Here is a 57,671-nt window from a genome sequence, read left to right as displayed (position 1 = left end):
CAAGTGGCTGGAGCTATAAATGATCCTGAGTTTTATCACAGTCCATTGACGAGTTTGGTGTGTGTAGAAAATACCACAAATAAGGGAGGTGGAGCTTGTTATGATCTGGAAGAATTAAAAAAAATAAAAGCGGTTTGTGTTGCCAATAATTTAAAATACCATTTGGATGGTGCCCGAATTTGGAATGCAATTGTGGCCAAAAAACAGCATCCAAGGGAATTTGGAGCGTTGTTTGATACAATTTCGGTTTGTTTATCCAAAGGATTGGGAGCGCCTATTGGTTCGATTCTTTTGTCGGATAAAAAGACTATTCACAGAGCCTTGCGTATTCGAAAAATATTGGGTGGCGGTATGCGTCAGGTTGGGTATCTGGCGGCGGCTGGAAATTTTGCTTTGGATAATAATATTGCCAAGTTGGTGGATGATCACAGAAGGGCGAGAGAAATTGCCGAAGTTTTGTCACGCCAGCTTTGGATAGGAAAAATCGAGCCAGTAGAAACGAATATCTTGATTTTTTCGCTTCGTGAAGGCTTGAATGAAAAAGTTTTTATCGAAAAATTAAAAGAAAAAAATATATTGATCAGTGCCTTGGGGCATGGAAAACTTCGTATTGTAACGCATCTGGATTATAAAGAAGTGATGCATACTTATGTTTTGGAAACCCTGCAGAAGATTGTTTTTTAGAAAGTTTAAAAGTTTAAAGTTGTTTAAGACGTTTTCATATAATAAGTAAATTTATTTATCTTATATAACAATGCCCAAATTCTATAATCAGAATTTGGGCATTGTTGCTTTGAAAACAATTGGTTTTGATGTTTAAATCCTTTTTTATTTGAACATATCTTCCATTCCCGGAATCATTGGCATATCCATTTTGGTAACGGCGTCCAATTCGGTTTGGTTTACGTTTGACGCTTTTTCAATCGCTTTGTTCAAAACTAGAATCAAGTAATCCTCCAGTTGTTCTTTGTCTTCCAATAAAGAATCATCGATTGTGATTGATTTTATTTTGGTATTGGCGGTCAAAGTAACTTTTAATAAGCTGTCAGTGCTTTGTTCGTCAATTAATACGGTGTCTAAACGTTTTTTTGTGTCTTCTATTTTTTGTTGGGTTTCTCTTAGTTTACCCATCATTCCCATTAAGTCCATTTTGATGATTTTTTAAATTGAAACGCAAATTTACTTAATTTGCGAGTAACCAATGTTAAATTAGATTAAAAACCGTCTCTTTGTAAAATCGCTTTGTGTTATTTTTGCATTTAAAATACTAAAACCACTCGCAAACAATGCCAGAAAATATACAACCTCCAATAGCTAAAATCATTCCGAAAAAGCTAAAAAAACATAATGAGATACGAATAGATAATTACTTTTGGTTAAATGACCGAGAAAATCCTGAGGTTATTGATTATTTGAATCAAGAAAATGCTTATTACCAAGAAAAAACGGCGCATACCAAAGATTTTCAAACTGCTCTTTTTGAAGAGATGAAAAGCCGCATAAAGGAAGATGATCAATCAGTTCCTTATTTGTATAATGGATATTATTACATCACTCGTTTCGAGAAAGGACAGGATTACCCCATTTATTCCCGAAAAAAAGAAAGCCTTTCGGCAAAAGAAGAAATACTTTTCAATTGCAATGAAATGGCTAAGGGTGTGCCTTATTTTCAATTAGGCGCTTTGAGTATTAGCCCTGATAATAAGTTGGCTCTGTTTAGTTATGATATCGTTGGGAGACGAATATATACGATTCAAATCAAGAATTTGGAAACCAACGAAATTCTGGAGGATAAAATAGAAAATGTTACTGGAAGTGCGGTTTGGGCCAATGATAATAAAACTATTTTTTACTCGGATCAGGATGAAAAGACCTTGCGTTCGGATAAAATTTTCAAGCATAAATTAGGTTCAAAACAGACGGATGATGTTTTGGTTTATTTTGAAAAAGATGAAACTTTTAATGTAGAAATTGCGAAATCCAAGTCTCGAAAATACTTGGCTATAGAATCGGGAAGTACTTTGACTACAGAATACCAAATTCTGGATGCCGATAATCCCGATGGTGAATTTAAGATTTTCCAGAAACGTGTTCGAGGATTGGAATATAGTATCAATCATTATGGTGATAGTTTTTATATTATGACCAATAAAGACAAAGCTGAGAACTTTAAGCTGATGAAAACTTCGATAAACAAGACTTCAAAAGCCAATTGGGTTGAAGTTATTGCACACAGAAAGGATGTTTTATTGGAAGATATTGAGATTTTTAAGGACTTTTTGGTTGTTGAAGAACGTGAAAACGGTTTGAATAAAATTCGTATCATGCCATGGAGCGGAGAAGGGGAGTATTACCTGCCTTTTGATAGCGAAACGTATACGGCTTATACGTCTTCCAATGTTGATTTTGATACTGAAATATTGCGTTATGGCTATCAATCTATGACTACGCCTTCTTCGATTATTGATTTCAATATGAAGACAAAGACCAAAGAAATCAAAAAAGAGCAAGAAGTTTTAGGGGGGAAGTTTGATAAAAATAATTATACCGAAAAAAGAGTTTGGGCTACGGCAGAAGATGGTGTGAAAATACCCATTTCTATGGTGTATAAGAAAGGATTGAAGAAAGATGGTACAAATCCTTTGCTCCAATATGCTTATGGCTCTTACGGACATTCTATGGACGCTACGTTTTCATCGACTCGATTGACTTTATTGGATCGAGGGTTTATTTTTGCCATTTCACACATACGCGGAGGTGAAGATTTAGGAAGACAATGGTATGAGGATGGAAAATTATTAAAGAAAAAAAATACATTTACCGATTTTATCGATTGTTCTAAGTTTTTAATTGCCGAAAAATATACTTCACCAAAGCATTTGTATGCCGAAGGTGGTTCTGCAGGTGGTTTATTAATGGGGGTTGTTGTCAATATGGCACCTGAATTATATAATGGAATTATTGCACAAGTCGCTTTTGTAGATGTTATAACCACAATGCTTGATGATAGTATTCCGCTTACTACAGGAGAATATGATGAATGGGGAAATCCTAACGTTCGAAAGTATTATGATTATATGTTATCCTATTCCCCTTATGATAATGTCTTGCCTCAAAAATACCCAAATATGTATGTGTCAACAGGTCTTCATGATTCTCAAGTACAGTACTGGGAACCAGCTAAATGGGTGGCTAAATTACGCGCTTTAAAAACAGATAATAATCTCCTTTTTTTGGATACAAATATGGATGCAGGACATGGTGGAGCATCTGGACGCTTTGAAGCCATTAAGGAATTAGCAAAAGAGTATAGTTTTTTATTAGATTTAGAGAAAATTGAAAACTAATTAGATTTTTTTTGTTAGATTTGCATGATATCGGGGTTAATTAAAAAAAAGCTCTTAGATAAACTATTTTTTTATGAAAGAAGAAATAAATGCTTATAATAATATTTTAGAGTTAATAGGTAATACTCCACTTATTAAACTAAATAGTGTAACTGAGAATTTAAAGGGCAACTTCTACGCAAAGGTAGAATCCTTTAATCCGGGACATTCTTCCAAAGACAGAATTGCTTTATACATTATTGAAGAAGCAGAAAAACGAGGAATTTTATCTCCGGGTGATACCATAATTGAAACTACTTCTGGTAATACAGGTTTTAGTTTGGCAATGGTTAGCATCATAAAAGGGTACAATTGTATTCTTGCGGTAAGTTCTAAATCCTCAAAAGATAAGATTGATATGCTGAGGAGCTTGGGTGCCAAAGTTTATGTTTGCCCCGCTCATGTATCTGCAGATGATGATCGTTCTTACTATAATGTAGCAAAACGATTGCACGAAGAGACCAAAGGCTCGATTTACATCAATCAATATTTTAACCAATTAAATGTTGATGCACACTATAAGTCGACTGGACCAGAAATTTGGAAACAGACCAATGGTAAAATAACGCATCTTGTTGCTTGTAGCGGAACTGGAGGAACAATATCTGGGACGGCAAAATACTTGAAAGAACAAAATCCAAATGTTAGAATATTAGGTGTTGATGCTTTTGGTTCGGTTTTGAAAAAATACCATGAGACTAGAGAGTTTGACAACGATGAGATTTATCCTTATCGAATAGAAGGGCTAGGGAAAAATTTGATCCCATCAGCAACCGATTTTGATATTATTGATAAATTTATCAAAGTCTCTGATGAAGAAAGTGCACATTCCGCTAGAGAGGTTACAAGAAAAGAAGGTTTGTTTGTAGGGTATACATCTGGAGCAGTAATGCAAGCAATTAAACAATATGCAGAAGAAGGAGAGTTTGATGAAGATAGTAATGTTGTTGCAATCTTTCCAGATCATGGTTCTCGTTATATGAGTAAAGTGTTTAGTGATGATTGGATGAACGATCAAGGATTTTTTGATAGTATTAACGAAGAAGAAGAACAAAAAATTGAATTCATAAAGTAATTGAATTTATTATTATATAAAAACTCCAGTTTTAAAACTGGAGTTTTTTTTTGTTTAAACATACTGAGTTGCTCTTTTTTTTATCAATATAAAGGTGTGTGTATTTATTATTTTATCGAAGATTGCGTGAAAATGATGGTTATTTTTTAACGTTAGGGTTCTTTTTTATAGTTGTAAATTGTTTTTTGGGGTTAAACGAGTATTTTAGTTCTTTATCGGGAAATTTAGGTTGATGGTATATTCTAGTAGTAAATTTGTAGGTAATAAATGAGGTCAAGTTATTTCTTAACAAATTTAAAACCTACACTTATGAAAAAAATTATACTCTTTGCTATTTTCGTTTTATCATTTTCAATTACTGCACAGATTCCGATTCAAGAATTTAAGTTTAATGGTAATTTGAGTAATACACAGAATAATATTTTATTTTCGGGTGTTGTCAATTATGTGAATGATAGAACAGGTGTTGCTAATAGAGCTATTCGTATTAATAACAATGCTATTGAGGCTACAATACCTAATTTGCCGCTTTCCAATACAGCTAGAACAATTTCTATTTGGGTAAAATATAATGATGTAGCTGTGGATAACTATATTTGGGGGTACGGTTTGTTATATGATGCGCAATTTTTTGGTCTGTTGCAACAAAGTACAACAACTTCAAAATCAGATTTAAATTTTGCAGGTTGGGGAGTTGTTAATGATGTTATTGTAACTACAACAATTATTCCAGATACATGGTATAATTATACCGTTACTTATGATGGCCTCTCATTAAAAATTTATAGAAACGGTGCGCTTATTAAATCATCTATTAGTCCAAAAAAAATCACTTCGGGGATAGTTTTTGATATTGGTAAAATGAGTAAATGGGTTAGTATGAATGCGGATTTAGATGATTTGAAAATTTATGATGTTGCTTTGTCGAGTGACGAAGTAGCAGCTATTTATAAAGATTCTCCTATTTTGGCTCCAAATGATGTTGTAGGAATCGCTGAAAAAGGTGCTGCTTCAAAAGCAAAAACGGCAGCTTCAAATCCAAAGGTAGTGTTAGATGTCCCTAAAGAAACAATAACTTTCAAAACATCTGAAATATACTCGACAAAAGGACAAAAAGTTTATACTGGTAATAAGAATGATATTGATATTAGTACGTTGCCTGAAGGTACATATCTATTGAAAGTTTCAAATTCTCAACAAAATTCAAGTGCTAAAAAATTGACTTTAAATTAGTATTGAAAGAGATCCTGGATGATTAAAAAATAAATTTGTTTAAACTTTTTTTTTAAGAAGCAATTTTTTTTTTCAACTGAGTAATCTTTGAACTCTGATATAAGGTTTAGTATAAAAAAAAACTCTAGAGAACTAGAGTTTTTTTGGGTTCTTAAAGCCATATAATTATTCTTCCATGGTGTGATAAACGTTCATTACGTCATCATCTTCTTCCATTTTTTCAATCAATTTTTCAACATCGGCCATTTCAGCTTCCGTTAATTTTTTGGTAATTTGAGGAATTCTTTCGAAACCAGAAGATAAAATTTCTAGTTTTCTGCTTTCCAGTTCTTTTTGAATGGTTCCAAAGCTGCCAAATGGAGCGTAAATTAAAATTCCGTCTTCATCTTCAAAAACTTCTTCAGCTCCAAAATCAATTAGTTCTAATTCTAATTCTTCTGGATCGATACCATCTTTTGGAATTCTGAAATTACAAGTATGGTCAAACATAAACTCTACAGAACCTTGAGTTCCCATAGTTCCATTGCATTTGTTGAAATAACTTCTTACGTTAGCTACTGTTCTATTGTTGTTGTCTGTAGCAGTTTCAATCAAAAGTGCAATTCCATGAGGAGCATAGCCTTCAAATAATACTTCCTTGTAGTTAGCAGTGTCTTTATCAGTTGCTTTCTTTATAGCACGTTCAACATTGTCTTTAGGCATATTGGCTGCCTTAGCATTTTGAATTACGGCTCTTAATCTTGAATTGGCATCAGGATTTGGGCCACCTTCTTTAACCGCCATTACAATATCTTTACCTATTCTAGTAAAGGCTTTGGCCATTGCTGACCATCGTTTCATTTTTCTACCTTTTCGGAACTCAAATGCTCTTCCCATTTCTAATTGTTGTTTTGTACTGCAAAAATACATCTATTCCTTATTTTTCCAAAAGCCTACGGAAAATCTTTTGCAAAATAGTATGCATTTAGTTCGTTTTACTTAGTTTTAAAGATTTATAATCTGCTATGATGGATATAGCTTCATTGAGATAGTGATTGGACCTTAGATTATCGAGTTGCATTTTGTTGTATTCGATAAGCGATGGATAGATTACAAGTAATGATTTATTGTATTCTGAATTGGATACATTCAAATTCAAATCATCGGTTGCGAAGTTATTGATTTCTTCGGATAAGTTGCTAATACTGTTTTGATTTTCAAAAACTGAATCTAAGGTCATTGGGATTTCAATATTAGATTTTTTTATAATATTGTCAATTTTAGAATTCAGCGTAATGATGGAAGTGAAATAGGGATCTTGAGCTATTCTGCTTCTGCTTTTTTCTGCAAGAGACTCAATTAATTGATTGCTGACATAAGGAGTAAAACGAATTCTTGTATTTAAGCTTTCATTTTTTAAAGATGTTGGGAATGAGCTTTCTTTTTGAAAAATATCTTGATAGATAGTTGGAATTTGCACATCAGGTATGACGCCAATGGCTTGATGACTCTTTCCGGTAATTCTGTAAAATTTACTAATGGTTAATTTTACAAAGTGCTGTTCGTCGTTTTTTTCTAATGGAACAATGGTTTGCATGGTTGCTTTTCCCAGTGAGGTGCTTCCTATCAAAAGGGATCTGTTATAATCTTGCATTATTGAAGAAAAAAACTCGCTTGCTGAAGCCGAATTTCCATTTATGATAATTACGATCGGACCTTTATAAATAACGCCTTTATACGGATCGTTTATTATCGATAATTCTTTTTTGTTATCCACAACAATTGAGATAGGTCCGTAGTCAATAAAAAGGCCAGCTAATTTTACGGCCTCTTCCATTGATCCACCACCGTTGTCAGTCAAATCAAGAACTAATCCTTTAATATCGTCCTTCATTAATTTAATAGTTTCTTTTGCGACATCTTGGGCACAACCTTTGCTGTTTCCTCCTTCAAAATTGGAATAAAAACTAGGTATTTTTATATAACCAATTTTAATGTCTTTATCGACTATAAAACTATAAACAGTGTTTTCTTCATCTTTTAAGATTTGCTTTTCAATAATGACTTTAAAGCTTTTTCCTGAATTTCGTTTTAGAGTTAATGTTATCGTAGTATTCAACTCAGATGACATTAGGGTGGCTATGGATTCGATAGAGTAACAGGAAACTTCTAGTGTTTCTCTTTGATTGGATACGGCAATAATTTGATCTCCTTTTTTTATTTTTCCTGTTTTAAAAGCTGGTCCGTTGGGGTCAATTTCGTCTACAATAATTTCATTTTTATCATTTAGCGAAACATTCAATCCTAGTGAAAGTTTCTCTTTTGATAAAGTCGAAACAAAACTTGATTTTGTGTCGTTACTGAAATAGTTGGTATGTGGGTCAAAATATCCACAAAAGATATTAAAGAGATTGTCTTCAAAATATTTATCGTTTGAAAGTGAGGCATTGATTTTGCATAGTTCGTTTTCTACGACACTCTTTTTAGAAAGATGGCTTATCGACTTAAAATTGAGTTTTAATGAGTCTAGATTTTTGCTTTTCCCGGTAATATCACTAAATACTTCATATCGAATTTTTTTATTCCAAGCTTTTTCTACCTCATTTTCTTTTAAATAAAAATTAAAATTTCGCTGTTTGAATCGAATGGTATCTTTTGTAGAAAAATCTATAGTTTCACCATTTAGCTTTTCTAATATTGATTTGTTTCTAAGGAGTGCTTTTTTGTATTCTTTTTTAATATCACTTATAAAAGAACAATCTTTATTCAAAATAAGATCGTCCAATCGAAGTCGGTATTTATTGGAGAGTGAATCGGCTTGCGTTTTTAAAAAAATGATTCTTGAAGGATCTAAATCATTCATTAGTTCTACAAAAACATAAGCCGATAAACTGTCGTTTACCGGCTTTGGGCTAAAATGCTCTTTTTGTAGTAATTTATTTATTTTGAATAAAATATCACAACTAGTATCGCTATTTTGTGCAAATAGAGAAAATGTGCAAAATAGGAAAAATAGTATAATTTTATTCATGTAAACAGCTATTTTTTATAAAACGGGAGTTTTACCACTTTGGCAGGAACATCATTTTTTCTGATTCGAATATAAATATCGCTATCTACGGTGCTATTGCCAGTTGTAACATAGCCCAAACCTATTCCTTTATTCATGGAAGGAGACATCGTTCCAGATGTTACAATTCCGATTACATTACCCAAACCATCTACTATTTCATAATCATGTCTTGGAACAGCACGTTCTTGCATTTCGAAAGCTACTAATTTTTTGCTTACACCAACTTCTTTTTGTGCTTTTAAATTATCTGAATTAGTAAATTCTTTGGTGAATTTTGTAATCCATCCCAAACCAGCTTCTAATGGAGAAGTTGTATCATTGATGTCGTTACCGTACAAACAAAATCCCATTTCCAAACGCAAAGTATCTCTTGCGGCCAGACCAATAGGTTTGATTCCATAAGCTGCTCCAGCTTCGAAAACTTTGTTCCAAATCGTTTCTACTTCCGAATTTTTACAATAAATCTCAAATCCACCTGAACCGGTATAACCAGTTGCCGAAATTATTACATTATCAAAACCAGCAAAATCAGCTACTTCAAAATGATAATAGGCAATCGCAGATAAATCGATAGAAGATAAAGATTGCATAGCCTCAACCGCTTTTGGTCCTTGAATAGCCAACAAAGAATAATCATCGGATACGTTTCTCATTTCTACACCCAAATCATTGTGAGCCGAAATCCAATCCCAATCTTTGTCAATGTTAGATGCGTTTACAACAAGTAAGTACTGTTCTTCTTTCATTTTATAGATAATTAAATCATCTACAATTCCACCATCATTATTTGGTAAACAAGAATATTGTGCTCTTCCAATGGTCAAAGTTGCTGCATCATTCGAAGTTACTTTTTGGATTAAAGTTAAAGCATTTGGACCAGAAAGTATAAATTCTCCCATGTGCGACACATCAAAAACACCTACTGCATTTCGAACCGTTTCGTGTTCAGCATTCACCCCTTCATAAAGAATAGGCATATTGTATCCAGCAAACGGTAGCATTTTCGCTCCCAAACCCTCATGTATGTGCGTTAAAGCAGTATTTTTCATTGTTTTTTTTATATAATTATTAAAGTGCTAATTTATAGTTTTTATTTTGTGTGGCAAAGCCTATAAACGTTGAAATAGTTAACATTCCATAAAGCGGCGTTAATAAACGATAATGTGTAAATTGTACTCTTTATTTGGGCGTTTCCCACATTTAAAAATTGCAGTCGTTCCTCCTTTATTTGTAAATGTAGGCCGGGCTTTCGGCTTTATCTTTATTTTTATAAAGAAAAAAAATAAAGGATATCGCCTTAATCCCTTACGCAGAAAAGCCAAACTAACTTATTTACGATTATCCTTTTGTGAAGGAAATGATTTGAAATAAGTTAGTTTGGCTTTTTTGAATAGGAGACTTTTATTCTACGGCATTATAGAAAGTCACTTCGGGTTTGCCTATTACACCAGCATCGGTCATGATTTTTTTCAAAGCGGGGTCTTTTATTCTTGCTTTTGCTTTCTCTAAATCGCTTATGGCAAAAGTTACATAAACCATATTTGGATCATCTATACTTCTGGAAATAGCTCTGTCTACTAATCCGTGAGCCATTCTGGTATCTTTGCCTTCGGCATCATATCCTTTTAGCCACGCATCAAAATCTTTTACTTTATGACCTACTCGAACTCTTCCTTTTAATGTTGCGGGTGATTCTTCAAACCGTATTACATCAGCATATTTAAAATCAGGAGCACTGGTTACACCACCTTTTTTCATTCTTTCTTTTAAATCAGGATTGGCGGCAAAATCTTTGGCTTTTTGCAAATCCTCCATATTCAAGAAAACATACACTTTATTTGGATTATCCATATCTCTTCCCAAGGCTCTTAATGTTAGTCCACTAGCGGTTCTAACACTTTCGTGCTCGTCAAAAGCTTTTTTCCAAGTATCAAAATCTTTTACGGTATGGGTTATAACCATAACTTTAAAAGGTTCAAAAACCGGTTCTTCTTTTGCTACTTCTTTTTCGGGGGCGCTTTCAGTTGGGGTAACTTCTTTAACACTTTCTTTTTTACAGGAAGTGAAACTTAAGGCTAGCATTGCTGCGAACATTGTCAAAATTGTTTTCATCTTTTTTTTATTTAATTGGTTGAACTTTATTTACTTCTCTATAGAATCAAAAAATATTTTAAACAGAATAAAAACCAAGAACTTTTAGATTAAAACTGAAAATAGATAAAGGAACTTCCACTTTCTTGAGACCAAATCAATAATAATATGATTGTAGACCATGCAATTCCTAGTTTCCACCAGCTTAGTTGATGTGCCACCTCAAGTACTTTGGTATTCCGCATCAACCAATGCGTGATAACAATTAAAGGGATTATTACCGCGACTTTAATAATGGCCAATGTGGTCAATAACGCTTTTCCATCCGTTTCGGTTCCAGACATAGAAATCAACATTTGCCAAGCTTTTGAAAAGGTATTCGAACGGAAAAATACCCATGTGATGTTGACTAACATAAAAGTAAGCAGTGCATAAAAAAAGCCAATCCAACTGCTTTCTTTTGTTGAAATATTTAATTCATTATGGCCTTTGTGTTGAATGCTTTTTTTGCGGTCTCTCAGGTATTTTTCGATCCATAAATAAAAACCATGCAAACCGCCCCAAGCAACAAATGTCCAGTTTGCACCATGCCAAAGTCCTCCTAATAACATAGTAACCATTAGTGCATAGTAGGTTCGGAGTTTGCCATGACGATTGCCTCCAAGAGGAATGTATAAATAATCTTTGAGCCAGCTGGATAATGTAATGTGCCAACGTTTCCAAAAATCTGAAAAACCTAAGGCTGCATAAGGATAATTGAAATTTTGTGGCAAAACAAAACCTAAGCATAAAGCGACTCCAATGGCACAGGTAGAATATCCAGCAAAGTCCAAGAATATTTGACCAGAAAAAGCTAAAACACCTATCCAAGCATCCAGTGCGGGCAAAACAGCAGTGGAGTTAAATACAGCATTTGCAGTTTCCGATAGCATTCCATCTGCCAAGACTACTTTCATAAATAAACCCAATGAAAGTAATAATAAACCATCAAATATTTGTTTTTGGGTAGCAACTCTTTCGGTTTCAAATTGAGGAACTAATTGTGGAGGACGCACAATTGGTCCGGCTACTAAATGCGGAAAAAATGTGACAAACAAAGAAAAATCCAACATTGATTTTACTGGTTCACTTCTTTTATGGTACATGTCTATAGTGTAGCATAAAGTGGTGAAGGTATAAAATGAAATTCCTGCAGGGAGTATGATACTTGGTGTTGCGGGATGATATTCGAAACCCAAAAGATTGACAATCGAAACAAAATTTTCAAGTAAGAAAGTACCGTATTTAAAAAAGCACAGCATTCCTAAATTACCGATTAGACTTATTACAAAAAGTAACTTTTTCTTATATGGATTGTCTTGCGTAAAAAGGGCTTTACCCACGAAGAAATCAATCACCGTTGAAAGCCACAGCAATAGAATAAAAGGCGGGTTCCAAGCGGCATAAAAAATATAACTAGCAATAAGCAAGTTAATTTTTTTAAATTTCCATGAAATGGGAAGATGGTGTAAAATAAGTATGATTATAAAAAAAGCTACAAATGTATAGGAGTTGAATATCATAAGTACAGTGTGTTAGTTTAAGTTTTGGTTTTTCGAAAGTGGAAATTCCTTGCCTTTTTCATTTTTAAGAATTTCAATGAAATATTGAGTGAAGATTTTTGCATCTGCAGGGTTTAAATGTGAAAATTCAGGGCAATTAAAATGTGCAATAGCAGGATAATCTTTAAAATGAATTCCTGGGCAATTGGTTATTTGAAGTAATTTGTTCCAATATTTTTCTCTGGGAAACGCAATGTTTTCGCCTTCGTAATAAGGACCACTCGATGGAGTTCTAACAAAAAGAACTTCTCCTCCTCTTGATTTTATTTTATCGACAGCAACTTTTACGGATGCGAAAATGGCACTTAATTCTTTTTCAGGCATTGGAGGTGCTTTCTTGTTCATTTCACTAAAAAAATGCCAGATAGCTTTAACTTTATTGGTTTGAGCAGTGTTATTTACAAAGTTTTTTGTCATGATAGATTGTCTCTCAAATGTATTGCGATTGAACTGCCAGGGAAATATAGGCATCATAAAAACTCCTGGGCGACTGGGAATTTCCATAGCATCCATTTTGGCATTGAGTGAAAAATCATCTTTGTCCAGAAAAACTAAAAATGATTCCAAAGGTTTGTTTAGTAAAAAGCTAGCCTGCTGGGCAGGAGTTCTGTCGTGGTAGTATTTAATGTTTTCAATTGGTTTTTTATTATTTGGAGGTGCGTTTGAAAAAAATAATCCTTCAGTTACATCTATTATGAGTTTTCCTTTAAAATTCGGGTCATTGGCTAAATCTTCTAATATAGGCCGTGGGCAACTTCCTTCTATTGCCAATTGAACAGCATCAAATCCAGTTTGGTTTTTCCATGTTGCAATGTCTAGGTCATATTTATTTCTGGAGGAACCTATAAAAACGATTGTTGAATTTGGTGATTGATACACTTTCTCTCTAGTGTAAGACCAAAGAGGAGGACCATCATCATAGGCATTATTTACACCAAGATCTCGAAGGTATATTTCCCAACATAGCACTGTAGTAAGTGTTATGATTGCCATTATAATAGCCGATTTTAAAAGTGATTTGTTTTCCATTTCCATAAATTAAGATTAAGGATCGTTCTTGGTTTCTGTTTTAAATTGGGATTAAAAAAAATACTGTAGAAACTGAAAAAGTATCTAATGATTTGTCAACTTGCGCATTAAATAGAAGGGAGGGGAACCCTTGAAAACAATCTGTTAAATTTATCTTATTTGGGAAGGGGATGGTTAATTTAACAAATGTTTTAACAAAAATAATGAAAATAAATTATATAAAATTATAAATAATTGATTTACAAACAGTTTAAGTATTAATTATCAATATTTAATTTATATTAGCATAAACAAGAAAATATTGTTTGTATTGGTAGAAAGTATATTAACACGATGCATTTTAAGATTTTCTGTTTTCAGAATAATTTAAAAATGGTCCAGTGACTAAAAATTTTATTCCTAACAGATTTAGCATCTCTGTTAGGAAATTCTTTTTTTAACTCTTTATTTAATTGCTCGATATTGGAATCGGGGTTTAAACTAATTTTTTTTGAGTAATAATTAGCATAATTTTAAACCAAGTTTTTCTACTTTATCTAACCATTTGTTGCGTAAAGTTGCATCAGCAGTTTTAATGATTCCGATATAAGTTACTTTTTTTGTTTTTACACCGCAAAATCCTAAAATTGTTTTCTTTAGCATATTTACACTTGGTTTGCCATAAACCAATATATAATACCAACTCGGTTGATCCAATGTTGTGATAATGTGCGCGGTCTTGCCTTTTAATAATTTGTCCCAAAAAATGGAATTTTCACGATATTGAAAAGCAAACCCTGGCAAGAAAACCCGGTCAATAAAGCCTTTTGTAATAGCGGGTAATCCACCCCACCAAACAGGATGTACCCAGACCAAATGGTCTGCCCAAATAATTTTTTCCCAAGCTGAGACCAAATCGGGTTCTTGTTCGGTTCTTTTTTGATAACCATATTTCAGATTGGGATTGAATTGTAAATCGGCTATGGTAATTTCCTGTACTTCGGCATTGCTTTGTAATGCTCCTTTTTTATAGGCGGCCACAATTCCGAAATTGAAACTTTCTGGATTTGGATGACCATTGATGATTAGGATTTTTTTCATTTATCTTTAAATTAATTATATGGCATCTTTTTATTAAAGTAATAGTTTAGTATTTGTCTTTTAAAACATTGATCATTTGTAAAGAAACGACAATTGTTTTAATGTTTAATCCTTTAAATTTTACTTTCAATAATATCATCTATAATCTTAATATGGTGGTTAGTATGTATTTTAATGAATTTAATAGTGGATTTCAATTTTAAGTGCCCCATAAACGGATGTTCAAAATAGTTATTAGCGTTAAGAGTACTCAGTTTATTCAGATTTTTTTTTCCTTTTTCAAGATGATTTTTCAATGAATCAGAATTAAAATCCTGATTTGGTTGAACCGCTTTTGGCGCTCTCACCCTTCCTCTTGGAATTTTATTTAATGTGAAAACCAGAAAACGATTGAAGTTAAATGTTCTTTTGTAATGCTCCGGCTTTGATTTTTGAATAGATTCAATGACTAAGTTCATCGTTAGTAATGCATGCTCAATATGCCAACCTACTGAAGATTTGGATACCAAAGGACTTAGTATCTCTTGATTTGGGATTTTACTTTCTAACGCAATTAATAGTTTTTTTAGTTCTTCCATAATAATTTGGATTTCAGTTTTTTTTTTAATTTAATAAGCTTTGGGAAATGATTGGGAAATGCTAAAATGGCTATTTAGCGTCATTAGAAAGGTAAATATAGAGGATAAAAACAATTTACGACGAAAAAATAATAGATAGAATAGAGTTTAATTTGTTTTTTGCAAAGCTACCTTTCGTTTTTTTGCTCTATAAGAATACTAAGGTTTTTTAGTTTTAAAGGGTTTCTGAATTGAATACAGTATGAAGTGTGGTATTTGTGTTTTTGAAGAAATTTAATTTGAATTTCATTCCATTCTGTAGTGCTTAGATTTGGATTTGTATGTTTGATTTCTAAATATAGATTGGTTCCGATTCGTTCAAAATTATCGGTACCGAGATATTCTAAGTCAGCGTCGGCCAGTATGCATTCTAATTTTGTTTTGGGCTCTTGCGGAATAGAGGTTGCCCGAATCATTCCTGCAATGATTTCAATTTCATTTTTAATATACCCAAACTCAGGTAATTTATCTTGAGCCAGTTGTATGCTTGCTTCTTCGTGTCCGTCAGAACTGGAATTGATAAATCCAGCGTCATGAAATAGTGCAGCTGTTTTTATTAATACTATATCTTCGTCGGACATGTTTTCTTTATGAGCTATAAATTCGGCCATTTGGATAACATGTTCCGTATGTTTCCAATCATGATAGGTTAAAAAAGTAGCTAAGTTCTCTTTTAAAGAATTCATAACGGTATGGCACAATAAATCCCAGTTTTTCATACTCTAATGCTTAGACTTGTTTCTTAAAATACCACCCCTTGCTTCTTTGATGTATTGAATGTACATAAAAGCATGCGGATCCAATTGACTAACTTCTTCTTTTATCCTTAGCAATTCTAAACGGGTCACAACTGTTATTATAATGTCACAATCTGTTTTTTCGTGGAAGGCATGAGGTAGATAGCCTCTTTCACCTTTTATAACTGTAATCCCTTTGCCAAATTGCTGTACAATTAGTGATTTTATAGCCTCACTTTTTGATGAAATGATATGCAAAGAAGTGTATTGTTCTATACCATTGGCAATATAGTCAAGCGATTTTATTGCAGAAAAATAGGTAACTATTGAGTATAAAGCGGTACTTATACCGAAAGACCATGCGGCACAAAGAAAAAGAGTTGAGTTGATTCCGAATATGACTTCTGATACGTTAAGACCAATTTTTCGGGTGGTAAATAGGGCGAGGATTTCTATACCATCTGCGGCGGCACCACTTCGAATAACAAAGCCCATTCCCATTCCTATCAGGCATCCTCCAAATAAAGCGATCAGCAAACGATCGGAGGTTACAGGTTGAATGTCGATAAATGTCATGCTGCCTGCTATCATTAGAAAGGTAATTAAACTTTGTATAGCAAAAGTTTTGCCCAAAACATTTTTCCCAATAAACAAAAAAGGAATATTCAAAACGAGAACTAATATTCCAAAGGGGATATGTGAAATTTCATGAATGAGTATGGAAGCTCCGATGACTCCACCATCCAAAAATTTATTGGGAATCATAAAGCCTTTTAAAGCCAATATGATTAAAGCCACTCCAACCAAATTGAGAATAATATTTTTCAGTTCGAATATTTCTTTCCAGTCTATAGGTTCTTGGTTGAATTTCATATTTTCTTTGGTTTTAATAGAGGACTTAGTGTAGAAATATGTGTACAGTATTCAAATACAATTAGTTATTGTTGTAAATTTAAGAAAAATGCTTCTTTTTGATTCTTATTTTTTATTTATTTTTTACAAATACTATTTTTAGGTCTTTTGTGTTTATGTTTTCTTGTTATTTGTTAATTTTTAATTTTAAAAGCATTAAATTTGGTTAATGCTTTGATTAAATGTAATATAATTTGATTTTTACTTTCCCAGTCTGCTTTTTAACCTATAAATTTTATTGGAATTAATTAATCTTTTAAATCTAAAATTTATGAGTAAAAATGTTTAGATAGTTTTGACTGTTGATGCCAATAGTCTCTATCAAATGTCTAATCCATCCCAAGAAGAAATTGATACCATGACTACTTTATCTGATGATAATGATGGAGTTTCTGAAAATGGAAAAGTACAAGATTTTTTATCCAACGTATATCTTGGTCACAATGTAGAATGGATAGGTTCAACTAGTGATAATCGTTATTCTATTGCTATTGATAGAATTGTTTACGACTTTGATTTGAATGATCCTAATGACAAGTGCTTTCTGGAAGATGATGTTACAATTTTAGGTACTGGAGGTTGTAATAGTAAGGTTGTGGCAACAATTAAAGATCAAATCGAAATGGCCAAAACACTAAATGTCTATAAAATAGAGTTTAGTGTTCATTATAACAATATAGCTAAGTCCTATTTAATAGATCCTAAGTTGATAGCAAATCCATAATAGTTTGTAATTTTAAATTTTAGATCTGAATTTTTAATATAATTAAAAGTTGTTTCTCCCAAAGAATCTGCCATTTTTCAATTTATTATAACTTTTATGGTTAATAAATATTTATAAACCTGAAATAATAAATTGCAATGGACAGAAAACTAAAATTTTACCTGACAGAAAAAGGATTTTTAAAAATACGTTTATCTAATGGAGGAAAAGTAAAAATCACATTAGAGGTTAAAGCCAAAAAACTTTACGATTATTTGGGCACAATTATACCACCTAAAGAACCTGAACATAGCATAGTTGATAGTTATTGTAAATTGACTGATAACAATTATGGGAAAACAAATGATAGCAAAGTAATCGATTTTGTATCTCATGTTTATCTTCATAAAAATGTTAAATGGATTGGTAAATCTAATGATAAAGAGTTTTCGATTGCCATTGACAGTATTGTATATCATTCAAAAGGTAAAGACCCCAACGATGTTGATTTTTTTCACGATACAACGATTATGGGAAGTGGAGGTATAAATAGTATTGTCGAAGCGAGAGTCAAAGAGGATTTAAGATTGATAAACAAAGAAGATATATACACAATGAATTGTAGTGTTTATAATAACGACTTACAAAAAAAAAGTTTTCATATTGATCCAAAATTAATGGGAAATCCATGATAGTAAAAAGATTATTTAGTTTTTCCAATGATATCGTAATTTATTTAATGCTCCTTTTTTTTCAGCAATTTGTTATTTTTGCTCAGGATCAAAAAGTAGCGGATAGTCTTGTGAAAATTTACAAAACAAAAAAACTTAATAATTCTAAAAAAATGGAATTGTTACGGAATTTGTCCTTTAATGAAAGTAATAACCTTGAATTGTCATTAAAATATGCTGAGGAACTAATCGCTTTATCCAAAGCCGAAAAGAACTATTTGTACTTGTATAGAGGATACAGCCAAAAAGGGAATAAAAACAGAATTATTGGGAATTTTAATATCGCTCTAGATTCTTATTTCAAGAGTATAGATGCAGCAGCTAAAGCACAGTATGTTTCAGGTGAAGGAATGTCTTATATGTGTATTGCCGACGTGTATTCCACTATGGGGAGTAAAGAGAATGCAGAGTTGTATTATGACAAAGCTATTAAAATTTTAAGAAAAACAACAAATCGGCTTTCATTGGCAACAGCTTTACTAAATGCAGGGGATGAATATTCCAAAAATCTAAAATTCAATTTGGCCCTAAATTACTTTAATGAGGCTGGGGAAATATTCAAAAATGAAAATTATCTTACGGGTATTGCCTATACTTTGGGGAATAAAGGAATGGTCTTTGCTAAAAAAGGGAATGATGTATTGGCAATCAAAAACATAAGTGAAGCCATTTCAATCCTAGAAAAGCAGGAGGATTACTATGGTATATCCGATTATCTTCTTTACATGTCTGATATTTATTTTAAGCGAAAAGAATGGGGAACTGCTCTTGACTATGCAAAAAGGAGTTTAGACATTGCGCAAAAGCAAGGATTGAAAGATCAAGTTCAAAAATCAAGTTTGATGCTTTCTGAATTGTTTCAACAAGTAGGAAACATACCAGAATCATTTATCTATTATAAAAAATACATTACCTATCGTGACAGCGTCAAAAACCTTGAAGAGGTCGAGAAAATGGGCAATTTGAGGACTAATTTTGAGGTTTCAAAGAAGCAGGCAGAAGTCGATTTGATGATTCAACAAAAACGCACCCAAAAAATAATTGCTATTTCTTCCATAGTTTCATTGGTCTTGGTTTTTTTTCTGGCTGTCGGCTTATTCAGAAGATATCGCTTTATAAAGAAAACGAATATCATTATCGAAGCGGAAAGAAAGCGATCAGATACTTTACTTTTGAATATTCTTCCTGAAGAAACAGCACTAGAATTAAAAGAAAGCGGAAAAGTAGTTGCTAAAAGATTCGAATCGGTTACGGTTTTATTTACCGATTTTGAAGGGTTTACACAATATTCCGAAAATTTAGCTCCAGAAAATTTGGTGGAAAGTATCGATTATTATTTTTCAAAATTTGATGCTATAATTGAAAAATTTGATTTGGAGAAAATAAAGACTTCTGGTGATTCTTATATGTGTGCAGGTGGATTGCCTTTTGAAACCGATGATCATGCGCACAAAATGATAAATGCAGCACAGGAAATTTTAGATTTTGTTACTGAATCATATATAAATAATCCGCTCCAACAAACCCGTTTTAAAATTCGAATAGGAATCAATACAGGTCCTGTAGTTGCGGGTGTAGTAGGGACTAAGAAATTTGCTTATGACATTTGGGGAGACACCGTAAATATTGCCTCGAGAATGGAAACCAATTCAATTCCGGGAAAAATTAATATTTCCGAAAACACCTATCAGTTCATCAAAGATTTTTTCGAATGTGAATATAGGGGAGAGGTTGATGTAAAAAATAGGGGAATGATGAAAATGTATTTTGTGAACAATTCAAAAGTAGTGTAAGGGTTTAATACGTTTTTATTTCCACTTCCTTTTAAACCATTTTTCAATTTCTACAGCACAAAAGATAATACTAGAAACGGCAAAAGTGATAAGCAGTTCATTTAGTGTTAATGGTTGTGTTCTAAAAGTTTTATTAAAAAAAGGAGTATATACAATCATCATTTGTAATCCAAATGTCAATAGAATAGCTCCCAATAGAGGCTTGTTTGAAAGGAATCCTATTTTAAAAACAGACTCTCTTTCGGAACGAATTGCCATGACGTGTCCCATTTGGCTCAGGCATAATACGGTAAAAGCCATTGTTTGCCAATGATTATTGTTTTGCATTGCCCATGCTTGCATTCCTAGAGTGACAGCCCCCATTAAAAAACCGACCCATAAAATGTGTATTGCCATTCCTCCAGAAAAGATGTTTTCCTTTGGATTTCTTGGTGGGCGATTCATGCTATTCGTTTCAGATGCCTCTGAGACAAGTGCCAGCCCGGGTAAACCATCTGTAACAAGGTTTATCCAAAGTATATGTATGGCTAGCAAGGGTATTGGTAAACCTAAAAAGGGCGCTAAAAATATAGCCCAAATCTCTCCGGAATTTGAAGTCATGGTATATTTTATAAATTTCAGAATATTATCAAATATTCTTCGTCCATGCCTAATAGCTTTTACAATGGTAGCAAAATTGTCATCTAGTAATATCATATGTGCGGCTTCTTTGGAAACCTCGGTTCCGTTAATGCCCATTGCAATTCCAATATCAGCATTTTTAAGGGCAGGTGCATCATTTACACCATCTCCCGTCATGGCTACAAATTGATTTTTATCCTGAAGTGCCTTTATGATTTTAAGTTTCTGTTCAGGATTTACACGTGCGTAAACACGTATTTTTTCTACAATAACTTCAAATTGAGTTTGGGTAAGTGCAGAAAGTTCAGATCCGCTCAGTACCAAGTCCTCGTCAGAAGTAATAATTCCTAATTGTTTTGCAATGGCTTTTGCAGTGAGCTGATGATCTCCAGTAATCATTACCGGAACAATTCCTGCTTGTTTGCACTCGGCAACCGCTTGTTTTGCCTCCTCTCTTGGTGGATCAATCATTCCGGCAAAACCAATTAAAGTTAATGAGGTTTCAATGTCTTGGGTATTTAATTTTTCTGGCAGTAAGGGCAATAGTTTTATTGCGTAGCCCAACACCCGAAACCCTTTCTCGGATATTTCATTTACTTTGCGTTCAATTTCAGGAATGAGTGCTTTTTGCTTTTTATCCAGTTTATCGAATAATTCATCTACGGCACCTTTGGTAATGACAAGTATCCCTTTTTCTGTTTGATGTAATGTGGTCATGCATTTTCGACTAGAATCAAAAGGCAATTCGGCTACCCTTGGCAGTATTTTTTCTAGGGTATTTTTTTTGATATTTTTGTCAAAAGCATATTTTACTAAGGCTAATTCAGTAGAATCCCCTAGCCATTTTTTGTCTTTGGCAATCTTAATATCATTGTTCAGTGCCATTGCATTGAGCAAGGAATTCTCTTTGAAGAAATCAAAATCAGCATTTGTGATTGGGATTTCATAGGTCTCCTGAACTGTCATTTTGTTCAGTGTTAATGTGCCAGTCTTATCAGTACAAATGTAGGTAACGGAGCCTAATGTTTCCACAGCTGGGAGTTTACGGATCAGTGCTTTGTTTTTTACCAACCGTTTGGCTCCAACAGCAAGCGCAATAGTAACAAGCGCCGGTAATGCCTCTGGAATAGCGGCAACCGCAAGCGAAATGGAAGTTAGTAACATTTCTAAAATAGCTCCTCCACGCAACCAGCCAATTACAAAAATAACCGTACAAATTAGTAGTATGACAATTGATAATCTTTTTCCAAAAGCAATAAGTCTTTTTTGCAAAGGGGTGGCCGTTTCCTCTTGCTGAATCATTTTGGCAATATGCCCCAATTCAGTATTCATACCAGTTGCTACTACATAAGCTAGCGCTCGACCATTGGTAATGTTGGTTCCTTTGAATCCTATATTGGTACGGTCTCCCAAACCGTATTTGCCCTCCGGAAGTATTTCGGCTGTTTTTTCGGTATTATGAGATTCTCCCGTAAGTGTCGATTCGTCTACTTTGATTTTATGAGCTTCCAAAAAACGTATGTCTGCGGGAATGATATTTCCAGCTTCCAGCACTACAACATCCCCAGGAACTAAATCGGAAGCATCTATATCTATTGTTTTTCCATCACGTAAAACACGAGCCGTATTTGCGGCTATTTTTTTTAATGCCTCCATCGCTTTTTCTGCCCTATATTCTTGAATAAATCCCACAACAGCATTGATCATGATGATCGCCAAAATAATTATAGTATCGACCAAATCTCCTATAATACCCGAAATTATTGCAGCAGCAATTAAAACTAGGATCATAAAGTCCGTAAACTGATGTAAAAACATCTGAAAAGGTGTTTTCTTTTTTTGGTCGGCAATCTGGTTTTTCCCGTTCCCTAATAAAAGTTCACTAGCTGTAATGCTATCCAAACCTTTTGGAGAGGAATTCAATAATTGCTCGATTTCTGATAGTTGAAGTAAATGCCAGTTCATAATAGATAACTTAATTTAGTTTTCAATTTTCTTCTCTGTATTTGTTCATAAACCTATTATAGGGAATATAAGTTATGATTATCAATATCATTCGCACAAATTGGTATGAAAACCAGTTTGCAACTATTGAAAAACGGTTGCTCTTTTTTTTAATAGTTTCGTAAGTGATTTTTTCACATTGAGAAATCACATTGTTTAAATTGGCTGCCAGAGTTTTGGCGAATGTTGCTGACTCGATTCCAACATTGGTCTCAATACTTCCATAGGAGCTCAAATGGTTCAAATTGAAAGAGCCAATAGTGACCCATTTGGTGTCGACTAAAGCTACTTTGCCATGCAAAACAGAGGTGTTCCATTCATACAATTCAATATTGTTTTGAAGAAAGGAAGAATACAAATGGCAGGTAGCTTTTTGCATCAAAGGAATATCGGATATACCGGACAGAATGAGTTTTATTTTGACTCCTCTTTTGGCTGCTTTTTTTAAAACTTTAGTAAATCTTCGACCAGGGAGAAAATAACACCCAACGATAATGATTTCTTTTTGTGCTCTTTGAATTGATTGTACGTAAGTTTTTGCGATTTCATTGTTTCTTTTCAGCCAGTCATTTTGTAATACGGTAATGGTCATTTTTCTATTCAAATAACTAACAGGTTGTAATTGTATTCTATGTGTTCTTTTATGTTTAAAGTAGCTGTTTTTGCACAATTGCACAAGTTGCATAGCTGTTTCGCTATGCTCTATCTGAATGGCATAATCAAGCCAAGGATTCTCTTTTACCGTTCCTCTATACTTGTTAGAAATGTTGATACCTCCAATAAGTGCAACAATACCATCGGCTGCAATTATTTTATGGTGCAATCTTCGGCCGATATAAAAATTATTGCCAGAAAAAAAAGGAGAAAAGAATCGAATGTTAATTCCTAGTAAGATAAGTTCTTTAACGATTGCATTTGGAAAGGAATAGGAGCCATAACCGTCAAGTAAAATAAAGATTTTTACATTCCTCAGAGCAGCTTCTTTTAATGCATTTATAATTTCAATGCCTGTTGTGTCAACTTCAAAAATATACATTTGAAGGTGAATCTCCGATTGTGCATTTAAAATAATGTTCCTCGCACGCAAAAAATAATCATCCCCACTATGAACAAGAGTTATCTTTTCTGGATATTTGTTAGTGTCTTGATTCATTGGTGATTGTGTTTGTTGTTCTGTCATTTGTATAAAATTAAAATCACTTTCCTTTAATTCTATTCACCAGTGAGGCAAACCATTCATAAGTTGATTCTTTAAATTTTATTCGATTCAAAGCTCTTTTATTATCGGCACTTTTATTGAGGTTGAACTTAAAAGCATAAGGCTCATCTTTCGCTTTATCCCATCCGCTAACCTGACCAAATCGGATATCATTAAAATATACAATAGAATCTTCTTTTGAAATGAAATAGTTTCCTTTTGAAAGTAGCTTTAGGTTTTTTACTACTTGATCCTTTTCAAACGGAATAAGCAGTGAATCATTTCGTTCCTGCCTTTGGAAATATATTTTTTTATTTTCATCAAATATGGAATAATAACCAATCCACGATCCTTTTTTATCATGGGAATAGGCCATCCACAAAAAAGTATTAAGTGGAGTAGGAGTGACAGTAAAATCATCGGAAATTAATTTTTGTTCTTTAAAAGATCCTTCCGTAACCTGAAAAACATAATTGTGGATTATGATGGCGAAAATTAAATAACAGGAGCTAATACTTAAGCCAATAGAATTCCATTTTACGGTTCTTTTCGAATCTCTTTTTCCAATAAAAGGGACTATTACACCAATAAGTAGTGGCAATGTATAAAATGGGTCAGCTACAAAAAAAATATTGAAGGATATTCTATAATGACTGAAGGGTTCAAATAGTCCCATGCCATAACAAGTGAGTGAATCCAACATAAGATGAGAAAGCATTGTGATCAAAAATAATTTTGTCCAACTCATCCAAGTTATCCGATAATCTTTTATCCAAAATTGGGTAAGCCATCCCAATAATATTGAAATTAGTATTATAAAGAACAATGAATGTGTGATACCACGATGAAATAATAATTGCTTTGAATCACTTAGAAAAAAAACTCCTAGAACATCAATATCAGGAAGGTTACTCATCAAGGCACCATAAAATAGTGCTTTTCGACCAATTTTATTTCCTAGTATTACTTCTCCTATTGCAGCTCCCAAAAGTGTATGTGTTACCGTATCCATATGCTATTGGTGTTTCTTTTGTGCTGTTTTTTCAGGAGTTCGTATTCATTATAAATTTACTGTTTTTTTACGGTGATGTGATTACTTTATGTTCATTATAAAACAAAACTTTCCCTTTTCGTAAACCACGAGGTCACTTTTAGGAATAGACTAGATAAAAAAAATAATCGATTCGTATTTAATTGAATTTTTATCTTCTTTTATTTTAGGTTATAGGAATTCGCGAAGCATTTGTAGAAAGCCATTGATCAAAGTTTTGGAGTTCAGGGTTTAATTCTTTTGCAAAAACTTCATTGCGTGCTTCATTAAAATCTTCATTAAAATCTCTTTTAAACTGAAACATATTTCCCAAATCATCGGCGCCGGGAAATCCAAAATTGCGATAGGCTTCTGGGCTCACAGGATTAAAAAGTACTTTTTTGTCCAAGGCTTTTGAAAGTTTTTCGGCCATTTCATTGCCATTGAGTTTTTCTCCTGCAATACCAACAGTTTTTCCAATTAACTCTTTTCCTTTTTTGAATATTCCATAAGCACATTTGCCAATATCTTCTGAAGCGATTCCAGCTAGTTTTTTATCATCCATCGGAAATGCTATATAGTAGTTTCCGTCTTCCCCTTTTTGGGGGCCCATACCAAAATGAATAAAATTGTCCCAATAAAATGATGTTCTTAAAAAGGTGGTGGGTAATCCGGCTTCTCTGAAAAAGTGATCTGCTTCTCCTTTTCCGTCAAAATGGGGTACTTTGTATTTGCCATGTAAAGTGGGCATTCTTTCATCGTCTAATCGCATCCAATTCCTGGTATCTTCTAAAGTTGACCAAATAATGTGTTGCAAATGGGATTCTCTTGCAGCTTCAATAAAATTATTTACTTCTTGCAATTCTTTGTCTACAGAGAAGTGTTCCCAAAAAAAGGTAACAAAGTAAGCTCCGTAGGCACCTTCGATGGCTTTTTTGATGCTTTGAATGTTGTCAATATCTGCTTCAACTACTTCTGCTCCTAATTGTGAGAATGCTTTTGATTTTTCAGAATTACCATCTCTAGTTACCACCCTAACAGCAAATTCGCTACTAGTGTCTGCCAGAATAGCTCTGGCAAGTCCTCCACCTTGTGCACCTGTGGCACCAAATACAGTGATTATTTTTTTATTTTCCATTTTTATTTTTTTTTAGGAACATAAAGTTAATAAAAAGAAGTTAATTATTTGGTTTTTAGCTATTTGTATTTTTTATTAATGATTTATTTGAGAAATAGGATGGAAACTAAAAGCGTTACATAATCTTTTGTTTTGCTATAATTTATGTGCTTAATGTTTTAATTTTTAGTAATTTACAGGGTGTTTAGTAATGCGTTTTTTTGTTAATTCAGTTTTTAAAAAATAAATGTTTAGCGTATGAATTTCTACAATCAAAATATTGATGATATTATTGCACAATTCAATGCTAATACCAAATCAGGACTTGATGAAAAGGCAATACAGTTGGCCAGAAATAAGTATGGTACGAATGTTTTAAAAGCTTCCAGAAGCAGAAATGTTTTGAAAATGCTTTTCGTTCAATTCGCAAGTCCACTAGTATTGATTTTAATTGTTGCTTCTTTAGTATCTTTCTTTTTGGGAGAAGAACGCGATGGAGTAATCCTTTTGATGATAGTTGTTTTGAATGCATTAATTGGCTTCTACCAAGAATGGAAAGCCGAAAACATATTGGCATCACTCAAAACACTAGTTGCAAATAAATGTATTGTTATACGAGAAGGGAGTACAATCGAAATTTTTGCGGATGATCTTGTTCCTGGTGATCTTGTTAAGTTAAGTGAAGGTGACGGAATCCCAGCGGACATCCGTTTGATTGACTCCAAAGATTTCTCCACAAACGAATTTATTCTTACAGGTGAATCATTGCCGTCGAATAAAGATTATTTATTTAGTACAGACAAAACACTTACCATAGCCGATATAAAAAATTGCATCTTCATGGGGACTACCGTTGCACGGGGAGAAGCTATGGGAATTGTATATGCCACAGGAATACAAACTGAGATTGGGAAAATTAGCACTTCATCTCAAAAAATAAAAATTGCAGATGCTCCCATACAAATTGAGATTGCGGATGTAGCGAAGAAATTAACTGTTGTCACACTAATTATTGCCGCTTTTCTTTTTGGAATACGATTGCTCTTGCACGATTCGCTTGTTCTGGCACTAGTCTTTTCTATCAGTGTAGCAGCAGCTATGGTTCCCGAAGGATTGCCTGCACAAATTTCGATGTCGCTTGCTTTGGCTGTGGGACGATTGGCCAAAAGAAAAGCGATTGTAAAAAAAATGGCATCGGCACAAACGCTGGGTTCTGCAACAGTTATTGCATCAGATAAAACGGGAACAATTACCAAAAACGAAATGACTATTACAGGATGTTATTTTAATGGGGAATCTTTTTCGGTTTCAGGTTTGGGTTATGAACCTTTAGGTAATATTTTGAACGAAGAAGGCAAGATATTGAACAAAGAGTCTTTGGGAGATTTAAAAATATTTTTTCTTTCGGGATTTCTATCCTCAACAGGAAAAATAAGTCCACCGGATAAGTATCATTCTTCATGGTACTGTATTGGTGATCCAACCGAAGCTTCGTTTGCAACACTTACAATGAAAGCAGGATACACATTGGAAGAAATAGAAAAAGATTATCCTTATGTAAAAGCATTTCGATTTGATTCCTTTCGCAAAAGAGCCACTATTATTCGGAAGCATAACGACAAGATTATTTCGATAGTTAAAGGATCGATAGAATCTGTTTTAGAGGCATCAACAAAAATAATAACAAATGGGAAAATAGATGAATTAACTGCAGATAACAAAAAGCAAATTTTTTCAATGGCTACGGTCTTTTCTCAAAACGCATTGCGGGTGATCGCTATAGCTTTCAAAGATCTTGAATTAAAAAATGATTATTCCATTGATGAGGTAGAACAAGATTTGACTTTTGCTGGGTTTGTTACTATGTTTGATCCTCCAAATGAAGGAGTAAAAGAGGCTATTGAATCTGTTTTTAAAGCTCATATGAAAGTGTTTATGATAACCGGTGACAATGAAATAACAGCCAAAGCTATTGCCAAGAATATAGGCTTGATGAATGAAGGCAATGAATTTCCAACTGTAATTAATTCTACTGCTCTTCAAACGATGAGTGATGATGATTTGAAAACTGTTTTTCAAAAAAGAGCGCTGCTATTTTCAAGAGTTTCACCAGATGATAAACTCCGAATTGTTGATTTACTGATGAGATTAGGTGAAATAGTTGCCGTTACAGGCGATGGTGTCAATGATACCTTGAGTTTGAAACGTGCCGATATTGGTGTTGCCATGGGAAAAAATGGATCAAAAGTAGCACAGGAAGCGGCTAATATGATTTTATTGGATGATAATTTTGCGACTATTGTAATTGCTGTTAAAGAGGGTAGAATCATTTTTCGAAATTTTGAAAAGACAATTAAAGCAAATCTCGCCTGTAATATGGCAGAGCTTACATGTGTGTTATTCGGATTTGTTGGTTCTTTCTTAGGAGTAGCAACTCCTATCTTGGCAGTACAGATTTTATTAATCGATTTGGTGGGTGAATTACTTCCATTAACGATGCTTACCTACGACCCTCCGGAAAAAAATATCATGCAAACCCCTCCTCGAAATCCAAAAGAGAAAATATTGACAAAGAATGCGATGAGAGGAATCTTCTTTTCGGGTATTGTAATGGGGATTGCCGCTTATGGAGCGTTTCTTTATTCTTTTTTTATTAATACAACTGGTATTGGTAATTATGAAAAAGCAATTACGATTACATTTGTTTCTATAATTTTTGGTCAGTTTGTTAATATTCTTTCTAGACGAACCGATGAAAATGTTTTGGGAAGATATTTGCTTTCAAACCGAAATCTACTGTTGTCATTCGTATTTTCTATTATCTGTATAATGCTCATTGTTTATCTTCCCCTTTTAAATCTCTATTTTCACACATCTCCATTACAAATTATGGATTGGATTTTACCAATTAGCGCTGGTGCAGTTTGTCTTTTTTTATTTGAAATCAAAAAAAGTATAAAACGAAGAGTGAATCTTAACAGTATTATATAAGTCTGTTATTTTGCTAAAAACACGTTATTTATCCACCAATCATAACATTTAATGCTCCTAGCACAATTAATCCACCGTGAGCAGTTTCATCTCCCATTCTTGCTGCTGGCATTCCGTTAATTAGTACCGTTGAAGAACCTTTTATAATAGTATCTGGGGAGCCTACACATACTAGCATGTCTCCAACTCGAGCTGCAGGTAAACCTCCAATTAGGACAGTTGGTTCACCGGGACCAATGATTGGACCACCGACATGCGGAATAGGTGGTAAACCTGGAGTTACCATTGGGCATTCGTGAAAATCTGTAAGTCTTGCTGCTGCTGGCATATCGTTTAGTTTATCATTACCATTGCGCCTTTCAGCGTTAATTCCATTCCTGCAGATACTTGGGCTATTGTTCCGCCATTAGCGGTATGTTGCATAGTTGCGGTTTCTTTTATGTTAATTCCTTTCGTTTCAACATCACCGCCATTGGATTCAATTTCAATTCCTTGAGAGCCTTTGATGGTTACTTTCTCCTGGGCTGAAATGTTTATGCTTTTTGGACTAGACATATCGATGCCGCTATTGGACATTACAATGCTATTTTGGTTTTGATCCTTAATGGTAATTTGTTGGTCTTTGTCGCTAATAATTATGTTGTTTTTATTGGGCGTTGCTACTGTCCAAATTTTATTTTTATCATCAAATTCAATTGAAATTCCAGATTTGGAAACGATGGCTTTTATTGAATTTTTTTCATTGGGTTCTAATCCAGTAAAAGGTTTTATTTTCGAATTACTGTACAAACTTCCCAATATTACAGGAAAACGAGGATCTTCATTTAAAAAGCCAAGTATAACTTCATCACCCACTTCGGGTAAAAAAAATACTCCAGCTCCACTAGTGGAATAAAAATTGGAAAGTCTAGCCCAAATACCCGCTCCGTTAGTATCAAATACGGGAACATCTACTAGAATTCTATATTGGGAATCAGGATCGCCAAATAGTTGTTTGACTGTTCCGTTCAAAAGACCTCTAGCTCCAGGCAAAAGTCCAGATGCTGGTGGAGCCATCACATCAGGTTCTTCTGTAAACCAATTTGGAGAAAGACCAAGATTTACTGTCGAAAGCCAATTACCTTCTGATAGTTCATGAATCACGCCAGAGATGAGGTAATCTCCATTAAAACGATCTCCCAGCCCAGTAAAGGTCATATATTTACCAGGGTCAATTAAACTCGCACCTTGAAATTTGGCTTCGCCTATTATTTTAGAATATTCGCTTTTTGCTATTTGTGCCTTGGACCAATTGTTTAAATCTGTGGTTTCTAATGGTGCTGAGGTTTGCAATTGATAGGCAGAAAGACCAATGACTTCGGATAGTTTTTTTGTAGATAGATTGCCAGCTCCAGCTTCATTTGGAGTGGCTTGACCATTTAATATTGCTTGATTTTTAAAATCCCAAGAATTAGAAGTTACATTTTCAAGTTGAGTAATGGAATTCAGTTTTGCATTAAATTCCATCAGGCCATCCCCATAAGAGACTTTCAAAACAGATGATGTATTGCTGTCTGGTGCATTAACAGCAACTTTCCCGTTTATTGTGGTTACAATTAATCCATTTGCTTCGGCAAGAGCCAAAATATAGTCCCAATCGGTTACATAATATTGAACTTGTTCGGGCCATGTAGTTGTAGTGGTCGAAACTTCCGAAGTTAAGCCCGAATAACTTCCGATAATAGATGAAATAATTTCACTGTCTTTTTTATTGTTGTAGGTAATGCTTTTTCGACCCACAATCATTTTAACTGCAGGATCTCGACATTCAACTTCTAATGCTGAACCAACTAAACTGTCAATACGAATTGATTGGCTTGTAATTATTCCTTTAAAAATCAATTCATTTTTTGAATCATATCCTGCTTCAATACTAATTGTGGCACCAGGCAGAAATGTAGCTGATGAGCTGGCATCAAATGTTCCAGAATTGGCTTCGCCATCCAGAATTACTATTTTGGCAATTGGAATTCGGTTTACTTTTTTTTCAATATGTACAGACAACACAGACAGTACATCAGGTATTGCAATTCCGTTAATTTTTATAGAAAAGGTGACAATTTCTCCACCAGGTAGTATTGTTGAATTGCTCATTTTTTTAAAATAAAAAAGTTAGACATTTTTGATATTGTTAAAAGCTGGAATTAAAAGAGCTTCCTTGATTATATTATCCATTTGAAACAATTAATTGTTCGTGTGCAATTTCTATAGTGTCAACGGCTACTTCATTTCCATCTGATTTTAAATCGGTGCTGCTAATTTTAGTGGGCCACGCGTTGTTTAATGTCCATTGCATTGTTATATTTCCACTTTCATCCAACAATTTTATTACAATCGTTCTTCTTTTGATTGTATTCATTACAATTTGCTGATGCCAATCCCAAAAAGTATTGTCATTCACAAAGATGCCTCGCTTCATAGTAATATTTCCGTATTTGGTAATGCCCGGCATTTTTTCTACAGAAAATAAAGGACTATTAGTACTTCGATATTCTATTATTTGGTTTTCTACATCCATTCCAGATACTTCCTGAAAGGCTACTTTTGTAAGTTCTGTACCTAAGTCAACTTCAAATCTAAATTTTGGCATTGGCCATGTTGCGCCTTCTATGCTACCATCATCTGTTGCCATATTATTTATTTTTTAAATTAAAATTAGCTTATTAGTTAATTAACTGGGGATTGCCATTTGTTGTTGGAATGTTAAGACAATGAATTCGGCTGGATGAACAACTGCTACTTTTACGGTAATATTCATAAATCCGTTAAGAATATCCTCAGCAGTCATTGTTGATCCCAAACCACATTCTACCGAAAATGCATCGGATGGACTGGCACCTTGTAGTCCGCCTTGCTTCCAAATTGAAATCAAAAAACTTCCAATCATAGTTTTTACGGCTTCCCAAGTATTTTTGTCATTAGGCTGAAAAACATAAGCCTGAGCGGCCAATTTACAGGACTGTTCTATAAAAATCATTGTTCTTCGTACAGGGATATACCTCCAGTCTTGACTATTTCCATCCAGAGTTCTGGATCCCCAAACCAAAATGCCAAGTCCATTGAATAGTCGAATAGCATTTATGGATTTACCTGAAACGGCATCTACATTTAAGTTGGCTTGTTGGTTTTCTGAAATGCAAATAGGCAATGAAGCTGCTCCAATGATAGAGATGTTCGCCGGTGCCTGCCAAGGTCCAACTTGATTGTCAGTTGTTGTAATTACTCCTGCCATAGCTCCACTAGGAGGAAGTATATTGGCGATACTTAATACTTGTTTTATGATTTGCGAATAGATTGGACTCGCAATTATTAGCGCATTATTATTTTGGGAAACAGTGAAACCACTCTCTGGATTTTGAATATTGGCAATAATTTTGGCAACATTTGGGTTGGGAGCACTCGCTGGATTAATGATTGATCCCAATTGTTTAGTATCTCCACCAAATAAGTTCGTGTAATCAATGTCTTGAATTTGCATTGTCGTGGTTCCAATAAAAGGATAATAAGCCATGCCATAATTCAGGCCAATCGACCCCGTATTCATTCTGAAATTTGAAATGTCTTCTGTGTATAAAATTGGATCGGGATCATTGCCTCCAATGACATCAAAAACACACATTGCTGTTTGCATATTTGTAGATTGAAGGAGCATGCTTTGCATGAGTGTCGCATTGTTTTCAATGCTTAGCAAGGTAGATTCTGGACAAATGTACATTGTAGGTTCTGGTTCATTTAATAATAAAGCAAGACCAGACAATAAGTCATTGAGTTGTACATTTGGATTAACAATTGGAGTACCAGGGGCCATCGGTTTTTTGGAAGGAGGGCCGTATGAACCAACAGAAACTATGTAGGCATCACCACCGCCATTTTCATAAAAAAGCTTTACACTATTGTACAAATAATAGATAGTATTGGGATCTGGAACAATTGAATAGTAGGATTCGCCAATCAAAATAGAATCTCCTTTTGTGGGTTGGCTATTTTGTTGTACTAAGTAATATTCAGGACTGTATTGTTTAGTAGGACTCGCAGGACTCGGAGTGTCTGGTAAACAAAAAAAGGTTTGAAAGTCCGAAAAGGATGTGATCCTTACTGGAATATTTGTATATGATTTTTCTTCGTATATTGCTTGTGGTGTATAACCAATAAATGCTGGTACAGCCGTAGGAACTGCTACAGCTGAATTTGGAAAGGCATTTACTTCCTGAATATAGGTGCCTGAAGGTTCACTGTTTGATGACTTCATTGAGTTTAATTTTTAATCATTATTATTCAATAAAAACAAAAGCTAGAAAATAGTTTCTTAAAAAAAATAATACAATTTTGAAAGAGATATTTAATATTGCTTTTAATAAAAGTAATACTTTTTTTACTGTAGGAGTATAATGAACAAAAAAAATTACAAATCTATTGTTTTTTAGAAAATAAGTTTTGGACAACCCAAGCTGGTCCAATCATCAAGAATTGTATGTCTTTTAGAAACGAAGGTTTTTTGCCTTCAAGATTATGTCCATAAAATTGGCCAATCCAAGCGATAACAAAAACTCCAATCGAGAAAGCCCAAAGAGGAACGAACTGTCCGATGTAATGATTTAGGATCAAGCAAAGAAAAGAGAAGATGATAATCTTGATAGCCATAGACACAGACAATCTGATGTAAAATATAGAAACAAATAGTAAAGCTACAAATCCCCAGTTTTCAATGATAGGTTGGTTTAAATGAAAAATAGAATTCAAAAAACCACTCGGAATACTCATTAATAAACCCAATACAGAAAAGAAAATTGCAGGAACACAGATGTAATGTATAGCCTTATTTTTTGGATTTTGGTGGCTTACTGCATATTCTTCAAACCATTGGTCTAATGTTTTCATAAATGATATTTTTTTTACTAATTTATAAAATAATAATCATTAGATATAAAAGAGTTAAAGTATTTTTTCAAGCACAATAAATTCCAATGGTTCTTTGGAAATGATTGCGTCGGTATCATTGAGTAGAAATGGCTCTCTTATTCCCGTGTCCTCATAGCCATGACGTTTGTACCATTCGATTAATTCTTTCCTAATTGAGATCACGGTCATAACAATTTTGGGCAAACCCAAAGAAAAAGCATGAACTTCGGCTTCTTTTAGTAATATTTTTCCAATACCACTATTTTGCAATTCGGGTGAAACAGTCAGCATTCCCAAATAAAGTTTAGATTTTTTATTGACCAGTAAAACAGATCCGATGATTTGATTGTTTTTTGTGTATTTTAAAATAGTATTATTTTTATTTTTAATAATTTGTTCTAGTTCATCTAAAGTAATTCTTTTTCCAGATAAAAGGTTTGCTTCCGTTGTCCAGCCTTGTTTTGAGGTTTCTCCGCGATAGGCAGAATTGATTAATTTTTCTAAAGAAAGTACATCTTCTAGTGTTGCTGTTGTAATCATAAAATTAATTGAAATCTTCTATCTGTATAAAAAGGTATTGATTTTCAAAGGTAAAAAAAAACTACAACAAAATTAGCTTAGGTTGTAGTTCTTGAATAGTATTATTTAAATCCAAACTTTAAGTTAGCGCCTTACTTTGATGTGAAATTAAATTTCAATTTTGGTTCCCATAATTTTCAGAAATTCTCTTATAAAACTTGGATGTGCTGGCCATGCCGGCGAGGTAACTAGATTTCCATCAACAAAGGCTCCATCTACAGGAATGGATTGGAAGATTCCACCTGCTAATGTCACTTCTGGACCAACGGCCGGATAAGCAGTTAATTTTCGTCCTTTTACAACGCCTGCTGCTGTTAAAATTTGGATACCATGACAAATAGCTGCAACTGGTTTATTGGTTGTAAAAAAATGCTTTGTTATTTCAAGTACTTTTTCGTTCAATCTCAAATATTCGGGAGCTCTTCCTCCAGCAATGACCAATCCGTCATAATCAGATACTTTTACGTCATTAAAACTATAGTTTAATGTGAAGTTGTGTCCTGGTTTTTCGGTATAAGTTTGGTCCCCTTCAAAATCATGGATAGCTGTTTTTATGGTATCTCCCTTTTTTTTGTCGGGACAAACGGCGTGTACGGTATAGCCTACCATTTCCAACATCTGGAATGGAACCATAGTTTCATAATCTTCGGTGAAATCACCTGTCAAGAACAATACTTTTTTCATTTTTATACTATTTAAAAATTAATACAAACTTTTGTAAAACAAGAAATCAAAATAGGTTATACAGATATTGTATAAGTAGAATCTGATTTTTTGTTTTATAAAGTTAAGAAAAAAGTATTTACTGATTTGGTTTTTAGCTGTTTAAATTAGGTATACGTTTTTGATTTTTTTTCGGATGTTCTTTGTTTATAAAAAGAATCAATTATATACTGATGATCTTGTTTTGCGTGAGTGATGGTAGTGGAGCTCTTTTTTTTATCCCTCTTTTGGGATTAAAAAAAAGCGGGAACGTACAGCACGACCCGCAGTCTCGTCTTTTGGGACGAGACGAAGGGACACGCCCAATTAAAATTTATTGCCCAGGTACAGTTGTTTCTGCAGGTGTTGAAGGTGGAGTTTCATTTGTTGAAGGTGGAGAAACAATATAATTTGGAACTGCTTGTGGAGTTGCTGGTTTATTAGCAGCGACAGGAGAATTTAACGGTGCTCCTACAGGAATGTCACAACGGTGTCCAGGCTGGCCGTGAGGAGGATTCATACCCTTTGCAGTCGGTACAGTTGTTGTAGTCACAGATTGACCCGAATTTGAGACAACTTGTGACGTTGTGGAATTAGCAGCTATAGGGGAGTTCAAAGGAGCTCCTACAGGAATGTCACAACGGTGACCTGGTTGACCATGAGAAGGATTCATTCCCTTGGCAACTTTTACTGGAGCAGTTGTTTGTACAGGAGTTGTAGTATTTTGAGCAGATGCTGCTGGGTATAGACTTTGACCTTGGTTTGGTTGTGGAGTTGTTAACGTTTGATTTTGTTGCTGATTGGCAACTTGATAAAATGGAACAACTACTTTAGGTGTTTGGTTTTCAGCTTCGTTTTTGCAGGAAATCAATACAAATGCTATAATGAATAGGGGAGTTAACAGATTTTTCATGATTTGATTTATTGGTTTTTACAAATTTAGGATTTTTAGTAATACGCTTCTGAATTAGAGTTTGCTTTTTAGAACGGAATTCAAAATGAGTCCAAAAAAAAACTACAAAATAAAGGGAACTTTATTTTGTAGTTTATGATTATATCTAAAAAGACGAAAATTAGTGTTTTAATCTTCTTCAATTTCAAATTCCGCGTCTTTTTCCCAAATTTCCATTTCACAAGGCTTGCAGTTGAATTTCAGTTTGTATTCCAATTCGCCTTGTTTCAATACCAAAGGTTCTTTTAGTTTGGTTTCCATAGTGTCTTTATGGTACTTTGGGCATTTGGCCAATTCGTATTTAATACAATATTTGGTGGTCATTACTCGAGATTTCCCTGGATCCCATTGCAGTTCAAATGCTTTTTCAATTTCGGTTACGCCATGTCGCTCATAAAATTTACGCGCCAATTTATTGGAAACATTGTACATGAAATCCAATTTGGTTTCAGGATAAGGGTGAGATGTCTTTTCGATTTTACGTTCTTCTCGTTTGTAGTTTTTCAAACGAGTTTCCGATAATTGTTCGTAAACGGTTCTGCGCATTTCATTGATTTTCGAAATAGGTAAAAACCAATTATCAGAAAACTGAATCGTTATTTCATCAGCCGTATAAGGAGTAAAACCAGTTTTGGCCAATTGCGTTTTGATGTTTTCCTCGATGGATTGATTGTTTTTGGTTTGTTCTTTTGGATGAATCAAATTGACAGAACTTGTATTACCATCTTCATCGGTGGCAAGCAGTTCAAAACCAGTTTCGTTTTCGAACAATAATAAAGAAGTGCTTATTTTTCGAACTGCACTGTCCTCACGTTCCACAATTTTAATAAAAGCGGCATCATTGTTTCTGTAAATGAAAGTACCTTCTTTTAATTCTTTCAAAACGTTAGGATAGGCAAGTCCATTTTCGACTTTATTTACGTAAATACCGTCGGCTTCGTTATTTTCATTGATGTAGCACAAACCATCACCATTGTTCAATACGTGTCCGTTTTCAATTTCATAGGCATTTCCAACGGTTCGGATTAATTTACCAATGTATTGCCCTTTTGATTTTGGACTTTCCCAAGAACCAATTGTAGCGTGACGTTCATTTACAAAATAATCAGTATAACCACGGTTGAAAGTACGATTCAAAACTGAATCAAAAGTATAAGTACATTTTCCTGAAGAGGCTTTGGTATATTTATCATTTTCTTCCAAGAAAGCATCCAGTTTTTGTCTAAGGTAAGAAACGTTGTTTTTTACGTAGACAATATCTTTCAAACGACCTTCGATTTTGAATGAACAAACGCCAGCTTCCACCAAATTTGGAATCTCGTTTGAAACATCAAAATCTTTGATAGAAAGTAAGTGGGTACTTTTGATTAACGTTTCTCCATGACCGTCAATTAGATTGTAGGGCAAACGACAGTTTTGAGCACAAGAACCACGATTAGCGCTACGTTCTCCATTGGCAACACTCATATAACAGTTACCGCTGAAAGAAACACATAAAGCTCCAGTTACAAAGAATTCCAGTTCCACATCAGTTGCGTTGCTGATTTCCTTGATTTGATGCAAGTTCAATTCACGAGCCAAAACGACGCGTTTGATTCCGGCATCGGCCAAGAATTTCATTTTTTCGGCATCTCTATTGTTGGCTTGTGTGCTGGCGTGCAAAATGATAGGGGGTAAGTCCATTTCCATGATGGCCATGTCCTGAATAATCAGAGCATCGACACCAATATCATATAATTTCCAAATTAGCTGACGGCAGGTTTCTAATTCGTTATCGTAAAGAATGGTGTTCAAAACCACAAAAACGGGTACATGGTATAAATGGGCATATTGTACCAAGGCAGCAACATCTTCAATAGAGTTGGTGGCATTCGAACGGGCACCAAATTGGGGAGCTCCAACATAAACGGCATCGGCACCACTGTTAATGGCAGCGATACCGTGAATTAAATCTTTTGCGGGCGCTAATATTTCTATTTTCTTCTTCATCTGTGGATGATCAATTTATAATTTCTAAAAGCTGGTTGCTTGTGTATTTGCAAAAAGCGTGCAAAGTTCTTATAAATATTCCAAGATTTCTAACCCAAAATGATTTTTTTTGATTTGCATTGGAAAAAGTTGAGTTTCTGACTAAAGAAAGATGCAGGAAGTTCTACTGTTTTTACAAAATTAGCTGCAAGGATTTTTATGTATCCCAATTGTTACTCAATAGTAAAAAAAAATCCGCCAAAATAGACGGATTTAATTTATTTTAGAATACTATTTAATCAAAATAGGAATCATCCAATGCATAATTAAAAGTTCCATTGGTAACTTTGAAATCACCGGGTGTTTCTGATTTACTATAAGTGAATGAAAATGTACCCTTTATTCTTTTGGTGGTTAGATTAAATTCGGTAACTGTCAATGTCCCAGAGGTAATCATAGAGAAGTTGCCATCATTTAAAATTAAATGCGCTTGACATTCGGCAGTAGTTGATAGATCTTCTCTTTCATACAAAGTATATGTGCCTGGTGTCCACTTGTCATTTGGGATATGCAAGTTTATTTCTATGAGAGTGTCAAGATTGTCTGAAGTATCACCTTGGATCCATAGAAATCTTGGGTCACCTATTGCACCGCCATCATTTTGAACATTTACATCATTTCCAGTAAAAGCATATAAATAAGGTCTCATTACATTGTATTGTACGTTATCAATATTTGCTGTCATTAATGCTAGAGCATTATCTATAGTTGAATCTATTGTTGTTATTGTTCTTTCGATTCCGTAGGAAGTTCCTTTGCTGTTAGTGGCATAAGCTCTAACATAATAGGTAGTTTTTGGACTTAATCCTGTCATTGTGGAAGTAAAGTTTCCAACACTTGTATTGTCATTAGTTTTGGAATTTGCAATTGTTGGGTTTGTTGTGGTACTCCAAACGATACCACTTGCGGTTATAGGTGATCCACCATCGGATGTTATTGTGCCTCCTAATTTAGGGCTAGATGTAAGTTCATCTGTAAATGATGCTTTTGTTGTTATTATTGGAAGCCCAATGGTTTCTGCGGGAGTAACAGGATCTACAGTTGGGATTGCTTGATCAATTGGTTCGTTGTCACTAGTGCAAGAAATAAATAAAAACAATGACAATAAGATTGTCAGCAAAAGAGTAATTCTAAGTTTTTTCATATAAAAATTTTTGCGAATTTATTGAATAATTTTTGTATTCGCAATTTGTTATTGAAATAATTGTACAAAAAAAGTAACAATTATCAGGAGAAATTTAAATCTTAATAGAGCTTTTGATTCTAGATTTAAATTTTTATATAATTTGAGGTTGTTTAAGTTATCTTGTATATGATAGCTTGTAGTTTTTATTCAATCAATTTTAGTTTCCTAAACGCTTCTTTGATCGCATTCATTCGAATAGCAGGAAAACTATCCATAGTAGCATTTTTCATTTCGACATTTAAAGCGAAAAAGTAAGCCAAATTATTCGTCTCTATATAGCCCACAAACCAGCCATTATCCAAATCAGCTCGCATCCCCCAACCAGTTTTACCGCTTAAAGTATAACTTTTGGTGTTTTCTATTATCATGATGTTTCTCATAGTATTTTCGGTTCGCTTGGAAATGGGTAATTTAGAGAAATACAATCTTTCCAAAAAGTCAATTTGTTGCATCTGGGAAATTTTGGATTCTCCTTGTAACCAAAAATTGTCTATAGTAATAGTGTCAAAAAACATTCCAGGGTAATCCAATTTCTTTAAGTAGGTTTTCATTCGGTTAACGCCAATTTTTCTAGCCACTTCTTGGTAACAAGGAACACAAGAAACTTGGAATGCTTTTTTAAAAGTCAAATCCTGTTCCCATTTTTTATTATTGCGTTGTTCTCCGTTCCATTTAAAAATGACTGAATCATTCTGGATTACTCCCGTTTCTAAAGCGATAATTGAATTTGGAATTTTAAAAGTTGATGCTGGAATGATTCCCGTTTTTGCCCAAGTAAAATCATTCGAATAATAGGTGTTGTTTTTAACATCGTAAATTAAAACGGCTCCTTTTACTTTCAGGCTTTCTAGAATAGTTGCAAATTCAGGTTTTAAGACCTCGTTCTTTTTCAGTTGCCCATGTGAACTTATACTTACTAATAAAAGCAGGTGTGAAATGATTAATATTTTTCTCATTTTAATGGTGTTTAGTATTAACGTTTTTAGTTGAGTCGTGAAAATTTATAATCTCTTGCCTTACTATTTTTAAAATTTGAGTATGATAAAAAAAAGTATTTCTCAAGTCATTTGGGGCATAGGCAGTATTTTCTAACACAACTAAAGTTGTTTTGGTTTCTGGAAAATAAAAATTCATTGAAACAAATCCTGGTGCAAAACCTGTTTGTCCCAATTGTAAAATTTCATCTTTTGTGTCTACTGTAATTCCATAACCATAATCGGTTTTTCCAGATAATGGATGTTGTCGTATAGCTCCTTGCTGTTTTGTGGTCATCATCTTGTATGTGTCAGCTTTCAACAGCTTTCCTCCTTGCAAATTTTGATTCCATAAAATCAAATCGGGTTGGGTGGAAACAAAAGAACCGGCTGCAGGAGCATTCCTGAAACTATTTTTTTCGAGTTCTATTTTTCCGTTTTCTTGTTCGGAATATCCTTTAACCAAATTTTTATATTCTTTTGTGTCTGGATGAAAAGTGTTTTTCATTCCGCATTTTTGAAACAGTTCTTTTGATTGTTCAGCAAATGATTTTCCCGAAGTCCGTTCCGTAATCTTTGATAATAAATCATAACCTGTGTTTGAATAAGAATAATTAAACGCTGTTCCAGCTTTGAAAGCAGTTGGTTTGTCAAGTTCCGTAATTCCGTGCGTATGGGTTAATAAATGATGAACCGTAACAGTGTCGGCCCAATTTTGAGAAAGTTCAGGTAAGTATTTACGAATGGGTTCATTCAGTTTGAGATGTCCTTTTTCATATTCTTGTAACACTAAAACTGCTGTAATTTGCTTGCTAATGGAGCCAATAACAAATTGGCTGTTGGGCTGTAATGGTGCTTTCTTTTCTAAATCAGAATAACCCATAATTTTTGAATAACTGGTCTTTCCATTTTTTGAAATGATAATGATTCCGTTAAAAGGTTTTGTTGTTTTACTCGAAATTAAAGAGTCGATTTTGACACTATAATTATTTTTATTTTGGCCAAAAGAATGGAAACTATAAAGCAAAATAATTCCTAAAGAGGTCCGTTTGAAAATTTTCTTCATTATTGATTTGACTTACTTGATATTTGTTATTAGAAATGATGTTATAATTTGTAAATTTTATCTAGGCAGGGACTAGATGTGTTATAGTTAAATTAGATGTATTTTCTTATGCTTGAAATTTAGGATGAAAGATAATATTTTGTTTTTAAACCGTCAACTTTGATTGCCTATGTTTATTGCAGAAGTTTTAATAGCAAATCTTCTATATACTACGTTGTTTGAATGTTAGTTTTTTTTAAGTATAAATTCATCCCAGAGGAGTAATTTTAGAATCGCATTTTCCAAAAATGCAATAAATATCATGAATTGGTTGTTATATAAATAGAGTGGGGTTGTACTTGTCCGACGGTTTTGTATAGATTCTAATTAATTAAGAACTGTAACACTTATAATCACTAATAAATAAATATCACTTATGAAAAGGATTTTGTTTTTTGTTGTTATCATTGGTATGTCCTTAAATGGATATGCCCAAGAGGAATTTAATTCTAAATTCAAAGGAGTTCCGCCCAAAGAATCCAAAAAAGAAAAAATGATTCCTCCAAAAGAAATTTCATCAAAAGTTACACCACCCGATGTCGTGAAAAAGCCAGATTCCTTGCAAATTAAACCAGCAGAACTTTTTAAGGATACCAACTTGTATAAAAAAGAGGCAAATACTGAGGGTGTTTACTATAAAAAAAATCAATATTTAGGCAGTTTCAAAACAACGTCTATGACCTCCAAAATTCGTTACCGTGATGCTGCATTTCTTGATGGCGACAAAGTAAAGGTGTATTTGAATAATAAAGTTATTGAACCCGAGGTTGTTTTGGAAGGAGATTTTAAAGGATTTGAAATAAAACTGGTGAAAGGAATTAACAGAATTGATTTTGAAGCTTTGAATGAAGGTTTCGCTTCACCGAATACTGCAGAATTCGATGTTTATGACGACAAGGGAGTTGTTACAGCAAATCAGTGGAATGTAGGTACGGGGTATAAAGCAACAATAATAATTATAAAAGAATAAAAGCTATAGAAACCGAGAAGATTTTTATAGCTTTTATATCTTGTAAGTGTATTTGTTAAAAGGAAAGCATGTTATTTTCGCTCTTCTAAGATGGTCTTATAAGTTTGGGTTTTCATATCAATAAAATAGTCTAAATAGGATATTTGATATACCACAAAATCAGATGCATATTTTTTCTTGTCAAGGGTTGCAAACAAATTCAGTCGTATTTGGTCAATTTGTTTATTGAATTTGCCTTCGTCCAATTGCATTAGAGATTCGTAATCAAAATTCTCTTCATTTTTGGCAAAAGTTTTGACAAACTCGTTCTCGACTGCGCCTTTTCCTGTAAAAGCCAAGGTTTTTCCAGGTTCTTTGCCATCAACAGTGATCTTTAAGTCGTAACCATTATTTAGATATATACCATTTGGAAAAACACTTGAACAATTGCTTACATAATATTTATCCGCTCTTACGTTCAAAGTATCTTTCAGTACTCCATCCTTATCTACTTTTATGACTTTTTTGAAATTTGGATTCTTATATGAGATGATCACTAAAGAATCGACTTGAAGGTTAGAGATTTTTACTTTAAGAGCTGCATAGTTCTTGGTTTGGCTATTTGCATTTAAGGCAAAAAGGATTACAGCTACAATTGGAAACAGTTTTTTCATTTAAAATATTTGTTATGTTAATGTATTGCAAAAATATTTTAATTCCCTATTTGCAATGTTACCCTAACAATAAGTTAATCTTAATTAGCGAGACTTCGCCTTTACATAGATTTGTATTGAAAATGAAAATTATTTTTGCGATAAAATATCCAATAATTTTTCTAAATTATCAATACTCATTTTATACCCTTCTACAAACCCCATTTCAATCATCTTTTCCATACGTTCAAGAGATTCATTTGTAATAATCAAACTCAATTTTGTTATGCCATTTTGTTCACTGAAACTAAAATCCCAATCAGAACCCAATAATTCAGGATTTTCATCTTTATCTGCAAAGCTATTGTGCATTTTAAAATTGGTTTTCGGGCTGATGGAAGTATATCTCTGAATTGCCCAACGTTCAATTCCTTCGGGGCTTACCATGGCATAAAATCTTCGTCCGCCAACTTTGAAATCCATATATTTCGTTTTGGATATCCAGGGTTTTGGTGCAACCCATTGATCCAATAGTTCGGGTTTCGTAAACGCATCCCATACCAGTGGAAGTTCGGCCTCAAATTCTCTGTTTATAAATACCGTTTTTGCTGTTTTGTCAACGGTAAAATCAAATAGCAAATTGTTTTTCATTTTTTATTTTTTTTAATGGTGGATAATACAATATCGAGTTGGTTAAAATTAATTTCCCAGATTTCTCTGAATTGGTTTAACCATTTGTCAATCTCTTTCATTTTTTCAATTTCAAGGGAATAATAAATTTCTCTACCCTGATGCTCTTGTTTTATTAACTCGCATTCCGTGAGTATTCGTAAATGTTTTGACACCGCTTGACGAGTCATGTTAAAGTTGTCTGCAATGGCATTAGGTGTCATAGCTTGTATTGCAATTAATGTAATAATGGCCCTGCGTGTTGGGTCGGCAATGGCTTGAAAAATGTCTCTTCTCATTTTTATTGATTTTATAATATGAAACCTTTTGGTTGCAAATATATGTGCAACTATTCGGTTTCGCAAATCTTTTTTGATTTTTTTTAAATATTTGGATTATAGGTATTTGACGTAGTAATAGTTAGCAGCTAGTTCACTTCTTGCAATTTATTTAAAACTTTCATAGTTTACACGAAAATTTTCCGTTCCAAAGTAAAGCAGCTGGCAACTGAATTTTACTGTCAAATTTCAATTTATCTAGATTTTTACATTCTTTAATTATCAAAATATCAAGTTTATGAGCCAATGCAGATTCTACTTTTTTTAGAAAATCCAAATTACAATTCCAGGTTATGATTTTCATTGCAATTTGTTTTCTATAAAATAGAATTAATATAAATAAGGATTTTGAATCCTAAAAAAAAACACATCAATGCGAAACCCTAAAAATATTTTTTGCAATCTTTGGCCTCTAAAAATTAAATAATATTATGAATAAGACAAAATTAATAATCAATCGCAACGGATCAATAAAAATTGAAGGAGATTTCGAAATAATGGATCAAGATGGTAACATTTACGGACTGCAGGGAAGAGGAGCATTGGGACTTTGCCGTTGCGGATTATCTGCCAACAAACCTTTTTGCGATGGTTCCCATCGTAATGGTTTTGAACATGATTCAAAAGCATTTGACTTGCCACCTATGAAAACCAAATAAGGAGTACGTTTTCTTTCATAATTTAAAATAAGCTGCATTTTTTTAATGCAGCTTATTTTGTTTAATCCTCTACTGCAATAGGTTGAGTGACTATAAACTTAGGGTAGATATAAGTTGGGTCGTGATGAATAAGTACAGAAAATTTCAGAATTATGAATTTGCATTTTAAGTTTTGGTATTTTAGTTTCAGAATTTCGTACTTTTAATAGAAATTACAAGCTCATGAATACTCCAATTGCCATTGACCGAAATGAAATCCTGAAACGGTACAAACCCATTGATAAATATACGCACAAAGGCATACAGGGACATGCTTTGCTAATTGGCGGGAGCTATGGTAAGATTGGTGCGATGTGCCTGTCCAGTAAAGCAGCGCTGAAGACGGGTTGCGGGCTAGTGACGACTTTTGTGCCGCTTTGTGGCTACGAAATTGTACAAACCTCCATTCTCGAAGTGATGGTGGTAACGGATGAACACGAAAGATACCTTTCAGATATTAGTTTTGAATTGGAGGCTGATGCTATTGGAATTGGTCCGGGAATGGGACAGAAAATGGCAACTCAAAAGGCTTTTCATGATTTTTTGTCAAACACGAGCACTCCGTTGGTTATCGATGCCGATGCGCTGAATATTTTGTCCCATAATCCGTCTTGGGTGGCGCTAGTACCTCCCAGAACAGTTTTGACACCGCATCCCAAAGAACTTGAACGTTTGATTGGAAAATGGTATACAAAAGAAGAAATGTTTGGTAAAACGGTTGTTTTTTCGCTAGTGAATCATGTGGTAATTGTGATGAAAGGAGCACCAACATATATTATTGATGGCGAGACAATTTATGAAAATACTACAGGAAACGCTGCCCTAGCTACCGCCGGAAGTGGAGATGTTCTGACGGGAATGATTACGAGCCTTTTGGCACAATCCTACAAAGCCGTGGATTCGGCACTAATTGGTGTTTATTTACATGGTTTAACCGCCGATATCGCTTTGCCCGAAACGGGTTATCAATCTTTTATCGCTTCGGATATTATTGCAAATATTGGGAAAGCGTATTTGAGTTTGGAGGATTAAGGTTGCTTAAAAGTTCAAATTTTTTAAAAGTGTAACGTTTTGAATAGTCTACTTAAATCTTAGCATCTTAGTTTCTTAGCGTCTTAGCCTCTTAAAAGAGAATAGTTATTTGTACGTTTGTAGTTCGTAAAATCATACTATGAAAAAACCACTTGAATTAAGAACCGTAAATGTTACGCGCTATATTTCGCCACTGCGGGAAGGTGGTTCGTTGCCTGCTCTTGCCGAAGCGGATGATGATTTTAAATATGTTTTGAAATTCAGGGGTGCGGGTCACGGCGTAAAAGCCTTGATTGCCGAACTGATTGGCGGAGAAATTGCAAGAGTATTAAATCTGAAAATGCCCGAATTGGTATTTGCTAATCTCGACGAAGCTTTTGGCCGTACCGAAGGCGATGAGGAAATTCAAGATTTATTGCAAGGCAGCCAAGGGCTCAATTTGGCATTGCATTTTTTGTCGGGAGCTATTACTTTTGACCCCGTAGTAACGAAATTGTCTCCTGAATTGTCGTCACAAATTGTCTGGCTCGATGCCTTTATTACGAATGTCGATCGCACGTTCCGGAATACCAATATGCTCATTTGGCACAAAGAATTATGGCTCATCGACCACGGGGCATCTTTGTATTTTCACCATTCATGGAATACATGGGAAACACATGCCAAAAGTCCTTTTGCCTTAATAAAAGATCATGTGTTATTGCCACAAGCCAGCAAATTGGCGACAACTGATGTTGCTTTTAGGAAGTTACTCACCAAAGATATATTGCAAGATATTGTCAATTACATACCCGAAGATTGGCTCGATTGGGAAGATACCGAGCTAACTCCTGACGAAATTAGAGCCATTTACTTCCAGTTTTTATGGACAAGGTTGAACCATTCAGAAATTTTTATAAATGAAGCCCAAAATGCAAGAGAAAAACTTATATGAATATGCCGTTATTCGCGTTGTGCCAAGGGTGGAACGAGAGGAATTCCTGAATGTAGGCGTTATTCTGTTTTGCAAAAGCGCCAAATTCATAAAAATGCTCTATTCTGTTAATGAGGCAAAATTGCTTATGTTTTCTGAAGATTTTGATTTGGAACAACTCGAATTAAATTTATCCTCATTTCAAAAAATCGCTCACGGGGGCAAAGACGGCGGCCCTATTGGCGCGTTTGATATTCCGTCTCGTTTTCGTTGGCTAACCGCTATCCGTAGCTCAGCAATACAAACTTCCAGACCACATTCAGGTTTTTGCACGGATTTGGATAAAACCATTCAACGACTGTTTGAAGAATTGGTTTTGTAACTCCTCCTATTTTTATAATTTGGGCGTAACCCCAAAGCAGAAAATTTCGTTTTTGATTCCTCTTTCTACTGGTTTTGTGGTCGGGCTTTTGGCTTTATTCCCGATATAAAAAACTACGGCTAAAAAGCCTTGTTTTTCTAAATCGGGAGATATCGCCGCAAATGAAATTCACTGAACTCCAATGAAAATAAATACAATGTGAGGTAATCCCTTACGCGAGCTTTACGCTGATGAAGAAATTTAGCGGTGAAACATTGATATTTCCTCTGATAAAAAATCGAAAGAATTTAATATTGGTTTTGGTCTAAATAGTAAAACGCTATTTTTCTATGAAAATCTTAAAATCTTCATCATATTTGGTTGGGATTACTTCGGTAATGTCATAATCAGCGATTTCATTTTGATAAAAAGGATCTTGCTTAATAATTTCCTGAAGCGTATCTCTGTCCACATTACGAACTAATATTACGCCACCTGTTCTTGGATTTTTCCTTCCTGAAAAAATGAATTTCTTTTCTGAATAGTATTTGTCTAAAAATAGAATATGTGATTCGATAAATTTATCTACCTCACTGAGGTCTTTTTTATATGATAATGAAATGATAAACATTGGTGCGTTTTTTAATTGTGTTTTTTTATTGCTTTTTCAAAGCTTTAATAACCTTATTGTTGGGTTTATCAGTTCTTTAATTTTGTGATGAAATAAGGCCTTAATTTGCTGTGGGAATTCAACCTGTTAATGTTGTTTGCAAAATCAGGCAGGGAATAGACGTGAGTATTTTGGCTATCAAAAAGAAAGAAACAAACGGGAAAAATATGCAATTAATAGTACAGCATTTTTTATTTGCACGAAAATTAGTTGTTTGTCTTGTTTCTTGGCTTACTGTGCTGTTGGGAATTTTGAAATATCCATATAGAAAATTTCCCAAGTGTGTCCATCAAAATCTTCGATAGTCCGCTGTTGCATAAAACCATAATCTTTCATTTCGCTTGGCTCAATTCCGCCAGCCTTTAGTCCATTTTCCATAATACTGTTAACTTCATCAACACTGTCAGTCGATAATGAAAAAAGTCCCGCTACGCTTGATTTGGTGTCTGCAATGGGTTTGGTTGCAAAGTTTGAAAATTTTTCGTGTGTCAACAGCATCACAAAAATGTTTTCACTCCAAACCATACACTTTCCGCTGTCGTCCGAAAATTGAGGATTGTTTGTAAAGCCTAATGCAGTATAAAAGGCCATAGATTTTTGCAAATCGGTTACTGCTAAATTGATAAAAATTTGTTTTGCCATTTTTTTAATTTTTAGATTACTAAGTTAAGCATCCGGGATATTCGGTTCTACCAAACGTTTTAATTTGTCTAATGATTCCTGCCAGCCTAAATAACACATTTCTGTCGGTATGACATCAGGTATCCCTTCCTGTGTAGCAAAAAGTTCTGTACCGCAAAGTACTTTTCGCAGTTCGATTGTGGTAATCATTTGTCCCGGTAAATTTGGGTCGTCAAACACGTCTGTGTATTTTAATCGCTCATTGGGTATAATTTCTAAATATTCGCCACCAAATGAATGACTGCTACCCGTAGTAAAATTAGTAAACGACATTTTGTATTTTCCGCCAATTTGGAAATCCATACTATGAACTTTGCAGACAAAACCATAAGGAGGTATCCAAGACGCCATTGCATCAGCATCTGTGAATGCTCTGTAAACTTTCTCAGGAGGTGATGTAAAAACTCTGTGAAGTGTAACTTTATTTGCCATGATGTTCTTTTTTAGAGAGTTAAATTTAATGTTTTTTGGATTAAATTTTTTTGTTTGAGTAAAAATTTTGCTTGACGGTGAGTTTTGTTATTTTTTAATTGTAAATGAATATTTTATCAAGTAGTTCAGTTTTTATGATTTTGACTTTTTGTTCACTAAAAAGACTACGATTTCCAATTGTTTTAGTAAACCCAAACCAATCTGTGAATCTTTCAAACGTTCTCAAATAATAGCAATTATTAAATTGTTCTTCGGGTGTTGAATAATCCTCATCAAATAGAGTTATAAATTTCTCGAAAACTTTTAGGTATTTCAAAGCGTAAAAATTTTCAGGATTTTCATTTTTGCCAAACTTTTTTAATAAGAAGATAGAAAATAAATAGCCATATTGTCCAACAGGTTCATTAGGATATCCGTCACTGTAGCCCCAATTATATTTTTCGGTAAATATTAAAAAAATAACTTTAAAAAGCTCAACACGATTTTCGCTTTTTAGACATCGTTCCCCATTTTTAGTTAGTAAAAGCTTACCATTACTTTTTTTGACAAGATTTGTTGATGTGCAAACTATACGGGCCGTTTTTATTGCAATACAATCATCTTCTCTCCAAAGTTTGTTTATTCCAGATTCAATAAGTTGTTCAATAATAAATTTGTATTCATACAATTCTGTCAATATTTTTTTGGGAAGAGCGCCAAGTGGAGTGAGTTTTATAAAGCCATCACGTTCAATGATTTTTAAAAGCTCTTCTGAAATTTTAAAAAAAGGAATTTCATTTAGCGTATCATTATTGATGGTTGAGTTAAATTTAATACAAGAATTTTCACCCAAAGGATTGTGGATTAGTTCGTGAGTTTGGGTAGGAGTAAGTCCCGATAATTTTTCCAAAGGAGAATTGTTATACCTTAAAATTTCCTTTTCAATTTCCGAATTATCCATATTTTAAATGATTTTTTATTATTCTTCCTAACGTCCGTTTGCTACTAGCGGTGTGCGGTTTAATTAAGTCTTATCTTCGGATTTGCCATAATTTGCCAAACACAAAACGATTTTTTATTAAGTCAACTGTCCAAATCCGTTATACTTGTTGGCGGTAGTATTTTTAATTTAGTATTTGTTTTACTTTATTTTCAGATATTTTCTGAAGTTCACTTTTGCTGTTAAAACTCCAAATGACTAAAAAATCACCTTTTGCAAAGATTTGTTCAGGATGTTCTGTTGTTGGTTTTTTTGCTTGTCCCCATAATAATCCAGTTAAAAAACCTTCTCCTTTAAAATCCTCTTCAAACTCAAAATACATTATACTTCCGCTATCGTTTTTGCATTCAAAATTTTGAATAGATTTATTTTTTATTTTTCCAAGAAATATACTGTACATATCGGTCTGTTTATAAAACATACACGCTTGAATTGAAATGCAATTTAGAGTTTCTGAAATAGAATACTCTTTAGGCATTTCAGCGTTGTCAATTTTCAGTTTGTCAATAGTTTGACTAAACAAAGTTGTATGTGAAATTAGGATAATGAATAGAATGCAAATAGTAACTTTCATAAAGTTTTTTTGTCTTGAATTTAAGTTTAGTGAGTCATATTACACCAAAAGGTGTATAGACGAAAGTTTATTTCGCTTATTCAAATATATGTATTTTTTCTTACCATATTTTTAAATTTCATATTGAATGACAGATCTTTTAAAATCCTGATGCTGTCGTAGCCCTGATGGTCGAATTGCTCTCGCAATTACCTGTGTGCCTGAGGTTCAGGCACACAGATATAGCGGACAGCAGGATTAGCTCAAAAAAAAAACGGCTGAAATAAATCTCAGCCGTTTTGTGTGTGGTGGTATAAATTAGCTATCCTAAGAAAGCTTTTAATTCTTCGTATGTCTTGATTTTGGTACTTACTTTCTCTTTGTTCATCACGCTTTCTATTTGTGTTGGCAGGGGTAAAGTAACGCCCAAAGTAGGCTCCACTACGTCCAGGAACTTGATCGGATGTGCCGTTTCCAAAAAAACACCAATCGCGTTGGGAATATTTTGCAATTCTTTTTTCAACCCCAAATAGCCAACTGCTCCGTGCGGTTCGGCGATATAGCCTCTTTCGTTATGAATGGCTTTCATCGCTACCAAAGTTTCAGCATCGGTAAAAGTATAGGAAGTGAAATCTTTTTTGAATTGCTCCAAATCATTTTGATACATCTCCTGAATGCGAACAAAGTTACTTGGATTCCCAACATCCATAGCATTCGAAATCGTAGCGATAGATGGTTTTGGATCGTAAATTCCGTTGGCAAGGAATCTAGGTACGGTATCATTTACATTGGTAGAAGCCACAAAATGTTCGATAGGTAATCCTAATTTCTTAGCAATAATACCCGCACAAATATTTCCGAAGTTTCCGCTTGGACAAGAGAATACTAATGGTTTGTTTTGTGCTTTCAATGCTTTGTATGCAAAGAAAAAGTAAAACATTTGAGGTAACCAACGCGCAATATTAATTGAATTGGCAGAAGTCAGGTGTATGTGCTCTAAATCTTTATCGAGAAACGCTTTTTTGACCATGTCCTGGCAGTCGTCAAAAACACCATCAACTTCAAGGGCTTTTATATTTTGTCCCAAAGTAGTCAGTTGTTTTTCCTGAATGTCGCTCACTTTCCCCGAAGGATAAAGAATAACCACATCGACTCCGTTCACGCCAAGAAAACCGCTGGCAACTGCTCCTCCCGTATCTCCGGAAGTCGCTACAAGAACGGTATTTTTACTGTTTTTGCTGTCTCTGTTAAAATACGCCAGACAGCGGGACATAAATCTTGCGCCCACGTCTTTGAATGCCATAGTCGGGCCGTGAAATAATTCAAGGGAATAGATTCCGTTTTCAACTTCCACCAATGGGAAATCAAAACATAAAGTTTCGGCTATGATTTGTTTTAAAGTTTCGGCAGGAATTTCGTCTCCTACAAATTGTTTGATTGCTTCAAAAGCAATTTCTTCGTGTGATAAATTTTCAATATTCTCAAAAAAACTTGGTGCTAATGGCGTTAAGGTTTCCGGGAAATACAATCCTTTGTCGGTTGCTAATCCTTGTATTACTGCTTCTTGAAAAGAAACGTTTGGTGCATTATGGTTTAAGCTGTAATATTTCATTGTGATACTAATTTTAGAATCCCTACCTCAACCCTCCCCAAAGGAGAGGGAGTCGAAACGTGATTCAGGATGTTTTTATTAAAATTTAGAATTTTATATTTTTATTTCCCCTTCGGGGGTTAGGGGGATTAAATTATCTTCATTCCTTCGTCGTTCACTTTGGAAACGTGAATTTCATAAGGTAAATTCATTTCTTCGTAAACGGCGCTCATGGCTTTGGCAATTTTGTCGGCATTTTCTTTTCCTTTACTTAAAGCAAAAATTGAAGGGCCAGAACCAGAGATTCCAGAACCCAAAGCTCCGTTATCATAAGCGGTTTGTTTGATTAAATCAAAGCCAGGAATCAGCATAGAGCGAACAGGTTCAATAATTTCATCGTGCAACGACCGTCCTATTAATTCATAATCTTGAGTGTACAATCCTGCGACTAATCCACCCACATTTCCCCATTGGGTAATAGCGCTTTTTAAGGAGACCGTTTGTTTCAATACCGAACGAGCATCTGATGTTTTCAATTCAATCTGCGGATGAACTACAGTTGCATATAATTCAGAAGGGCTTTGAATTTTAATAATATCCAGAGGATTCGAGCATCTTACCAAAGTGAAACCTCCCAAAAGGGCAGGGGCAACGTTATCCGCATGGGCATTACCACTGGCTAACTTTTCACCTTGCATGGCAAATTTTACTAATTCTTTTCTGGTGAAAGGGCGTCCCAATAATTCGTTGATTCCAAAAACAGCACCCGCTGAACTGGCAGCACTGCTTCCGATTCCGCTTCCTGCTTTGATATGTTTGTAGATTTCAATCTCAAAACCAAATTCGGTTTCCACTTCCTCCAACATCGCCAAAGCGGCAACTCCGGCAACATTATTTTCGGTTTCCATTGGTAAATCCGCTCCTACGATTTTAGTAATGCGAACTCCTTTCACATCCGATTTACGAACAATCATTTCATCGCCAGCAGTAGCTAAACAAAGTCCGAGTACATCAAAACCACATGAAAGATTCGCGATGGTAGCGGGGCAAAATATTTTTATTTCAGTCATAAATATTGTTGTTGGTCGATGGTTGTTTGTTGTCGGTTTCTGTTTCTGTTTATCAACCATTAACCAACAACCATCAACTATAAATTATATATTTCCTATTCGAATCACATCGGCAAAAATTCCCGAAGCTGTAACCGCTGCTCCTGCACCAGCACCTTTTATCAATAACGGTTGATCAACGTAACGATCTGTATAGAATAAAACGATATTGTCTTTTCCTTCCAAATTGTAAAATGGATGGTCTTTTGGGATGAATTGTAAACCTACACTTGCTTTTCCATCTTCGAATTGAGCAACAAATTTTAATCGGCTATCTTTTTGTTTGGCTTCAGCCAAAATAGATTCAAAGTGTTTTGCATGATCTTTTAATGAAGTGAAAAAAGCATCATTATTGGTAGTTTCCATACATGCATTTGGAAGAAAAGATTTGTTTTCAATATCTTCAATTTCCATTTGATAACCGCTTTCACGTATCAAAATAAGGATCTTTCTGGCAACGTCAATTCCGCTCAAATCAATTTTTGGGTCTGGCTCTGTAAAACCTTGAACTCCAGCTTCTTTTACTACGTCATGAAAAGTATTATTTTCATCAAAATTATTAAAAATAAAGTTTAAACTACCTGACAAAACGGCTTGAATTTTGTGCACTTTATCGCCAGAAGCAATTAGATTTTTTACCGTATCTATGATTGGTAATCCAGCTCCAACATTCGTTTCAAAAAGGAAAGGAGCATTGAATTTACGGGATAAACTTTTTAGGTTTTTGTAATTATCATAGGCAGATGAACAAGCAATTTTGTTACAAGTTACTACAGCCACGTTTTGTTTTAAATACTGATCGTATGTTTTTGACACTTCTTCATTGGCAGTGATATCCACAAAAATACTGTTACGTAAATTGAGTGCTTTTACATTTGCAATAAATTGTTCTCTGTTGGCTGTTTCTCCTTTTTCAAGAAGTGATTGCCATTCTTTCAACGGCATTCCGTCTTCATCAAAATACATTTTTCTAGAATTGGAAACAGCAATAACTCTTACGTTTATTTTTAAATTTTCTTTTAAGAATTTTTTCTGCTTATGGATTTGTTCGATGAATTTCTCACCCACATTTCCAACACCCATTACAAACAAGTTTAATTGCTTAGTGTTTTCTTCGAAGAAGTTTTCGTGTAAAGTATTTAGCGCTTTTTTTACGTCTCTTTCATTAATAACCACAGAAATATTTCTTTCGGAAGCACCTTGGGCAATTGCACGAATGTTGACATTATTTTTTCCTAAAGTGCTAAACATTCTTCCACTTAAACCTTGGTGATTTTTCATGTTTTCACCTACCAAAGCGATAATGCAAAGATTTTTCTCTACAATACAAGGGTCAATTTTGTTTTGTGCAATTTCTACTTGAAAGGCTTTGTTGATGGCATTTTCGGCAGTATCAGCATCCGAATTTAAAATACCAATACATATAGAATGTTCCGATGATGCTTGAGTGATAAAAATAACGTTGATATTTTCATTCGATAAAACTTCAAATAATCGTTTAGAAGAACCGGCAACTCCAATCATTCCGGAACCTTCCAGAGTAATCAAAGTAATGTTGTCGATATGGGTAATTCCTTTTACAGGATTAGTATGCGGTATGAAATTATTGGAAATCAAAGTTCCTTCGGCTTGTGGTTCGAAAGTATTCTTGATATAAATCGGAATGCTTTTTCTTAAAACAGGCTGAATAGTTGGTGGATATAATACTTTGGCTCCAAAATGAGACAATTCCATTGCTTCTTGATAAGATATTGTTGCTATGGGTTGTGCTTGTTTTACAATTTTAGGATTCGCAGTAAACATTCCGTTTACATCAGTCCAAATTTCCAAGTCACTTGCATTCAAAGCTCCTGCAATAATGGCTGCTGTATAATCCGATCCGCCACGACCTAGAGTAGTGTTGATTCCATCTTCTGAAGTGGCAATGAAGCCAGGCATTACGACTACTTGATTATCATTCGAAGCAAAAAAATGAACAACCAGTTGATTAGAAAGTTCAAAGTTTACTGCTGCTTTTCCAAATTGATTATTGGTTTTAATCAATTCTCGACTGTCTTTATAACTGCTGTTTTTTAGCTTTTGTTTTAAAGCTTCAGCAATGATGTAAGATGATAATAATTCTCCAAAACTTAGAATGGTATCTAATGTTCTTGGGGATAATTCTCCTAATAAAAAGCAACCATCAAGCAATGTTTCTAAGTGATTGACGATTCTTTTGATATGACTTAACAGGCCACTTTGTTCACTAACAGGAATCAGTTGTTTAAGTGCCTCTAAATGTTTTTTCTCGATTTCGGTTACAATATCTTTGAAACTCTCATCATTAGCTGCTGCTTTTGATGCAGCCAATTGCAACAAATCGGTTACTTTACTAAGGGCGGATACAACAACAACTAGTTTTTCGTCTTGTGCTTTATTTAGGACTATATCTAAAACTAGTTTTATGTTTTCTGCATTGGCCACCGAAGTTCCGCCAAATTTTAATACTTTCATATGTAGATATTATTTTGTATTTGTTTTAATGTAATTTGGTATCGCTATTTTATATGATCATCAGTATTTGAAATCTTAACGATATTTATATTGTATTTTGTTGTTTTTAAAGTGCAAAAGGCTTCTATACACCCATGACTATCTTTCTTTAAGAAAAAAGTACAGCAGCTGGATTATATGTAAAATGTATACCCCTAAGGGGTAGTAGTTGTAGTAGATGTAGTTGTAACAGCAAGTGCAACCCAGATTTGAGTTGTTATCGAAGGATGATATGTGCTGCTAAAATTTTTCATTTTTGATTTTCCAAAAGTACTATTTTTTATAAAAGAACAAAGCCTTTAGGATCGTTTTTGCGAATAGTTTAATATTTCATTTTATTATGGATTTAAATTTAATATTGAATAATTTATTTCAGTTTTTGTTGAGATTATCTTTGTTTACTCTCTTTTTTAAAGTCAAATTTAGTAATGGTTTTGTTTTAAATAGAATTGCAATTAGATGTGAAATAGGCTTGCAAATCATTTAATAATGATTAGGATGCTCAATTAATGGGAATTGTTGACTCATCATTTTTTTTGCTTTAAAGCTTTATCGGAATTACATTTTTTAATTATTGTGTTATTACTTTTTATTATTTATAAAAAAAAATGAATTTTAATTTGCTAATTGTATATGCTTTACATTGTTATTGTAAAAAAATTACTATTTTCACATCCTAAAAAAATATGAAAGAAAATTATGAAAAAAATAATTCTACTAGTATGTGTTTCTTTTTTTATGCTTGAATCTTGCAGTAGTAATGAAGATACACCAATTGTTGTACCGTCGGCAACTACTGCTGAAGCAGTTTTGGATGGAAATTCAATAAAAATTACATGGCAAGCGGTAACAGGGGCAGGAATTACTTATAATATTTACAGAAATGATGACACTGTAAAAATTAATTCAACTCCACTTACGGAAGCAAAATTCACAGATGTTTTAACTACTACAGGAGCTTTTACATATACTGTTACAGTAAATTTGTCAGGTCAAGAAAGTCCAAAAGGTATTGCTTCTGAAAAAGTAGTATTGGAAGTTCCTAAAACAAGAACTTTTGAAGTTTATAAATACGATGCTAGTAATGTAATGACTACTGAATACAAAAGCTTTTCTACTTTTACTTATGATCCAATAATTATAAATAAATTAATTAGTGTTTCAGGTAACTATTTGATTGCTGGAGGTGCTGCGTCAACAGAGTCAAATAAAGATATATATACTTATACAGGAAATTTAATAATGAAATTGGAGTCATTTAATAATGCAGGTGTTGTTCAGAGTTCGACAGTATATTTATATAATGATAAAAACAAAATGATTTCACTTGAGAATACTCAGAATAATAACAATATTTATAAGATAGTATTTGATTATAATGTTGATGGTACCGTATTAGGTACTCATTATAGCGGTATATCTGGAGCATTGGAACCAAGAGGCAACTCTTCTGTTTATACCGTTTTGAATGGGAACTTGATAAAAGAGGAATCTTTTGTTGTAAATGTAGGTAATCCTATTCAAAAGAGTACTATTGAATATAGTTTTGATACTAAAAAGAACCCGTTTGCTAATGTTTTAGGATTTTCTAATTATACATTATGGTGGGCAAACCAAAATAATGAAATTAGTTCTATAAGTAATAACAATACATCTTCGACAATATATTCATCAAGAAACGAGATTACTTATAATTTAAATGGAAGTGTATTGATAAATAAATTTTACAGAAAAAATGGAACGAACCCAGAAGAACTTTATAGTATTAACACTTATACTTATTAATAAAAATACTTTTTTTGATTATAAAACTTATTTCAGTTTGGAATACACATTGAACAAAAGCAACTCAAATCGAGCTACCGTCTGGACACATCTCTAAAAAGCATCCAGCCTTGCATAATTGCGGCGAATTTTTGAGACACTGTCCCATAAAGTGTGTAAGTTGAAAAGTCAAGGCTTCGGTTTTATAATCGGAGCCTTTTATCAAATATAAGGGTAAATTGGTTTAAAACAATTCCCCAATTTTGAATAGGCATCGTCCAT

At 33.9% G+C, this 57,671-nt stretch carries 53 protein-coding genes (1 of these 53 running past the window's edge); 14 read left to right on the top strand and 39 right to left on the bottom strand.

Annotation, left to right across the window (positions count from 1 at the left end; genetic code table 11):
• On the top strand, positions 1–684 hold the 3' portion of the coding sequence (locus tag KZH69_RS10675) for a threonine aldolase family protein (protein WP_219317432.1). It extends 342 nt beyond the left edge of the window; 684 of the gene's 1,026 nt are visible here — the last part of the coding sequence; the start codon falls outside the window, past its left edge; the stop codon is at positions 682–684.
• Between the two features lie 144 nt (positions 685–828).
• On the opposite strand, the gene KZH69_RS10670 is transcribed toward KZH69_RS10675, so the two are convergent.
• Positions 829–1,149 (bottom strand): YbaB/EbfC family nucleoid-associated protein, encoded by a 321-nt coding sequence (locus KZH69_RS10670; protein WP_219317431.1) that lies wholly within the window; start codon positions 1,147–1,149, stop codon positions 829–831.
• Positions 1,150–1,286: 137 nt separating this feature from the next.
• Between KZH69_RS10670 and KZH69_RS10665 the strand changes: the two genes are divergently transcribed.
• From KZH69_RS10665 to KZH69_RS10655, 3 genes are all read left to right on the top strand, one after another.
• Positions 1,287–3,347: a S9 family peptidase gene (locus KZH69_RS10665; RefSeq protein ID WP_219317430.1), complete on the top strand. Its 2,061-nt coding sequence runs from the start codon at positions 1,287–1,289 to the stop codon at positions 3,345–3,347.
• Between the two features lie 73 nt (positions 3,348–3,420).
• Positions 3,421–4,461: a cysteate synthase gene (gene capA / locus KZH69_RS10660; protein ID WP_219317429.1), complete on the top strand. Its 1,041-nt coding sequence runs from the start codon at positions 3,421–3,423 to the stop codon at positions 4,459–4,461.
• A gap of 309 nt (positions 4,462–4,770) precedes the next feature.
• Positions 4,771–5,694 (top strand): LamG-like jellyroll fold domain-containing protein, encoded by a 924-nt coding sequence (locus KZH69_RS10655; RefSeq protein WP_219317428.1) that lies wholly within the window; start codon positions 4,771–4,773, stop codon positions 5,692–5,694.
• A gap of 165 nt (positions 5,695–5,859) precedes the next feature.
• Here the strand turns inward: KZH69_RS10655 and KZH69_RS10650 are convergent, their stop codons facing one another.
• The 10 genes from KZH69_RS10650 to KZH69_RS10605 all read right to left on the bottom strand — a co-directional run bounded on the left by KZH69_RS10650 (position 5,860) and on the right by KZH69_RS10605 (position 16,774).
• Positions 5,860–6,570 carry a YebC/PmpR family DNA-binding transcriptional regulator gene (locus KZH69_RS10650; protein WP_219317427.1) on the bottom strand — a complete coding sequence of 237 codons (711 nt, stop codon included), beginning with the start codon at positions 6,568–6,570 and terminating at the stop codon, positions 5,860–5,862.
• Positions 6,571–6,658: 88 nt separating this feature from the next.
• Complete coding sequence (locus KZH69_RS10645; protein ID WP_219317426.1) at positions 6,659–8,704, bottom strand: S41 family peptidase; 2,046 nt, start codon at positions 8,702–8,704, stop codon at positions 6,659–6,661.
• A gap of 8 nt (positions 8,705–8,712) precedes the next feature.
• A complete protein-coding gene (gcvT, locus tag KZH69_RS10640) occupies positions 8,713–9,795 on the bottom strand; it encodes a glycine cleavage system aminomethyltransferase GcvT (protein ID WP_219317425.1) in 1,083 nt (360 codons plus the stop codon).
• Positions 9,796–10,147: 352 nt separating this feature from the next.
• Complete coding sequence (locus KZH69_RS10635; RefSeq protein WP_219317424.1) at positions 10,148–10,858, bottom strand: hypothetical protein; 711 nt, start codon at positions 10,856–10,858, stop codon at positions 10,148–10,150.
• Between the two features lie 89 nt (positions 10,859–10,947).
• Complete coding sequence (locus KZH69_RS10630) at positions 10,948–12,399, bottom strand: MBOAT family O-acyltransferase (RefSeq protein ID WP_219317423.1); 1,452 nt, start codon at positions 12,397–12,399, stop codon at positions 10,948–10,950.
• Between the two features lie 12 nt (positions 12,400–12,411).
• Complete coding sequence (locus KZH69_RS10625) at positions 12,412–13,467, bottom strand: hypothetical protein (protein ID WP_219317422.1); 1,056 nt, start codon at positions 13,465–13,467, stop codon at positions 12,412–12,414.
• 501 nt (positions 13,468–13,968) lie between these two features.
• A complete protein-coding gene (locus tag KZH69_RS10620; protein WP_219317421.1) occupies positions 13,969–14,547 on the bottom strand; it encodes an NAD(P)H-dependent oxidoreductase in 579 nt (192 codons plus the stop codon).
• 113 nt (positions 14,548–14,660) lie between these two features.
• Positions 14,661–15,125 (bottom strand): DUF1569 domain-containing protein, encoded by a 465-nt coding sequence (locus KZH69_RS10615; RefSeq protein WP_219317420.1) that lies wholly within the window; start codon positions 15,123–15,125, stop codon positions 14,661–14,663.
• Between the two features lie 167 nt (positions 15,126–15,292).
• Entirely contained in the window at positions 15,293–15,883 is a 591-nt protein-coding gene (locus KZH69_RS10610; RefSeq protein ID WP_219317419.1) for an HD domain-containing protein, read from the bottom strand.
• A 3-nt stretch (positions 15,884–15,886) separates the two neighbouring features.
• The gene (locus KZH69_RS10605) at positions 15,887–16,774 is read right to left on the bottom strand and encodes a YitT family protein (protein WP_219317418.1); all 888 of its coding nucleotides are present in this window, start codon (positions 16,772–16,774) and stop codon (positions 15,887–15,889) included.
• A gap of 364 nt (positions 16,775–17,138) precedes the next feature.
• On the opposite strand from KZH69_RS10605, the gene KZH69_RS10600 reads away from it, so the two are divergent.
• From KZH69_RS10600 to KZH69_RS10590, 3 genes are all read left to right on the top strand, one after another.
• The gene (locus KZH69_RS10600; protein WP_219317417.1) at positions 17,139–17,537 is read left to right on the top strand and encodes a hypothetical protein; all 399 of its coding nucleotides are present in this window, start codon (positions 17,139–17,141) and stop codon (positions 17,535–17,537) included.
• Between the two features lie 137 nt (positions 17,538–17,674).
• Entirely contained in the window at positions 17,675–18,208 is a 534-nt protein-coding gene (locus KZH69_RS10595; protein ID WP_219317416.1) for a hypothetical protein, read from the top strand.
• Positions 18,205–20,040: an adenylate/guanylate cyclase domain-containing protein gene (locus KZH69_RS10590; protein WP_255557807.1), complete on the top strand. Its 1,836-nt coding sequence runs from the start codon at positions 18,205–18,207 to the stop codon at positions 20,038–20,040. Before KZH69_RS10595 ends, KZH69_RS10590 begins: the two co-directional genes overlap by 4 nt.
• Positions 20,041–20,055: 15 nt before the next feature.
• Here KZH69_RS10590 and KZH69_RS10585 read toward each other — a convergent pair whose 3' ends face one another.
• The 4 genes from KZH69_RS10585 to KZH69_RS10570 form a co-directional block, all read right to left on the bottom strand.
• Entirely contained in the window at positions 20,056–22,626 is a 2,571-nt protein-coding gene (locus KZH69_RS10585; RefSeq protein ID WP_219317415.1) for a cation-translocating P-type ATPase, read from the bottom strand.
• 22 nt (positions 22,627–22,648) lie between these two features.
• On the bottom strand, positions 22,649–23,845 hold the full coding sequence (locus tag KZH69_RS10580) for a phospholipase D-like domain-containing protein (RefSeq protein WP_219317414.1): 1,197 nt from the start codon (positions 23,843–23,845) through the stop codon (positions 22,649–22,651).
• A gap of 16 nt (positions 23,846–23,861) precedes the next feature.
• Positions 23,862–24,875 (bottom strand): metal-dependent hydrolase, encoded by a 1,014-nt coding sequence (locus KZH69_RS10575; protein WP_219317413.1) that lies wholly within the window; start codon positions 24,873–24,875, stop codon positions 23,862–23,864.
• 205 nt (positions 24,876–25,080) lie between these two features.
• Complete coding sequence (locus KZH69_RS10570) at positions 25,081–26,031, bottom strand: NmrA/HSCARG family protein (RefSeq protein WP_219317412.1); 951 nt, start codon at positions 26,029–26,031, stop codon at positions 25,081–25,083.
• A 237-nt stretch (positions 26,032–26,268) separates the two neighbouring features.
• On the opposite strand from KZH69_RS10570, the gene KZH69_RS10565 reads away from it, so the two are divergent.
• Positions 26,269–29,001 carry a cation-translocating P-type ATPase gene (locus KZH69_RS10565; protein WP_219317411.1) on the top strand — a complete coding sequence of 911 codons (2,733 nt, stop codon included), beginning with the start codon at positions 26,269–26,271 and terminating at the stop codon, positions 28,999–29,001.
• A gap of 28 nt (positions 29,002–29,029) precedes the next feature.
• Here the strand turns inward: KZH69_RS10565 and KZH69_RS10560 are convergent, their stop codons facing one another.
• The 12 genes from KZH69_RS10560 to KZH69_RS10505 all read right to left on the bottom strand — a co-directional run bounded on the left by KZH69_RS10560 (position 29,030) and on the right by KZH69_RS10505 (position 41,426).
• On the bottom strand, positions 29,030–29,329 hold the full coding sequence (locus KZH69_RS10560) for a PAAR domain-containing protein (protein WP_219317410.1): 300 nt from the start codon (positions 29,327–29,329) through the stop codon (positions 29,030–29,032).
• A 5-nt stretch (positions 29,330–29,334) separates the two neighbouring features.
• On the bottom strand, positions 29,335–31,134 hold the full coding sequence (gene vgrG / locus KZH69_RS10555; protein ID WP_219317409.1) for a type VI secretion system tip protein VgrG: 1,800 nt from the start codon (positions 31,132–31,134) through the stop codon (positions 29,335–29,337).
• Positions 31,135–31,207: 73 nt separating this feature from the next.
• Entirely contained in the window at positions 31,208–31,672 is a 465-nt protein-coding gene (locus KZH69_RS10550; protein WP_219317408.1) for a phage tail protein, read from the bottom strand.
• Positions 31,673–31,711: 39 nt separating this feature from the next.
• Positions 31,712–33,289 (bottom strand): phage tail sheath family protein, encoded by a 1,578-nt coding sequence (locus tag KZH69_RS10545; protein ID WP_219317407.1) that lies wholly within the window; start codon positions 33,287–33,289, stop codon positions 31,712–31,714.
• 161 nt (positions 33,290–33,450) lie between these two features.
• Complete coding sequence (locus tag KZH69_RS10540; protein WP_219317406.1) at positions 33,451–33,918, bottom strand: Mpo1 family 2-hydroxy fatty acid dioxygenase; 468 nt, start codon at positions 33,916–33,918, stop codon at positions 33,451–33,453.
• 54 nt (positions 33,919–33,972) lie between these two features.
• Positions 33,973–34,479, bottom strand: a complete 507-nt coding sequence (locus tag KZH69_RS10535) for a GNAT family N-acetyltransferase (protein WP_219317405.1) — start codon at positions 34,477–34,479, stop codon at positions 33,973–33,975.
• Positions 34,480–34,626: 147 nt separating this feature from the next.
• Positions 34,627–35,202 (bottom strand): DJ-1/PfpI family protein, encoded by a 576-nt coding sequence (locus tag KZH69_RS10530; protein ID WP_219317404.1) that lies wholly within the window; start codon positions 35,200–35,202, stop codon positions 34,627–34,629.
• Positions 35,203–35,554: 352 nt separating this feature from the next.
• Positions 35,555–36,133 (bottom strand): hypothetical protein, encoded by a 579-nt coding sequence (locus KZH69_RS10525; protein WP_219317403.1) that lies wholly within the window; start codon positions 36,131–36,133, stop codon positions 35,555–35,557.
• A 168-nt stretch (positions 36,134–36,301) separates the two neighbouring features.
• A complete protein-coding gene (locus KZH69_RS10520; protein ID WP_219317402.1) occupies positions 36,302–38,161 on the bottom strand; it encodes a peptidase U32 family protein in 1,860 nt (619 codons plus the stop codon).
• 274 nt (positions 38,162–38,435) lie between these two features.
• A complete protein-coding gene (locus tag KZH69_RS10515; RefSeq protein WP_219317401.1) occupies positions 38,436–39,344 on the bottom strand; it encodes a hypothetical protein in 909 nt (302 codons plus the stop codon).
• 185 nt (positions 39,345–39,529) lie between these two features.
• The gene (blaOXA, locus tag KZH69_RS10510; RefSeq protein WP_219317400.1) at positions 39,530–40,342 is read right to left on the bottom strand and encodes a class D beta-lactamase; all 813 of its coding nucleotides are present in this window, start codon (positions 40,340–40,342) and stop codon (positions 39,530–39,532) included.
• A gap of 1 nt (position 40,343) precedes the next feature.
• Positions 40,344–41,426, bottom strand: a complete 1,083-nt coding sequence (locus tag KZH69_RS10505; RefSeq protein ID WP_219317399.1) for a serine hydrolase domain-containing protein — start codon at positions 41,424–41,426, stop codon at positions 40,344–40,346.
• Positions 41,427–41,841: 415 nt separating this feature from the next.
• Between KZH69_RS10505 and KZH69_RS10500 the strand changes: the two genes are divergently transcribed.
• The gene (locus KZH69_RS10500) at positions 41,842–42,435 is read left to right on the top strand and encodes a hypothetical protein (RefSeq protein WP_219317398.1); all 594 of its coding nucleotides are present in this window, start codon (positions 41,842–41,844) and stop codon (positions 42,433–42,435) included.
• Positions 42,436–42,506: 71 nt separating this feature from the next.
• Here KZH69_RS10500 and KZH69_RS10495 read toward each other — a convergent pair whose 3' ends face one another.
• From KZH69_RS10495 to KZH69_RS10480, 4 genes are all read right to left on the bottom strand, one after another.
• Positions 42,507–43,088, bottom strand: a complete 582-nt coding sequence (locus KZH69_RS10495; protein WP_219317397.1) for a hypothetical protein — start codon at positions 43,086–43,088, stop codon at positions 42,507–42,509.
• 129 nt (positions 43,089–43,217) lie between these two features.
• Positions 43,218–43,718: an SRPBCC family protein gene (locus KZH69_RS10490; protein ID WP_219317396.1), complete on the bottom strand. Its 501-nt coding sequence runs from the start codon at positions 43,716–43,718 to the stop codon at positions 43,218–43,220.
• Positions 43,715–44,035, bottom strand: a complete 321-nt coding sequence (locus tag KZH69_RS10485; protein ID WP_219317395.1) for an ArsR/SmtB family transcription factor — start codon at positions 44,033–44,035, stop codon at positions 43,715–43,717. Before KZH69_RS10485 ends, KZH69_RS10490 begins: the two co-directional genes overlap by 4 nt.
• A gap of 160 nt (positions 44,036–44,195) precedes the next feature.
• Positions 44,196–44,378 (bottom strand): hypothetical protein, encoded by a 183-nt coding sequence (locus tag KZH69_RS10480; RefSeq protein ID WP_219317394.1) that lies wholly within the window; start codon positions 44,376–44,378, stop codon positions 44,196–44,198.
• 127 nt (positions 44,379–44,505) lie between these two features.
• Between KZH69_RS10480 and KZH69_RS10475 the strand changes: the two genes are divergently transcribed.
• The 4 genes from KZH69_RS10475 to KZH69_RS10460 all read left to right on the top strand — a co-directional run bounded on the left by KZH69_RS10475 (position 44,506) and on the right by KZH69_RS10460 (position 47,099).
• Entirely contained in the window at positions 44,506–44,733 is a 228-nt protein-coding gene (locus KZH69_RS10475) for a CDGSH iron-sulfur domain-containing protein (RefSeq protein WP_219317393.1), read from the top strand.
• A gap of 222 nt (positions 44,734–44,955) precedes the next feature.
• Positions 44,956–45,804 carry an NAD(P)H-hydrate dehydratase gene (locus KZH69_RS10470; protein ID WP_219317392.1) on the top strand — a complete coding sequence of 283 codons (849 nt, stop codon included), beginning with the start codon at positions 44,956–44,958 and terminating at the stop codon, positions 45,802–45,804.
• Between the two features lie 139 nt (positions 45,805–45,943).
• A complete protein-coding gene (locus KZH69_RS10465; protein WP_219317391.1) occupies positions 45,944–46,738 on the top strand; it encodes a HipA family kinase in 795 nt (264 codons plus the stop codon).
• Entirely contained in the window at positions 46,716–47,099 is a 384-nt protein-coding gene (locus KZH69_RS10460; protein ID WP_219317390.1) for a DUF3037 domain-containing protein, read from the top strand. The genes KZH69_RS10465 and KZH69_RS10460 overlap by 23 nt, the downstream gene beginning before the upstream one ends.
• A 319-nt stretch (positions 47,100–47,418) precedes the next feature.
• On the opposite strand, the gene KZH69_RS10455 is transcribed toward KZH69_RS10460, so the two are convergent.
• The 8 genes from KZH69_RS10455 to thrA all read right to left on the bottom strand — a co-directional run bounded on the left by KZH69_RS10455 (position 47,419) and on the right by thrA (position 55,586).
• Positions 47,419–47,709, bottom strand: a complete 291-nt coding sequence (locus KZH69_RS10455) for a YciI family protein (RefSeq protein WP_219317389.1) — start codon at positions 47,707–47,709, stop codon at positions 47,419–47,421.
• Between the two features lie 270 nt (positions 47,710–47,979).
• Positions 47,980–48,390: a VOC family protein gene (locus KZH69_RS10450; protein WP_219317388.1), complete on the bottom strand. Its 411-nt coding sequence runs from the start codon at positions 48,388–48,390 to the stop codon at positions 47,980–47,982.
• A 24-nt stretch (positions 48,391–48,414) separates the two neighbouring features.
• A complete protein-coding gene (locus tag KZH69_RS10445) occupies positions 48,415–48,861 on the bottom strand; it encodes an SRPBCC family protein (RefSeq protein ID WP_219317387.1) in 447 nt (148 codons plus the stop codon).
• A 94-nt stretch (positions 48,862–48,955) separates the two neighbouring features.
• Positions 48,956–49,693, bottom strand: coding sequence for a hypothetical protein (locus KZH69_RS10440; RefSeq protein WP_219317386.1), 738 nt, complete (start codon positions 49,691–49,693; stop codon positions 48,956–48,958).
• A gap of 271 nt (positions 49,694–49,964) precedes the next feature.
• The gene (locus tag KZH69_RS10435; protein WP_219317385.1) at positions 49,965–50,414 is read right to left on the bottom strand and encodes a hypothetical protein; all 450 of its coding nucleotides are present in this window, start codon (positions 50,412–50,414) and stop codon (positions 49,965–49,967) included.
• Positions 50,415–50,715: 301 nt separating this feature from the next.
• Positions 50,716–52,005: a threonine synthase gene (gene thrC, locus KZH69_RS10430; protein ID WP_219317384.1), complete on the bottom strand. Its 1,290-nt coding sequence runs from the start codon at positions 52,003–52,005 to the stop codon at positions 50,716–50,718.
• Positions 52,006–52,133: 128 nt separating this feature from the next.
• Positions 52,134–53,054 carry a homoserine kinase gene (locus tag KZH69_RS10425; protein ID WP_219317383.1) on the bottom strand — a complete coding sequence of 307 codons (921 nt, stop codon included), beginning with the start codon at positions 53,052–53,054 and terminating at the stop codon, positions 52,134–52,136.
• An 84-nt stretch (positions 53,055–53,138) separates the two neighbouring features.
• On the bottom strand, positions 53,139–55,586 hold the full coding sequence (gene thrA / locus KZH69_RS10420) for a bifunctional aspartate kinase/homoserine dehydrogenase I (protein ID WP_219317382.1): 2,448 nt from the start codon (positions 55,584–55,586) through the stop codon (positions 53,139–53,141).
• A gap of 738 nt (positions 55,587–56,324) precedes the next feature.
• Here thrA and KZH69_RS10415 point away from each other — a divergent pair.
• Positions 56,325–57,410, top strand: coding sequence for a hypothetical protein (locus KZH69_RS10415; RefSeq protein WP_219317381.1), 1,086 nt, complete (start codon positions 56,325–56,327; stop codon positions 57,408–57,410).
• Positions 57,411–57,671: the final 261 nt, after the last annotated feature.

The sequence above is a fragment of the Flavobacterium taihuense genome (genome assembly GCF_019351435.1).
GTDB lineage: Bacteria > Bacteroidota > Bacteroidia > Flavobacteriales > Flavobacteriaceae > Flavobacterium > Flavobacterium taihuense.
Note: the sequence above shows the minus strand (reverse complement) of the source record. Positions and strands in the feature narration are given on the sequence as shown.

Coding starts and splice junctions, on each gene's coding strand:
- KZH69_RS10565 (WP_219317411.1), top strand. CDS start 26,269: ATGAATTTCTACAATCAAAATATTGATGATATTATTGCACAATTCAAT.
- KZH69_RS10445 (WP_219317387.1), bottom strand. CDS start 48,861: ATGGCAAATAAAGTTACACTTCACAGAGTTTTTACATCACCTCCTGAG.
- KZH69_RS10520 (WP_219317402.1), bottom strand. CDS start 38,161: ATGAAGAAGAAAATAGAAATATTAGCGCCCGCAAAAGATTTAATTCAC.
- KZH69_RS10425 (WP_219317383.1), bottom strand. CDS start 53,054: ATGACTGAAATAAAAATATTTTGCCCCGCTACCATCGCGAATCTTTCA.
- KZH69_RS10560 (WP_219317410.1), bottom strand. CDS start 29,329: ATGCCAGCAGCAGCAAGACTTACAGATTTTCACGAATGCCCAATGGTA.
- KZH69_RS10605 (WP_219317418.1), bottom strand. CDS start 16,774: ATGAAATTCAACCAAGAACCTATAGACTGGAAAGAAATATTCGAACTG.
- KZH69_RS10575 (WP_219317413.1), bottom strand. CDS start 24,875: ATGGATACGGTAACACATACACTTTTGGGAGCTGCAATAGGAGAAGTA.
- KZH69_RS10610 (WP_219317419.1), bottom strand. CDS start 15,883: ATGAAAAACTGGGATTTATTGTGCCATACCGTTATGAATTCTTTAAAA.
- KZH69_RS10495 (WP_219317397.1), bottom strand. CDS start 43,088: ATGAAAAAACTGTTTCCAATTGTAGCTGTAATCCTTTTTGCCTTAAAT.
- KZH69_RS10475 (WP_219317393.1), top strand. CDS start 44,506: ATGAATAAGACAAAATTAATAATCAATCGCAACGGATCAATAAAAATT.
- KZH69_RS10535 (WP_219317405.1), bottom strand. CDS start 34,479: ATGATTACAACAGCAACACTAGAAGATGTACTTTCTTTAGAAAAATTA.
- KZH69_RS10665 (WP_219317430.1), top strand. CDS start 1,287: ATGCCAGAAAATATACAACCTCCAATAGCTAAAATCATTCCGAAAAAG.
- KZH69_RS10655 (WP_219317428.1), top strand. CDS start 4,771: ATGAAAAAAATTATACTCTTTGCTATTTTCGTTTTATCATTTTCAATT.
- KZH69_RS10525 (WP_219317403.1), bottom strand. CDS start 36,133: ATGAAAAATCTGTTAACTCCCCTATTCATTATAGCATTTGTATTGATT.
- KZH69_RS10545 (WP_219317407.1), bottom strand. CDS start 33,289: ATGAAGTCATCAAACAGTGAACCTTCAGGCACCTATATTCAGGAAGTA.
- KZH69_RS10455 (WP_219317389.1), bottom strand. CDS start 47,709: ATGTTTATCATTTCATTATCATATAAAAAAGACCTCAGTGAGGTAGAT.
- KZH69_RS10615 (WP_219317420.1), bottom strand. CDS start 15,125: ATGGAAGAACTAAAAAAACTATTAATTGCGTTAGAAAGTAAAATCCCA.
- KZH69_RS10470 (WP_219317392.1), top strand. CDS start 44,956: ATGAATACTCCAATTGCCATTGACCGAAATGAAATCCTGAAACGGTAC.
- KZH69_RS10500 (WP_219317398.1), top strand. CDS start 41,842: ATGAAAAGGATTTTGTTTTTTGTTGTTATCATTGGTATGTCCTTAAAT.
- KZH69_RS10630 (WP_219317423.1), bottom strand. CDS start 12,399: ATGATATTCAACTCCTATACATTTGTAGCTTTTTTTATAATCATACTT.
- KZH69_RS10465 (WP_219317391.1), top strand. CDS start 45,944: ATGAAAAAACCACTTGAATTAAGAACCGTAAATGTTACGCGCTATATT.
- KZH69_RS10540 (WP_219317406.1), bottom strand. CDS start 33,918: ATGAAAACATTAGACCAATGGTTTGAAGAATATGCAGTAAGCCACCAA.
- KZH69_RS10570 (WP_219317412.1), bottom strand. CDS start 26,031: ATGGAAAATAAAAAAATAATCACTGTATTTGGTGCCACAGGTGCACAA.
- thrC (WP_219317384.1), bottom strand. CDS start 52,005: ATGAAATATTACAGCTTAAACCATAATGCACCAAACGTTTCTTTTCAA.
- KZH69_RS10505 (WP_219317399.1), bottom strand. CDS start 41,426: ATGAAGAAAATTTTCAAACGGACCTCTTTAGGAATTATTTTGCTTTAT.
- KZH69_RS10480 (WP_219317394.1), bottom strand. CDS start 44,378: ATGAAAATCATAACCTGGAATTGTAATTTGGATTTTCTAAAAAAAGTA.
- KZH69_RS10530 (WP_219317404.1), bottom strand. CDS start 35,202: ATGAAAAAAGTATTGTTCTTGACAGGTGATTTCACCGAAGATTATGAA.
- KZH69_RS10625 (WP_219317422.1), bottom strand. CDS start 13,467: ATGGAAAACAAATCACTTTTAAAATCGGCTATTATAATGGCAATCATA.
- KZH69_RS10435 (WP_219317385.1), bottom strand. CDS start 50,414: ATGAAAGTTACTATTTGCATTCTATTCATTATCCTAATTTCACATACA.
- thrA (WP_219317382.1), bottom strand. CDS start 55,586: ATGAAAGTATTAAAATTTGGCGGAACTTCGGTGGCCAATGCAGAAAAC.
- KZH69_RS10645 (WP_219317426.1), bottom strand. CDS start 8,704: ATGAATAAAATTATACTATTTTTCCTATTTTGCACATTTTCTCTATTT.
- KZH69_RS10635 (WP_219317424.1), bottom strand. CDS start 10,858: ATGAAAACAATTTTGACAATGTTCGCAGCAATGCTAGCCTTAAGTTTC.
- KZH69_RS10485 (WP_219317395.1), bottom strand. CDS start 44,035: ATGAGAAGAGACATTTTTCAAGCCATTGCCGACCCAACACGCAGGGCC.
- KZH69_RS10620 (WP_219317421.1), bottom strand. CDS start 14,547: ATGAAAAAAATCCTAATCATCAATGGTCATCCAAATCCAGAAAGTTTC.
- KZH69_RS10595 (WP_219317416.1), top strand. CDS start 17,675: ATGGACAGAAAACTAAAATTTTACCTGACAGAAAAAGGATTTTTAAAA.
- KZH69_RS10670 (WP_219317431.1), bottom strand. CDS start 1,149: ATGGACTTAATGGGAATGATGGGTAAACTAAGAGAAACCCAACAAAAA.
- KZH69_RS10580 (WP_219317414.1), bottom strand. CDS start 23,845: ATGACAGAACAACAAACACAATCACCAATGAATCAAGACACTAACAAA.
- KZH69_RS10585 (WP_219317415.1), bottom strand. CDS start 22,626: ATGAACTGGCATTTACTTCAACTATCAGAAATCGAGCAATTATTGAAT.
- KZH69_RS10460 (WP_219317390.1), top strand. CDS start 46,716: ATGCAAGAGAAAAACTTATATGAATATGCCGTTATTCGCGTTGTGCCA.
- KZH69_RS10450 (WP_219317388.1), bottom strand. CDS start 48,390: ATGGCAAAACAAATTTTTATCAATTTAGCAGTAACCGATTTGCAAAAA.
- KZH69_RS10550 (WP_219317408.1), bottom strand. CDS start 31,672: ATGGCAACAGATGATGGTAGCATAGAAGGCGCAACATGGCCAATGCCA.
- KZH69_RS10650 (WP_219317427.1), bottom strand. CDS start 6,570: ATGGGAAGAGCATTTGAGTTCCGAAAAGGTAGAAAAATGAAACGATGG.
- vgrG (WP_219317409.1), bottom strand. CDS start 31,134: ATGAGCAATTCAACAATACTACCTGGTGGAGAAATTGTCACCTTTTCT.
- gcvT (WP_219317425.1), bottom strand. CDS start 9,795: ATGAAAAATACTGCTTTAACGCACATACATGAGGGTTTGGGAGCGAAA.
- capA (WP_219317429.1), top strand. CDS start 3,421: ATGAAAGAAGAAATAAATGCTTATAATAATATTTTAGAGTTAATAGGT.
- KZH69_RS10590 (WP_255557807.1), top strand. CDS start 18,205: ATGATAGTAAAAAGATTATTTAGTTTTTCCAATGATATCGTAATTTAT.
- KZH69_RS10515 (WP_219317401.1), bottom strand. CDS start 39,344: ATGAAAAAACTTAGAATTACTCTTTTGCTGACAATCTTATTGTCATTG.
- KZH69_RS10415 (WP_219317381.1), top strand. CDS start 56,325: ATGAAAAAAATAATTCTACTAGTATGTGTTTCTTTTTTTATGCTTGAA.
- KZH69_RS10600 (WP_219317417.1), top strand. CDS start 17,139: ATGTCTAATCCATCCCAAGAAGAAATTGATACCATGACTACTTTATCT.
- KZH69_RS10490 (WP_219317396.1), bottom strand. CDS start 43,718: ATGAAAAACAATTTGCTATTTGATTTTACCGTTGACAAAACAGCAAAA.
- blaOXA (WP_219317400.1), bottom strand. CDS start 40,342: ATGAGAAAAATATTAATCATTTCACACCTGCTTTTATTAGTAAGTATA.